Source organism: Streptomyces sp. NPDC034670 (genome assembly GCF_055574875.1).
The window spans coordinates 11,973-66,928 of sequence record NZ_JBVITR010000002.1; the positions used below are offsets into that span (position 1 = coordinate 11,973).

Genomic DNA, 54,956 nt, shown 5'->3' on the forward strand with positions numbered 1-54,956 from the left:
AACCCCCCCCCCCCCCCCCCTCCCCCTCCCCCCCCCCCCCCTCTTCCCCCCCCCCCCCCCCCCCCCCCCCCCCCCCCCCCCCCCCGGGACGCGGCGCCGGGTCCGGGTCCGGGCCGGCCGACGGGATCAGACGGCCAGGGACAGGCCGCTCTCCCCCTCCGGGTCCGCGGCCCGGGCGGCCGCGGACCGCTGCTCCCGCGCGAGCAGGTCGTCCGCCCGCGCGACGGCGTCGTGGATGCTGGACGTCCCCGTCATCACGCAGAGCGTGTAGCTGACGTCCTCCAGTTCGCGCGCCACCGCCGGGTCGTGCCCCTGCGCCTGGGCGATCCGCAGGGTCGCGTACTGCGTCAGGAGTCGTCTGACGGTCTTCGGGTCCGGTACGAGCACGAAGCCCCCTCTCTGGTTTTCGCTGCGTATGCCCGACCCGGGCGGAAACACTCACCCCTTGTACTCACCTGATGGGAATTGACCGAAAACCTTCGCCCGTCGCTCGCCGCCGGGCCGCCCGACCGCTGTGCGCGGCCGGGTACGCCCCGCCCCCTCCGCACGGGCTCCCCGTGGATGCCGGTCCCCCGGGTCCGGGTCTCCCCGGGCCACGCCCCGGCCGGCGCCGCGCACGGGCGGCCTCGCCCCGGCGCCGCCCGCGGTCCGGCCGCTGTGACACGCTCGGGTCCGGGCCGCCGCCGGAGCACACCGGTGGCGGCGCGACCGACGACGGAAGACGGAAGGACGACGGCATGCGGATCGGACTGCTCGGCACCGGCCCCTGGGCGCGGGCGACGCACGCCCCCGCGCTGAGCGGGCACCGGGACCTCGACTTCGCCGGCGTGTGGGGCCGCCGCCCCGAGGCGGCCGGGGAACTGGCCGGCCGGTACGGCGTCCGGGCCTACGACGACGTCGACGCGCTGTTCGCCGACGTGGACGCCGTCGCCGTCGCGCTGCCGCCCCACGTGCAGGCGGAACTCGCGGTGCGCGCGGCGCGGGCCGGATGCCACCTGCTGCTCGACAAGCCGCTCGCCCCGACGGTGGCACAGGGGCGTGCGGTGGTCGAGGCGGCCAAGGAGGCCCGGGTCGCCTCGGTGGTCTTCCTCACCACCCGCTTCCAGCCCGAGCCGGAGGCGTGGATCGCCGAACAGGCCTCCCGGGGCGGCTGGTTCACCGGGCGCGCCCAGTGGCTGGGGGCGGTGTTCGCCTCCGGCGGCAGCCCTTACGCGGCCTCGCCGTGGCGGCGGGAGAAGGGCGCCCTGTGGGACGTCGGCCCGCACGCCCTGTCCGTCCTGCTGCCGGTGCTCGGCGACGTCCGGCGGGTGACGGCCGCGGCGCACGGCCCGGGGGACACCGTCCACCTCGTCCTCGACCACGTGAGCGGCGCGTCGAGCACCCTGGCCCTGAGCCTGACCGCGCCCCCGGCCGCGGCCGGCGCCACGGTGGAACTGCGCGGCACCTCCGGTGTCGCCCTCCTCCCGGAGGCCTCCGAAGGAGCGGTCCCCGCCCTCATCCGGGCCGTGGACGCCCTCCTCGCCGCGGCCCGCACGGGCACCCCCCACCCCTGCGACGCCGCGTTCGCCCTCCGGATCACGGACCTCCTGGCCGCGGCGGAGACGCTGCTGCGCGGCGGCACGCGCTGAAGCGCGCCGGGCCGCGACGGCCCCGCCTGCCCGGAGCCGGGGGGAGCGCCCTCCTCGCGGCAGCGCCCCGCGGTGGCTTAAAGGGCCCTTAAGAGGCGGTTAAGCGGCTGTGGGGCTCTCCCGGATCCCCCAAGTAAGCGCAGGTCAAAGCGGCTTGAGGACAAGTCGGACCCGTTGCGGGGATCGTTGCGGTCCGTACCATCGAAAGCCGCGCGTCGGCCCGGACGTACGGACTGAGAGCGCTCTCACCACAGGAGTGCGCTGCTCGGGCCCTTCCCCCACGCCGGGCGGCGCGGACAGGAACCCCCACGAGCACTCCAGGAGACCCCCACATGACTCCGCGTCACCAGCGCACCGTCGGCCGCCGCAAGCTCCTCCTCGCCCTCGGCGGGGCCGCCGTGGCCGTGCCCGCGGCGGCCGCGCTCGCCCCGTACGCCCTCGCGGACCAGTCCGGCGAGCAGAAGGCCGGGCCCGAGGCGGCCGGCTCCCTGCCGCTGACGGTCGTCAACAACAACGGCTCGTTCGACAGCGCGAACGTGCACCTCTACGTCGTGGGCAACGCGGACGGCCGGCAGGTGCGGCTCACCCCCGAGGGCACCCTCGCCCCGATCTCCCTGTCGGACAACGGCCCCGACGGCTTCACCGACTACGCGATCAGCCTGTCCGGCAACGAGACCCGGCTGTCCCTGCCGTACATGTCCGGCCGGATCTACGTGGCCCTCGGCGCGAAGCTGAAGTTCAAGGCGGTCGCGGACGGCGACGGCAACGCGGCGCTGCAGTACCCGGCCGGCTGGGTCACCTCGGACCCCAACTACGGGGTGCTGCACGACTGCGCGGAGTTCACCCACAACCCCTCGGGCATGTTCTGCAACACGACGATGGTCGACATGTTCAGCGTGCCGCTGAGCCTCCGGCTCACCGGTTCCCAGGACCAGACCACGGGCACCGTGCGCGAGGGGGGCCGCGACGCCGCGTTCGCCGCCGTCAAGCGGGTGGAGGCGTTCTCGCGGCTCGTCGTGGACGACACCCGGATCATCGCCCCCGGTCACGGACTGGACGCCGGTCTGTTCCCCGAGGACTACTTCGCCCCGTACATCGACGAGGTGTGGAGCACCTACACCGGCCGGGACCTGAAGGTCACCACCAACGCCGGCACCTTCACCGGCCGGGTGCGCGGCGACCGGCTCACCTTCGACGGCCCCGCCCAGGTCTCCTTCGGCAAGCCGTCCACCCGGGACGTCCTGTTCTGCGACGGCGCCCTCGCCGCCCCCAACGACGGCACCACCGGGCCGGTCGCCGCCGTGCTCGGCGCCGGCTTCAACCGTTCGACGCTGCTCAGCCACCCCGACCAGCCGACGACCGACGCCGCGGACTTCTACCGGACGGAACTCACCAACCACTACTCCAAGGCCGTGCACACCGCGACCGAGGACGGCCGGGCGTACGGCTTCGCCTTCGACGACGTGGTCGACTTCGCCTCGTACATCCAGGACACGGCCCCCACGGGCCTGCGGCTGACGCTGACGCCCTTCTAGGTGTGCTGTCCCGGGACAGCACACCCGGGGCCCGGCGGAAGCGGGCCGCCGACGGCCGCGGGGACCCGGCCGTGACGCACGGTCCCCGCGGCCGGTTCCCGGGCCGAGGTTTCCCGCGGGCCCGGGAAGGTACCCCGGCATACGGGAGGACCGTCCCCGCACCCCGGCGCCCCGGCGGGCTCCGGACGCACGGCGGACCCCCGCCCTGAAGGGTGATACCGGCCCCGATGCCAGCACCGGGGCCGCACCAGTGATCCGGATCCGAGGAGCCAGAAGATGTCGACGTCCCAGCCCGACGCGTCCCGGCGGTCCGAGGAGGGCACCACCCCGGACCGCCTGCTCCACACCCGCACCGGCACCGACGTGTCGCCGGAGGACCTGGTCCTTGCCTCGGGCAAGGACCTCACCCCGCAGAACCTCGAATGGGCCAAGCGGAAGCTGGCCGAGGAGGGGCCCGCCGCCCTGGACAAGATCCTTCCCTGAGCCCCGCCGCCCGGCGGGCCCCCGCCGCACGACGCAGCCGCCGGTCCGGTGCACACGCGCACCGGGCCGGCGGCTGCGCCGCTGCCGGGAGCGGGCCGGGCCCGCGGCGGGCCGTCAGGTTCCGTCCCGGTCCTCCGGCAGCGCCGTCTCGTCCTCGACGACGTGCATCGCGGCCTCCTCCGCGCCCGCGGCCCCCGCGTCGATGCCCACGTCCTCGGCGACGGTCTCCTTCGTGGTGTCGGTGCGGACGCCCTCGTCCGGCGCGACCAGCCGTCCGGCGCGGTCGGTGCCCGCCTCCGGGTCCACCGGCTCGCCCTCGCCCCCGGGGAGGTCGCCCACGCCGTCGCCGTCGGGGACGGACGTGTCGGGCACCTCCTGGGCCAGGCGCTGGTCCAGCGTCTCCCCGTCGTGCTGTTCGGCGGCCGTGGTGCCGTGCTTGGTGACGCCGAGCGGCTTCTCCGGCGGCGAGTAGCCCTCGTCGAGGATGTCGTCGTAGTCCCGTTCCTGGACGGCGTCCTGCATGTCGAGCGGTGCGCCGTCCTCCTGCTGCTCGTTGGTCCCGGTGGGCTGGTAGACGTCGTCCCCCATCGGTTCGGTGCCCATGGTTTCCTCCCTGTCGCGCCGCGTCGGCTCGTTCGTCCCGGGCGTGGGGTTCGCGTTTCCCGTTATGCGATCTCTAACCTCCGCGGACCCGCCGGCCGCGTCACCGGCCCGCCCGGACCGCGCGCCCGGTGCCCCGGCCGGGCCGTCCCGGCGGCGGGGGTCAGCCGTTCGGCCGGGGCGCCGGGGCGATGCGGACCTCGAGGTCGCCGATCCGGTGGACGGACCAGGAGCGGGCGTAGCCGGGCGGCGTGCCGTCCGGTCCGGTGACCGCGGCCACCGGGAGGCGGTCCGCGGTGCCCAGGATCTCCCCCACCGTGGTGTTCTCGTTGTTCCCGGCGGTGGCGCCGGAGGAGCAGCCGGTGTAGTAGCCGATCGGAATGGCCTCGTGCCCGGTGATCAGGCAGGGCGGGCGGACGCCGAGCCGGTGCAGCGCGTCGGCGGTGCGGGCCCAGTCGCGGCGGCTGTCGGTGTTGCGGTCCACGGTGTGCACCAGGACGGTCAGCTGCACCGCCAGGTGGCCGGCCAGTCCGGCCGCGACCAGGGCCGTGGCGGTCCGCCGCCACCTCCCCCGCGGTGTCCGGACGAGGTGCCACAGCGCGTCGGCGACCGGGAGGGCGAGCAGGGCGTAGGCGGGCTGGAGGAAGCGGGGGGCCGCGTACCCGATCATGAACAGGTACGGGAAGGCGGAGGTGGCGGCACAGGCCAGCGGCAGCAGGGTGCGCAGGGTCCGCCCGGCCCGTACCGCGACGGCCAGGCCGAGGACCGCCAGCAGTGGCAGGACGAACCACCACAGGGTGATCACGAGGGGCGGCATCGACCCGGTGCACGGCCGGCACAGGGCGCGCCCGCCCAGGCTGCGCACCTGGTCGTCGACGGCGATCTGCCAGCCCAGCCCGCCCTGGATGCGGGAGGCCTCGGCCAGTCGCTCCGCCAGGCCGCCGAATCCGGTGTAGGCCTCGATCACCCACGGGATCCCGCCCGCCGCGAGGCCGCCCACCAGGGCGAGCAGGAGCCGTCCGTGCCGGTGCGCCAGGGCGAGGACGACCAGCGGGATCGTCACCCAGACGGCGTCGGTGGGCCGCATCCACGCCATGAGCGCGGCCCCCGCCGCCACGCCCCACAGCGCACCGCGCGCCGAGCCGTCCGCGCGGTGGCGCAGGAAGCCGCCGACGGTGATCAGGGCGCCGACGGCGACCCAGTAGTTGGGCATGGCCTGGGGACCGTAGAAGAGGGTCACCCACAGGGAGGCGAAGAGGGCGCCCGCGGTGGCCAGGACCCGGGTCGGGAACAGGCCGCGCCAGGCACGCAGGGCCAGGTAGAGGCCGAGCCCGGACAGCAGGGCGAGGTAGACGCGCAGCAGCACCGTGGACGAGGACCAGGACGCGACGGGTGCCACCAGCAGGGAGACGCCCCGGGAGCGGGGGGCGCTGAAGAAGGCGGCCGGGTGGTGGGAGGTGACCTGGCTGGTGTACACGATCTCGTCCCAGCCCAGGCCCAGCACGGGGCGGACCAGGACGAGCTGGGCGAGGACGAAGACGGCGGCCACCGCCGCGAGCGGCCGGCCGGCCCGCGCCCACCGGTCCGCGTCCGGCGCGGCTTCCCGCACGCGCCGGGTGCCGGTGAGGAGGGCACCGGTGCCGTCGGTCATCGTCCGTCCCTCGTTCCCGTGCGTCGCTCGCCCCGGATCCCTCGGTCCGCGGGGTCCGGGGACCGGCGGCGGGGAACCGGGTTCCGGAAGATCCGGAAACGGGGACAACCTAACCCGTACGGGGCGGACGGGCGCAGTGGAATACGGCCGATGGCCTGATCCGTCCGGGTGCCCGCCCCACCGCCGGTCACCGGGGGCGGGGAACGCGGTGCCGCGGCTGTCCGGGAGCCGGGCGCGGCCCGGACGGGGGCACGGGGCGCTCGACGGGGGCGTCCTTGCGTACGGTCAGCTCGGTCCCGTGGTGGCGGACGGTCAGCGGCGGGCCGGAGCGCAGCGTGTACCTGGCCCGGTCCGCGGTGATCTCCACGCGCAGGCACCGGCCGAGGAACCGCAGGGTGAAGGCCAGGCGGCGCAGTCTCTGCGGCAGCCGCGGGGCGAACCGGAGGGTGCCGTCGTCCCCGCGCATGCCGCCGAAGCCGGCGACCAGCGCCGCCCAGGTGCCGGCCAGGGAGGCGATGTGCAGTCCGTCGCGGGTGTTGCGCTGCAGGTCGGCGAGGTCCATGAGGGCGGCCTCGGCCGTGTAGGCGTGGGCCAGTTCCAGGTGCCCGGTGCGGGCGGCCAGGACGGCCTGGACACAGGCGGACAGCGAGGAGTCGCGTACGGTCAGCGGCTCGTAGTAGGCGAAGTTGCGGGCGACCTGCTCCTCGTCGGAGAACTCCTCGAACCAGCCCGCGCAGGTGTGCATCGCCAGCACCAGGTCCGCCTGCTTGACCACCTGTTTGCGGTAGAGGTCGAAGTAGGGGAAGTGCAGCATCAGCGGGTACTGGTCGGGGCGCGTGCCGGCGAAGTCCCAGCGCTGGTAGCGGGTGAAGCCGGCGTGCTGTTCGTGGACGCCGAGTTCGTCGTTGTAGGGGACGTGCACCGCCTCGGCCGCGTCCCGCCAGCCGGCGCTCTCCTCCTCGTCGACCCCGAGCTGCGCCGCCCGGTCGGGGTGGCGTTTGCAGGCGTCGGCGGCGGCCAGCAGGTTGGCGCGGGCCATGAGGTTGGTGTACGTGTTGTCGTCGGCTACGGCGCTGTACTCGTCCGGTCCGGTGACGCCGTCGATGTGGAAGGCGCCCCGGTCGTCGTGGTGACCGAGGGAGCGCCACAGGCGGGCGGTCTCCACCAGCAGCTCCACCCCGGTGTCGTGCTCGAAGCGCTCGTCGCCGGTGGCCTGGACGTAGCGGACGACGGCGTCGGCGATGCCGGCGTTGACGTGGAAGGCGGCGGTGCCGGCCGGCCAGTACGCGGATCCCTCCGAACCCTCGATGGTGCGCCAGGGGAACGCCGCGCCGCGCAGACCGAGTTGGGCGGCGCGCTCGCGGGCGACGGGCAGGGTGGACTGCCGCCAGCGCAGCGCCTCCGCGGCGGCCTCCGGCACGGTGCAGATCAGCAGGGGCAGCACGAAGACCTCGGTGTCCCAGAACGCGTGGCCGTCGTAGCCGGAGCCGGTCAGCCCCTTGGCGGGTATTGCGCGTCCCTCGGCGCGGGCGCCCGCCTGCAGGACGTGGAAGAGGGCGAAGCGGACGGCTTGCTGGATCTCCTCGTCGCCGTCGACCTCGACGTCGGCCCGGTCCCAGAAGTCGTCCAGGTAGGCCCGCTGCTCGTCGAGCAGGCCCGGCCAGCCGCTGTGCGCGGCGGCCGCCAGCGCGGCCTCCACCTGGTCGCTCATGGCGGGCCGGGAGCGGGCGCCGGACCAGCCGTGGGCGACGAGCTTCTCCACCCGCAGCCGCTGCCCCGGCTCCAGCACCGAGGTGACGGTCAGCCGGGACACGTCCTCGTTGCTCTCGCAGCCGGTGGTGGTGCGTTCGGGACCGTCGACGAGGTGGTCGGCGGCCACGGCGACCCTGAGGCCGCTGCGCCGGGTGCGGTGCACCAGGCGCAGCCGGTGGCCCTCGGCGAAGTGTTCCTCCGGCTCCAGCGGGGACTTCAGCACCCGGGCGGTCCGCGGGTCGCCGTCCGGCTCGGGCAGGCTCTCGTTGGCGACCAGTTCGGACTGCACCACCACGCGCGTGCGGCAGTCGACGGGTTCCACCTCGTAGGCGACGGCGGCGATCGCCCGCTGGGTGAGGGAGACCAGGCGGGTGGAGCGCACCCGGACCGTGGTCCCGGCCGGGGAGGTCCACTCGCACACCCGCTCCAGCACGCCCCGGCGCAGGTCCAGGGTCCGCTCGTGGCCGACGAGCCGTCCGTAGCGCAGGTCGAACGGCTCGTCGTCGACCAGCAGCCGGATCACCTTGCCGTTGGTGACGTTGATGGCCGTCTGGCCCGACTCGGGGTAGCCGTAGCCGGCCTCGGCGTAGGGCAGCGGGTGCAGTTCGTGCACGCCGTTGAGGTAGGAGCCGGGCAGGCCGTGCGGCTCGCCCTCGTCGAGGTTGCCGCGCCAGCCGACGTGGCCGTTGGAGAGCGCGAACACGGACTCGCTCTGGGCCAGGAGGTCGAGGTCGAGGTTCCGCTCGCGCACGGTCCACGGCTCGACGGCGTACGCCCGCTGCATGATCACTTCACGCTCCCGAGCTCGGCGAGGTCGGTCACGACCCGGTCGGCGCCGTGCGCGTACAGCGCGTCGGCCTGTCCCACCCGGTCCACGCCGACGACGTAGCCGAAGCCCCCGGCGCGGCCCGCGTCCATGCCGGCCTGCGCGTCCTCGAACACCGCCGCCCGGGACGGTTCGACGCCGAGGTCCCGGGCGGCGGCGAGGAAGGTGTCGGGCGCCGGCTTGCCGGGCAGGCCGCGTTCGGCGGCGACCACTCCGTCGATCCGGACGTCGAAGAGGTCCTCGGCGCCGATCGAGCGCAGGACGTCGAGGCAGTTGGCGCTGGAGGAGACGATCGCGGTGCGCAGTCCGCGGGCGCGGACCGCGTCGAGGTAGCGCAGGGTGCCGTCGTAGGCCTCCACGCCGTCGGTGCGGATCCTCTCCAGGAGCAGTTCGTTCTTGCGGTTGCCGAGACCGTGGACGGTCCCGGCGTCGGGCGGGTCGCCGGGCGTCCCCTCGGGCAGCTCGACGCCGCGGGAGGCGAGGAAGGTGCGGACGCCGTCGGCGCGCGGGCGGCCGTCGACGTACGCGTCGTAGTCGTCGTCGCCGAAGGGCCGGAAGTCCTCGCCGTCCCGCTCGCGCAGGAAGGCGTCGAACGTCTCCTTCCAGGCGGCCGCGTGGACGACGGCCGTTCTCGTGACGACGCCGTCGAGGTCGAAGAGGCAGGCGAGGATGTCGTCGGGCAGACCCAGATCCGTCATACAGGAGATCGTTCCCCCTGCGGCGCCGGACAGTGAGTGGCGCGGGCCACACGGCGGGGCGCCGGCTCCCCCGGCGGCGCGCGGGTGGCACACTCTCCCCCGTGGAGCCGACCTTCGACGACCTTCTCCGCCGCGCCCGCTCCCTGGTGCGGGGCGGCCGGCGCGCGATCCTCGGCATCGCCGGCGGTCCGGGGGCGGGCAAGTCCACGCTCGCCGAGTCGCTGGTGCGGGAGCTGAACGGCGGCGGGGAGCCGTGGGTCGCGCACGTCCCGATGGACGGGTTCCACCTCGCCGACGCCGAACTCGACCGCCTCGGCCGCCGCGACCGCAAGGGGGCCCCGGACACCTTCGACGCGGCCGGGTACGCGGCGCTGCTGCGGCGTCTGCGCGAGGAGGCGTACGAGGAGGTCGTGTACGCCCCCGGCTTCGAGCGGGTGCTGGAGCAGCCGGTCGCGGGGGCGGTCCCGGTGCCGCCGGCCGCCCGGCTGGTGGTGACGGAGGGCAACTACCTGCTGCTGGACACCGGTGCCTGGGCGCGGGTGAGGCCGCAGCTGGACGAGGTGTGGTTCTGCGCCCTGGACGAGGGGGAGCGGGTGCGGCGGCTGGTGGCCCGGCACGAGGAGTTCGGCAAGAGCCACGAGGAGGCGGTGGCGTGGGTCCGGCGCACGGACCGGCGCAACGCCGAGCTGGTGGACGCGACGCGGGACCGGGCCGATCTGGTGGTGCCGCCGTCCGCGCTGCCGCGCGGGGACGCCGGGGCGTGAGGGGCGGTCCGGCGGGGCCGCGCGCCGGGACGCGTCCCGGCCGCCGGAATCCACTGGACGCGGAGCGGTCCGGCGCAGCAGGCTCTCGTCCATGATCAGAGCAGCCACCGTGCACGACGTCCCCGAGATCCGCGCCATGATCCGCGAGCTCGCCGCCTACGAGAAGGCCGCCGAGCAGGCCCGCGCCACCGAGGAGCAGCTCCGCGCGGCGCTGTTCGGCCCGCACCCGGCCGCCTCCGTCCTGATCGCCGAGGACGACGCGACCGGCGCCGTCGAGGGGTTCGCGCTGTGGTTCCCGCGCTTCTCGACCTGGACCGGCACGCGCGGCATGCACCTGGAGGACCTCTACGTGCGCCCGCGCGCCCGGGGGGCCGGGCACGGCAGGGCACTGCTCGCCGCGCTGGCGGGGATCTGCCGGGAGAGCGGCTTCGAGCGCTTCGAGTGGGTGGTGCTGGACTGGAACGAGCCGGCGATCGCCTTCTACGAGTCGCTGGGCGCACAGCTCCTGAAGGAGTGGACGGTGTGCCGGCTGACCGGCCGCCCGCTGGAGGAACTCGCCGAGAGGGCCCCGGCCGTGGCGCGGTCGCGGTGACGCCCGGCGGGCGGGGGCCGGGCCCCGGGTGAGAGGGGCCGGCGCGGGCGGTCGCGGCGGCCGGACCCGGCCGGCGAGGCGGGTCACGCGGTCCGGATCCACCGGCGGTGGATCCGGACCGTCACTCCCCGGCCCGCTGGAAGGCCTCGGCGCTCACGTGCGGCGCCACGCTGCTCGCCACCCGGTACCGGCCGTTGGGCACGTCGCCGGACCTGCGCACGTGCACCGCGAGCGGGCCCGCCCAGGCGTAGCCGTGGCGCGCGGCGTGCCGGACCAGGCTGTCGGTCAGCGCCTGCCCCACCCGGCTGCCGCGGTGCGCCAGTTCCTCGTACACCTCGTCGGCGAGCTCCACGTCGTAGGCGTTGGGCACCATCACCCGGCCCTCGCGGCACACCACGGCGTGGCTGTCGCACTCCCGCCGCAGCGCGTCGACGAGTTCGACCGGGTCCCGGTCGGCCACCCGTGCCCGCAGCGCCTGCCAGCGGTTCTCCAGGGCCTCTTCCAGCGCGCTCAGGGCGCTCATGCTTCCACCTGCCGAAACGTATGCGTGTCGAGGACGGGGGTCAGCGTTCGTCGAAGTCGTCGGGCCGGACCTCGGCCTCCTCCAGCGCCTCGCGCATCGTGCGTCCGGTGGCGCCCTGGTCGCGCGTGTCCTTCTCCTCCCGCTGCTCGATGACCTCGTCGGTGTCCCGGGTCTTCGGCCGGTTCTCCTCGGGGACGGTCATGTCCGGTGACTCCTCGTGTGTCGTGAGGACTTCGGTCTGTCCTGCTCTCGGGCCCCGGGTTCCCCGGGGCCGCGGGGATATCCCCGGGGAGGCGGTCCGGCGCGTTCCGCGGGGGCCCGGCCGCCGCGGCGCGTGGGCTGTGTCGAACCCCCGGGGGGACGAAGGGGGCGCACCGGCGCACCGCCGCAGCAGGCGCGCGCACGGGCGTCCGCGCTCACCTCGGGGAGGACGGGCCAGGGCCCGGCGGTGTTCGACCGGCCCCGGCTCTCCTCCCGGCCAGCGGCGCATCGCCCCGCACCTGATCGAGCACCTCGCCGAGGCGGCGTTCCCGTCGATCACGGACCTCGCGGACCGGGCCGGGGTGAGTCAGTCCTCGGTGACCCGGTTCGCCCCGGCGGTCGGCTTCGGCGCTCACCCCGCGCGCCGGGAGAAGCTGCGGTCGATCGCCCTGGGGACCCCCGCCCACGAGGAGGGCCGGGGCAACGGACTCCGGGCCGCGGTCGACGCCGGGATCGGGAGCCTGGAGAACCCGCGGCGGGACCTCGCCGACGCCGACCGGGCCGTCGAGGCCGGCCGCCGCCTGTCCGCGTCCGCGCCGCTCACGGTTCCCGGCCCGCGCGTCTCCGTCTCCCCCGCCGAGTACTTCGCCCGCGCCGCCCGCCGCGTCCGTCCGGACGTACGGCTCGTGCCCCGGGGCGGCAGCGTCGCCCACGACGCGCCGCTGCGGTCGCGGGAGGCGGGCGGCACCTGGGGGCCGGCGTCCTCGATGCCCCGGCACACCCGGGAGACCCTGACGGCGGTGCGGGTGGCACGGGGCGCCGGGCTGAGGGCCGCGCTGACCCCGGGCCGCCGGCCCCGCGGGCGGGCGGCCCGCGGGGCCGGCGGGGCGCCCGGGATGCGGCGGGCGGCGCGGTGTTCCCGAAAAGGGCTTCCGGCCTGCTCGGCAGTGGGTTTCCGGCCGATGAACCGGCCGTCCCGTCCGGTTCCGTGTGCCATGCTCGACGCGTGATGAGCGAGCCCGTTACTCCGGCGGAGGCCGAAGCCGTACCCGACCTGGCCGAACTGGCCAGGGTCGTCGCCCGGCAGCGCGCCGAGATGGACCGGCTGCGCGAACGGGCTGCGACGTCGGCCGTCGTGGAGCGCGCCAAGGGCGTCGTGATGGCCCTGACCGGCTGTTCCGCGGACGCCGCGGGCGAGACGCTGCTCCGGCGGGCCAGGGCGGCCCGCCGCACCCTGCTGGAGGAGTGCTGGGTCGCCCTGGGCGATCCGGCGCCCGCCCGGTCCGGCTCCGGTGTGCCCTCGGCACGTCCCGTGACGGGCATACCCGGCGGGACGCCGGTTCTCCTCGAGGGCGGCCCGCCGGCGGAACCGTCCGCCCCGGACGACGTCGCCGCCGCCCTGGGCCGCCTCGGTCGCGCTCTCGTCCACGCGGACACCTTCCACGGCCTGGCCCGGTGCCTGCTGGAGCACCTCGCACCGGACCTGGGCGCGGACTCGGTCATGATCTACGCCCGCCGGACCGGCGGGCGACTGGAGCTGGTCGGTCACGCCGGAGTCGGCGAACGGCACGTCGCCCCGTGGCGCCAGATCCCCCCCTTCGGCGGGATCGCGGTGCTGGAGGCCCTCCGGTCCGGTGCGCCGCTCTGGCTGGAGGACCTCGCCGAGGACAGCAAGCGGTACCTGCTGATCGGCGATCCGCCCGAGCGGTGGCGGTCGCGGGCGTGGCTGCCCCTGCCCTCCGCGGACGGCGCCGAGGTCTGCATCGGGGTGCTGCGCGGCCGCTCCGGTCCGTTCACCCCGCGCGACCGCGCCCACCTGCGGGACGTCACCCGGCTGTGTGCCGGACGGCTGCGTACGCTCGCCGCCCCGCCGGAGCCCGCGGCCGCTTCCCCGGACCCCGTGCGGGCCCTGTTCGAGGCACTGCCCGTCGCGGCGATGCTGCTGACCCCGGTGCGCGGCCCCGCCGGCGAGACCGTCGACTTCCGCATCGGCGCCGCGACGGCGCAGGTGACCGCCGCGCTGGGCGACGCCGGGGGCGGCCCGGCCGGCCGGCGGCTGCGCGAGTACCGGACCGGCCTGACGGACGAGCCGCTGTGGCAGGGCTGCCTGGACACCCTGGCCACCGGGGAGCCGTACGAGGGCGAACCGTTCGCGCACCAGGAGGTGGTGCGCGGCGTCACGGCCCTGTCCACGTACTCCGTACGGGTCACCCGGCTGGAGGACTCGCTGATCGTCGCCTGGCTCCGGCACGCCTCCTCCGACCGGCAGGAGCAGCGGCTCGCCGACCTGCAGCGACTGGGCGACCTCGGCTGGGCGAACTGGAACCTGACCACGCGTGAGCCGTCCTGGTCCTCGCAGGTCTTCACGATCCTCGACCGGGACCCCGCGGACGGGCCCGTCCGGCTCGTCGACCTTCCCGGACTCGCGGAGCCCGACGACCGGCCCGCCCTGGGCCGTGCCGTCGGCGCCCTGACCCGCGAGGGGCGGCCGCTCGACGTCCCGTTCCGGGTCCGCACCGCACGCGGCGTACGGCACCTGCGCCTCGTCGCCGAGGCCGTGGCGGACCTGGACGGCACGCCCGTCGAGGTGCACGGCTTCGTCCAGGACCTGACCGCGCGGCGCCGGGCCGAACTGGCCCTGGTGGAGAGCGAACGGGAGATCCTCACCCAGCACGACGTCCTGCGGGCCGAGCGGACTCTGGTGGCCCGGCTGCAGAACGCCCTGCTGCCCCTGCCCCAACGGTCGATGGACCTGGCCGGACTGCGCGTCGAGGTCGCCTACCTTCCCGCCCAGGCGGGCGTACACGTCGGCGGTGACTGGTTCAGCGCCATCGAACTGCCCGACGGCGACGCCCTGTTCGTCATCGGCGACGTGGCCGGCCACGGCGTCGACGCCGTGGCCACCATGGCCCAGCTGCGCTTCACCGCCAAGGGCATGGTCATCACCGGCTCCTCGCTGACCGGCGCGCTCGCCCGGCTCAACACCCTGCTGCTGCACTCCGGGGACACCCACGGCACCGCGACCATGGTCCTGGCCCGCTACAGCCCCGGTGAACGGCTCCTGACCTGGGCACAGGCGGGACACCCCCCGCCCCTGCTGCTGCGCGGCGGCGCGGTGACCCATCTGCGCCGCCCCCCCGGCATGCTGCTCGGCGCGACCCCCGCGCCCCGCTTCGAGGAGGCCGAGTTCCGTCTGCGGCCGGGCGACCGGCTCCTGCTGTACACGGACGGCCTGGTGGAGCGGCCCCCGGAGAACATCGACGCGGGGCTGGAACGCCTCGCCGGTGCCGTGGCGGCCCACCCGGGGGGCGCGAGGGGTTCCCTGGGGCCGCTGCTGGACGCGATGCTGGAGGGCGAACGCCGCGACGACGTGTGCGTCCTCGACATCCACTTCCCCGGGGGACGGCGGGAGCGCGGCCGGCCGTAGGACCGGCCGGCCGCGGCTTCGCCGTGCGGGTCGGTTCCCGGGGAGGGCGACGTCCCCGACGGGGCCCGCGCCGGCCGTGCGGGACTCCAGCGCGAGCCGCGTGTCGTCGCCGTGGACGCCGCTCTCGTCGCCGCGGCGCCGTACCAGAGCCGGAAGCGGGCGACGGCCGCGGACAGGGTGGCGTCGTAGCGGCCGTCGGCGGTCCCCCGCGGTAGACGTCCGGGACGCGCAGCAGCCGCCTCCGGGGTTCGCCCACCTCGGGGCCGGAGTCTCCCTCGCGGGGGAACCCCGGGCGTTCCGGGGGCGGGCCGTCGCCCCGCCGCGGAGCGGACTCGGACGGTGTCGGCACGCTGTTCTCCCTCCGTCCCGTGAGGGAGGGCGGGGCCGCCCCCGGGAGGAGATACGGGTCCGGTGGCCGAGGGGTTCAGCCCCCCGTCACGCCGGCGCCGCGCAGGAAGCGGCGCAGGGACGCCGTCACGGCGCCCGTGAACGCCTCCCGGTCCGCCTCGTCGAGGGCGTCGAGGGACAGGTAGGGGTTGAGGTCCTCCAGCTCGACCAGCAGCAGCGTGCCGTCCGGCGCACGGCAGGCGTCGACGCGCTGGATGCCGTGGTCGAGGGTGTTCCAGCCGATGAAGTGGCGGGCGAACTCCAGGTCCTCGGCGGTGGGTTCGTACGGCCACAGCCGCCAGCGCCGGCCGGGGTCGGGGGCGTGGAGGGCGTACTGGAAGTCGTGGTCGACGAAGTAGAAGGAGACCTCGTAGGCGAAGTCGACATGCGGCTGCACCAGGACGCTTCCGTCGACGAGGCCGCGCACCTCGGCGGCGGGGACGACGCGCAGCCCCACCGAGTCGGCGCCGAGCTTGGGCTTGACCACGTACCGCCGCGCCGCGGGCAGCAGGTGCAGGTCGTCCGGGCGGTCGACGGTGGGGATCACCGGGTGGCCGGCGGCGCTCAGGTCGAGCAGGTACTGCTTGCCGGCCATGTCGCCCCTGCCGGTGAGCGGGTTGTAGACGGGCTTGCCGGTCGCCGAGGCGTGCGCCCGGAAGGCGTCGTAGGCGTCCCGGTACGCCAGCACGGGACCGCTGTTGCGGACCACGACGGCGTCGAAGCCGTCCATCAGGGCGGTGGCGTCGCGCGGATGGCACAGCGCCAGGTCGAAGTCCTCGCGCAGCCGGGAGGTCAGGAAGACGTCCTCGTCGCCGTAGCGGCGCCCGCGGGCCGGGTAGGCCAGGTCGGTGACGTACAGGAGGCGGGGGCGGGCGGGCGGCATGCGGGCTCCTCGGAGACAGGGAAGGCCCGATCATACGAACGTCCTGCCCCGGGGGGCCACGGCCACCCGCTGCGCGCCCGGCCGCGTTCGGGCGGCGGGACGACGCGGAGGCCGGCGGTGGCGCGACCCCCGGGGCGTGCGCGGGCCGTGTCCGGCGCCCGCCGGCCCACGACCGCGTCGCGCGGCCGGTGGTACGCAGTGCCTTTACGAGTGGCACTCAGTGCCATACTCTGTCGCTTGCGCGGTGGCACGGTGAACCGCGCACGCGTGTGTCCGGGGCACCGCACACACGGTTTTCCGGCCGAGTGCAGGGAGTTGACCAGCGTGTACCACCACTCAGGAAGCGTCGCTCAGCAGGCAGCCGGCTTCTCGACAGGCGTGCTCGATCCCCAGGACCCGGGCCGCGCGGAGGCCATGCTCTACCAGCGCTGCACCTGGTGCGGCACCGCCATGTACCACCGGCTGCTGTGTCCGGTCTGCCAGGGCAGCGACCTGCGCACGGAGCGCAGCGAGGGGGTCGGGACGGTGCGCCACTCCACGGTGGTCCACCGCAACACCCCGGCGGCCCGCAACGTGTCCCTGATCGAGATGACCGAGGGCTTCGTGGTGCGCGGCCGGGTCATGGGCCCGCCCATCGGCATCCACAGCGGCGACCGGGTACGGCTGTCGACGGCCAAGGACCCGGTGCGGGGCGAGCCCGTCTTCCAGCTCGTCGACGAGCCGTACCGGGCCTGGACCTGACGCGCCGCCGGGCGCCTGCCCGGGCGGCGCGACGCCCCGGGGCGCGGCGCCTCAGAGGGTGACGCGGATGCCGACCGTGCCGTCCGAGCCCCGGCGCAGACGGCTGCCGAGGAGGGTCAGCCGGCCCACGAGGCCGTACTTGCGGGCGATCAGCCCGCGGTAGCGGGCGGTGGTGGCCGGATCGCAGATCTCCGCGGTGGCGGGCACCTGCTCACCGGTCGGGTTGCCGCGCACGTCGCAGGGGCCGACGAGGACGTCGCCGCGGGCCCGGATCCGCTTCACCTTCCAGGAGTCGGCGGCGGTCCACACCCCGAGGGCGTCCCCGTCCCGCACCACCCACACCGGCGTGGCGACCGGTGTGCCGTTCCTGCGGTAGCTGGTGACCAGCAGGTACTTCCCCGCTCCGAGCCGGTCGAGCGACGCGTCATCCATACGGGCAGTCTAAAGCCCGCCAGCGAACGGTCCCGCCGCGCGGTCCCGCCGCGCGGTTCCGGCCGCGGGCGGCCCCGCCGGCCCCCTGCGGCACGCCCCGGACACCGCCCCGGCCCGCAGGGGCGGGAAGGACCGGGGCGACAGGGGGCCGGGGCCTTCACGCACCGTGCCCGGGTCCCCGGGCGCAGGCCGGCGGCCGGCGCAGGAACGGTGCGAGGAGGTCGCGGTAGCCGCTGCTAGGCGCCAGGCCCAGTTCGCTGCGCAGTTGCCGGCGGTAGGCGTCGTAGAACCGCAGCGCGTCGGCGACGTTCCCCTCGGCGAGATGGATCTCGCTCACGCAGCGGTGGGCGCTTTCGCGCAGGGGGTCCGCCTCCAGCGCGGCCATGGCGAACTCCATGGCCGCGTCCATGTGCCCGGACGCGCACAGTCGTCTGCTGCAGGTCTCCAGGGCGTGCAGGCGCGTCTGCCGGAAGTGCTCGCGCACCACGAACAGCCAGCTCTCGTTCCAGCCGGGCAGGAGGTCCTGGCGCAGGCAGCCCGGCACCGCCGGCGGACGGTCGGTGCGCCGGCCGGCGGTGAGGTCGCGCACCCTGTCGTGGGCGGCGTGCAGGTCGACCCGGACGTTCCGGTCCAGTCGCAGGTGCTCGCTGTCGCTGACGACCATCCGGCAGGGGCCGCCCGCGCGGGACAGCCGCCACAGGGCGGAGCGCAGGCTGGCGGCGGAGCGCCGGTCGGGCAGGTGCGGCCAGAGCAGTGCGGCCGCGCTGCCGCGGGCCAGGCCCTGCGCGTGGATCGCGAGCAGCACCAGCACCTTCTGCGTGGTGGGCGCCAGGTAGACGTGCCCGTGCGGGAGCCGGAGCGCGAAACGGCCGATCAGGGACACCTCCGCCCAGGGTCCGGACGGGCGGTCGCGGTCGGCTGGGGGGACGGTCATGCCGAGTTCTCCACGTGGTCTCCGGGAGACGAATGAGATTGTCCGAGTTGTCACGCGTCGTCCGGTTCATTCATGTTTCCCGCCGCAGGACTCCCGTCCCCGGCGTCCCGCCGGACGGATCCCGGCCCGGTGCGTCCGGACGGCGTCACCGGCCCTCCACCACCACGCCGTCCTGCGGTTTCCGCCGGAACGGGCCGGCCGCCGGGCGGAAACCGGGGCCGTCCGCACGGCCCTGCGGCGCGGCGGGGTGATCACCGGTAGGCGCACGGACACGTGGCGGTGACGGGGGCGGCCTAGCGTCGTGGCACGAGCGGACGAGCGCCGGCACCGGACTCGTCCCCGCCGCGGCCGGAACCGCACGTGCGATCAGGAGACCACCATGTTCCGACACACCCAGAAGCTCCAGTTCGAGGCCCGGCCGGAGAAGCCGGACCCCGCCTACGCGCACAAGCTGCAGGAACTCGTGGGCGGCGCCTACGGCGAGATGACCGTGATGATGCAGTACCTCTTCCAGGGGTGGAACACCCGCATCCAGGGCAAGTACAAAGACCTGATCATGGACACCGCCACGGAGGAGATCGGTCACGTGGAGATGCTCGCCACGATGATCGCCCGCCTGCTGGAGGGGGCCCCCGCCACCGCGACCGCCAAGATGGCGACCTCCGACCCGGCCCTCGGCGCGATCATGGGGGGCATGGACCCGCAGCAGGCCATCATCGGCGGCGGCGCGGCGCTGCCCGCGGACAGCAACGGGTACCCCTGGAACGGCCGGTACACGGTCGCCAGCGGAAACCTCCTCGCCGACTTCTACGCCAACGTCGCCGCGGAGGCGCAGAGCCGTCTGCAGACGGCCCGGCTCTACAACATGACCGACGACCCGGGCGTGAAGGACATGCTCAAGTTCAACCTCGCCCGCGACACCGTGCACCAGAACCAGTGGCTCGCGGCGATCGAGCAGCTGCGCGAGGACGGCCTCGAGAACGTGGTCGTCCCGGGCGGGTTCGAGGACGTGGAGTACCGCGAACACGCCCAGACGATATGGCACCTGTCCGACGGGACCGAGACCGAGCTCGGCCTGTGGGGCAGCGGCCCGACGCCGGACGGCGACCACGAGTTCAGCGTGCTGCAGTCCCCCGAACCGCTGGGCGACCTCGCCGTGCCCCCGCCGCCCGACCCGAAGCTGTACGCCACCTACGACGGCAGCCGGGGCGAGCCCCGGGGCCCGGCGCTCGGGACCGAGACCGGTCTGAAGGGGAAGATCAAGGACGCGATGACGCCGGACGAGTGAGCGCGCGGACCCGGCCCGCCGGCGGGCCGGGTCCGGCCGTCCTCCGAGAGGAGCACCACGATGCACCACTGCGCCGTCCCCGCACCGCCGCGCCGCCCGGTGGTCCGCCTCGTGCTGAGCGGCCTGTACGCGCTGTCCGCCGTCGTCGGACTCGTGTACGGCGGCCCGGGGCACCGGGTCCTGGCCGCGGTCCTCCTGGCCGCCGCCCTCGCGGGGCCGCTGTCGGCGAGGGCCGCACGCCGCCCGGGACCGCCGCGCGGCGGTCCCCTGCCGGGGAGGCGGCATGCTTGACCCGGCCTCCACCCGACGGGTGCCGGACACCCCGCTCGCCCCGCCGGTCCCCACGCCGTCCGTCACGACCAGGGCCTTTCGTGTGGATCGGGCCGGATCGGGGGGCGAGGTCCGGTGCCGTGCACCGCACGACGGAGGAGGGCGGCAGGGCGGAGTCCTGCCGACCGACGACCACGCGACGGGGTGCGGCACCGGACCCCGCGAGCCCGGCCCGATCCGAACGAAAGGCCCCAGGCCCCCGGCGGAGTCCGGCGCCGGGGACCGGCCCGCGACGGGAGCCCCGGCCGGCTCCCGGCTGCGACCGGTCCTGGCGACGCTCGGCCCGGCGTTCGTCGTGTCGGTCGCCTACGTGGACCCCGGCAACTTCGCCACCAACATGACGGCCGGCACCCGCTACGGGCCCATGCTGCTGTGGGTGATCGCCGCCGCGAACCTCATGGCCGTGTTCGTCCAGTACCTCGCCTGCAAGGCGGGCGTCGCCACGGGCAGGGACCTCCCCCAGCTGTGCCGGACGCACACGCCCCGTTCGCTGAACCGGACGCTGTGGCTGCAGGCGGAACTGGTCGCGATGGCGACGGACCTGGCCGAGTTCGTCGGCGGCGCCGTCGCCCTGCACATCCTGTTCGGCATCCCCCTGCTGCCCGCCGCCTTCATCGTCGCGGCCGCCTCGCTGCTGCTGCTGACCCTCGCCCCCGAAGGACGGCGCCGCTTCGAGATCGTGACCGCCGCCCTGCTCCTGGTCGTCCTCGCCGGCTTCGTCTACCAGGCGGCCGCCGCCGGTGCGTGGAGCGGCGCCCTGGCCGGGATGCGGCCCCGCTTCGCCGACACCCAGAGCATCCTGCTGGCCACCGGCATGATCGGCGCCACCGTCATGCCGCACGTCATCTACCTCCACTCCTCGCTGGCCCGCAGTCCCGCCCGGTCCTCCTGGGACCACAAACGCCACCGGCTGCGCGCCCACCGCTCCGCGCTGTTCATCGCGCTCGGCATCGCGGGACTGGTGAACGCCAGCATGCTCACCATCGCCGCCGCGACCCTGCACGGAACCGGCACGCAGGAGACGCTCGAGGCCTTCCACACCGGTCTCGGCAACGTCCTGGGCCCCGGCGCCGCGTGCGCCTTCGCGCTCGCCCTGCTCGCGTCCGGACTGGCCTCCTCGGGCGTCGGCACCTTCGCGGGCCAGGTCATCCTGCGCGGCTTCCTCGGACGCCGCATCCCGCTGACGGTGCGCCGCCTGGTGACCATGGCACCGCCCCTGGTCGTCCTCTCCCTGGGGGTCGACCCGACCCAGGCCCTCGTCCTCAGTCAGGTCGTGCTGTCCTTCGGCGTCCCCTTCGCGCTCGTTCCCCTGCTGGTCTTCACGGCCCGCAGGCGGATCATGGGGGACCTGGTCAACCGCCGCGTCACCACGGTGGCCGCCGTCGTCGTGAGCACCGTGATCAGTGTCCTCAACGTCCTGCTCCTCCTGCGCACCTTCACGGCGTGACACCGGTCGTTCGCGGGCCGGCCGCCGGACGCGGCCCGAGCCGGCCGGATCCGCCCCGGCCTCCCGCCGTCCGCGCACACGCGGCGCCGGCGCGGCACGACCAGGGTCCTTCCGAGGGATCTCCCGTGGGGAAGGAGCGGCGTCCGGTGCGTGCTCCCGGCGTGCCGCGCGGAAGCCCTTGCACGGGGTGCACTCGGGCTTTCGCGCGGTGCGGCGAGCGTGCGTGCCGGGCGCCGCGACGCCACGGAAGACCCGTCAGACGGACCCTAGGGGCTCTCCGCCCGCTCCACGGCCGCCGTCATCCTGCGCACCGCCTCCTCGATCACCTCGGGTGAGGTGGCGAGGTTCAGCCGGGCGTGGCCGGCGCCGCCCGTGCCGAAGGGGAGGCCGGAGTTGAGGGCCACCCGGCCGTGCTCGAGGAAGACCCGGGCCGGGTCGTCGCCGAGGCCCAGGGCGCGGCAGTCGAGCCAGGCGAGGTAGGTGGCGTCGCCCGGGCGGTAGCGGACCGCCGGCAGGTGCTCGGCGAGGAGGGCGGTGAGCAGCCGGCGGTTGGCGTCCAGGCCGGTGAGCAGGGCGTCCAGCCAGGCGGTGCCGTCGCGCAGGGCGGCGGTGTGGGCGAGGACGCCGAGGTGGCTGGGGCCGTGGCCGACCTCCTCGGGCATCCGGGCGAGGTCGTCGGCGGCCGCGGGCCCGGCGACGGCGAGCGCCGCCTTGAGGCCGGCCAGGTTCCACGCCTTCGAGGCCGACATCAGGGACAGGCCGCGCTCGCCGCCCGGCACGCTCAGGTAGGGCACGAAGTCCGCCCCGCCGACGACCAGCGGCGCGTGGATCTCGTCGGCGACGACGCGGACGCCGTACCGCTCGGCGAGGGCCGCGACGGCGGACAGTTCCCCGGCGCTGTGCACGGTCCCCGTGGGGTTGTGCGGGCTGCACAGCAGGTAGGCGGCCCGCCGGCCGCCCGCCGCCGCCTGCCGGAAGGCGTCCTCCAGGGTGCCGAGGTCGATGCGCGCGTCCGCGCCGAGCGGCGCCTCGACCACCTTGCGGTCCAGGTGCCTCACGAAGTCGTAGAAGGGCGGGTAGACCGGCGGGTTCACCACCACCGGGTCCCCGTACCCGGTGACCAGTTTGAGCATCTCCACCACACCCAGCATCACGTCGGGCACGACCGCGGTGCGCTCCACGGCGAGCCCGCTCCAGCCCCACCGCTCCCGGGCGAAGGAGGACAGCGCCTCGGCGTAGGCGGTGCCCGCGGGGTAACCGGTGTCGCCCGCTTCGAGCGCCTCGGTGACGGTGCGCACGACCGGCTCGGCGAGCGGCACGTCCATCTCGGCCACCCACAGGGGCAGCACGTCCTCGGGGTGGGTGCGCCACTTCATGCTGGTGCGGCGTCGCAGGCCGTCGAGGGTGAGGGCGGTCAGCGGATTCGGTTCACCGGACGTCTCGTGCGGGATCCTGGTCATGGGCACACGATAGGGGGCCGCGGGGTGAGCGGGAATCACGACGACGGGACGCGGGCGGCCGGCGCCGGCCCGCCGCTGGAGATCGCCTGCGACGAGTCGGGGTCGGACGGCGAGAACCTCACCGGCGGGAACACCGACGTGTTCGCCCACGCCGGCGTGCACCTGTCCGTGGCCGCCGGGGCCGCCGCCGTGCGGGAGATCCGGGACCGCATCCGCTCGCCGGCCGAGGAGTACAAGGCGACCCACCTGCTGCGGGAGAAGCACCGCGCGGTGCTGGAGTGGCTGCTGGCCGTCGGCGGGCCGCTCCACGGACGGGCCCGGGTGCACCTGACGGAGAAGTCGTTCTTCGTGGTGGACCGGGTCGTCGCCCTGCTGCTCGACGACCCGGCCGAGGCGGCCGCCCTGTTCCGGGCGGGGCGCCGGGACCTCGGCGCGGACGGGTGGCGGGACTTCCTCCTGGCGGCCAACCAGTTGCTGCGCATGCGCAACGGCGGGGCGCCGGGCACGTCCGTCCCGCTCTTCTTCGGCACGGTCGACGCCCTGCGCCAGGCGCACGCCACCGTGCCCGCGGCGCGGATCCTGGAGCGGCTCGCGGCCCGGCGGGAGAGGGCCGAGGCCTACCGGGCGGGGCTGCTCGACGGGTCGGCCGTGCGGATCCCGGTGCTCAATCCGCTGCTTCCGGCGGTCATCTCCACGGCCGCGTACTGGAGCGCGGGCGGGCGGCCCGTGCGGCTGGTGCACGACCGGCAGAACGACCTGACGCCGGAGCGCATCGCGTGGATCGAGCGGACGGCCCGGCGGGACGGGATCGCCCTGGAGGGGATACGGCTGGTCGCCGCACGGGCGGATCCGCGGGTGCAACTGGCGGACTTCCTCGCCGGGATCGCCCGGAAGGTCGCCTCCGACGAGCTGAACGGCCGGGGCGACCCGGTGCTCACCGCGCTGCTGCGCGCCTACGTGGACCCGGCGTCCGTGTGGGGCGACGCCCGCAGCCGGGCCGCGCTCGGCACCGGCCCGGCGGCGGACGCGGCCGGCTGACCCCGTCGCCCGGCACCGGATCGCACCGCCGCTGAACGCTGCGGCTCCCCGGCGCGTATGGGGGTGGGGCACTCGACTCAAGGGGAGGCCCCGCGGTGTTCGCGCCGCGCCGTTGAGGTTCTGGAGCCATTGCATGAGGCACGCACGACGACGGGCCGTCCGGCGAGTGACACGGCTGGCGGCCGTCGGCGGACTCCTCCTGGGGGCCACGATGGTCACACGCGCCGTCGCGAGCGAGCCCGCGCCACCCGGCGCGGCGGTGCGGGCGGTGCCGTACACGGCGGCCGAGGAGTCGGCCGGCCCCGGCGCCGACCTGGTGTCCCGGCTCGGCGCCTCCCGTACCGCGGGCAGCTGGCTCGACGCCGAGGGGCGGACGGTCGTCGCGGTCACCGACGAGGAGGCGGCGGGCGAGGTGCGGCGGGCGGGCGCCGAGCCGAAGAGGGTGCGGCACAGCATGCGCGAGCTCGAGTCGGCCACGAGGACGCTGCGTTCGGCGCCGCGCGTGCCGGGGACGGCCTGGGTGCTGGACTACCGGTCCAACGAGGTGGTGGTCCGGGGCGACCGCACGGTCTCCGCCGACGACTGGTCCGAGCTGACCCGGGTGGCGGAGGGCATCGGCGGCTTCGTCCGCATGGAGCGCACCGAGGGCGCCTTCACCACCCGCCTCAACGGGGCGCGGCCCCTGCTGTCGACGGCCGGCCGCTGCTCGGCGGGCTTCAACGTGACCGACGGCAGGCGCGACTTCATCCTCACGGCCGGGCACTGCGGGCCCGACGGCTCCGTGTGGTTCGCCGGCGACCGGGAGGGGGAGCAGATCGGCACGACGGTCGGCGGCAGCTTCCCCGGTGACGACTACTCCCTGATCGAGTACGACGACGGCCGGGCGGGCGAGGGCGCCGACGTGGTGGCGGTCGGCGGCGGCAAGGGCGTGCGGATCACCGGGGTGGCGGATCCCGCGGTCGGCCAGCGGGTGTTCCGCAGCGGCAGCACCAGCGGCCTGCGGGACGGGGAGGTGACCGCGCTCGACGCGACGGTGAACTACCCCGAGGGCACGGTCAGCGGTCTCATCGAGACCACCGTGTGCGCCGAGCCCGGCGACAGCGGCGGCCCGATGTTCTCCGAGGGCATCGCGCTGGGCGTGACCTCGGGCGGCAGCGGGGACTGCACGACGGGCGGCACGACGTACTTCCAGCCGGTGACGAAGGCGCTGGAGCAGCTGAGGGTGCGGCTCATCGTGTCCCCGCAGGCCGGCGACGGCACGGCAACGGCCTCCCCGGCGCCCGGGGGCGCGGCGGCTCCGGGCAGCGCCTCACCGGGCTCGTCGGCGCCGGCGGCGGGCGTCGCGAGCGCGTCGACGCTGCTGTCCCGGCTCGCCGATCCGCAGAACGCCGGTCCCGGCCTGCTGGTGATCGGGGGCAGCCTGGTCGCCCTGGTGGCGTCGCGCTGGATCCGCGCGGAGCAGGAGCGCAAGGCGTACCGGCGCCGCTACTCGGCGACCTGGGGCTGAACCGTCGCGACGGTGCCGCTCACCCGGCGGTGGGCCGGACCGCCGCGACGGCGGGGCACGGGGAGGGCGGTCCGGGCGGTGCTCAGGCCGCCTTCGTCCGCTGCGGGAGGGCCGAGGCCCACTCCTGGACGAGGCGCTGGTACTCCTCGCGCTGCTCGACGCTCAGTGTCCCGCCCGACCGGAGCCACAGGGCCCGGATCTCCTCGTTGACCTCGGCAGCCGATCGCTCGGAGGAAGGCTCAACAGTGGTGGACATGCTGTGAAGCATACGGCGCCCGAAGTGAAGGTGCCGTGAGTAATCGCACGCTTATCGGACATTCCGGACAGTGGCTCTGCTCACGTCCATCTGCCAAGGAACGTGGGGGAGTTCACATCCCGGACCGCCGGGCGGATCAGGTGCCGGGCTTGCGGCCGTACACGTACACGTCGTCGCCCTTCTTCAGCAGCGACCAGTACTTCCTGGCGTCGGCCTTCGTCATGTTGACGCAGCCGTGCGAGCCGGGCGGGTTCCACATGCTGACGCCGGCCGAGTGGAAGGCCTGGCCGCCGTCGAAGAACTGGCTGTAGGGCATCGGCACGTCGTAGAGGGTCGAGACGTGGTCGATGTTGCGCCAGTAGATCTTCTTCAGGCCGGTGCGGGTCTCGTGGCCGTCGCGGCCGGTGCGGACCGGCACCGGCCCGTACACGAGCTTCTTGCCGTCCTGGATCCAGCTGAGCTGCAGCGTGAGGTCCACGCAGGCGATGCGCCCCTTGTTCACCGGGCACTTGCCCGACCTGTCGGGGTTCTTCCCCACGGCCTTCTGCTTGTTCATCAGGTTCATCACCCCCCAGGTGACGGGGCCGGCGTACCCGATGTTCGGGGTGATGCCGTGCTTGGTCTGGAAGGCGCGGACGGCCTTGCAGTCGGCGGAGGACTGCTTGCCGTCGACCGGGCGGCCGAGGAACTTCTCCACCTGCTTCTGGTGCGGGCCCGCCTTGGTGGTGCAGCTCGCGGCCTGCGCCGGTGCGGCGCCGAGCGCGAGTGTGAGCGGGGCCACCAGCGAGGTGACCCCGAGAACGACGGCACCCCGTCTGCGCGTGTCGCCCATGGTCCGGTCCGCCTTTCCCGCGGGAGTTGGTGAGGGAACGAGCTGCGTACTCTGCCAGGTAGACGGACGAATCGGGAAAACGGTTGTGCTCCTTGCGGCCGAACGGCGGTATCCGGCCGGGCCGGACGCCCTGCCGGGCGTCCGCCGTCCGCACCGCCCGCTCGGACCCCGGGTCGGCCGCCGGGACACCGCCGTCGACGACGCGCGCGGTCCCGGTGATCGGAAACTCCGCCCCCGGAAACGCCCGGTGGCCGCCGTCACGGGGGTGAGCCGGTGACCGCCGTCACGGGGGAGGGTGACGCCGCGGCCGTCACCGCGGCGAGGGGCGGACGGGATCAGCGGTAACCGGTGACGTCCGCCGGCCTGCCCGCGTCCTGCACCTCGACGAGGTAGCGCCAGGCGTCCGGGCGGCTGCCGTCGAGATCGGTGAAGCCGTACTCCCGGGCGAGGCCGCCGCTGGAGAGCGACCTGCCGTTGAACCGGGCCACGTCCGGGTCGGCGGCGAGCGCGGCGACGGCCCGGCCGACGTACCGCGGGGTCTCCGAGATGGCGAAGTGGGGGACGCGGTCGAGGGCGTCGCGCCAGTTGTCCTCGCGCACCCCGAAGTGGTCGAGCATGATCTCCGAGCGCAGCCAGCCCGGGGTGAGGGCGACGGCCGTGGCGCCGCGGGGCCCGAGTTCGTGGCCGAGGGAGAAGCCCATGCGCAGGACGGAGGACTTGGCCAGGTCGTAGAAGAAGGAGTTGCGGTAGGTGTCGCGGTTGTAGTCGGCGGTGCCGTCGGTGACCTCGACGACCAGTCCGCCCGGGTGGCGCAGCAGCAGCGGCAGGGCGTGGTGGCTGGTGATCGCGTGGGTCTCGACCGCGAGGCGCAGCAGCCGCAGGCCCTTGTCGAGGTCGTGCTCCCAGACGGGGACGTCCCACTCGAAGAGCGTCTCGCCGCCCCAGACGTCGTTCACCAGGACGTCGAGGCGGCCCTGCTCGTCCGCGATGCGGTCGACCAGCGCCTTCACCTGCTCCGGCTCCAGGTGGTCGGTCGGCACCGCGATCCCCGTGCCGCCGGCCTCGGTGACCAGGTCGGCGGTGTCCTCGATGGTCTCGGGGCGGTCGTACTCGGAGCGGCGGGCGCGGGTGGTGCGGCCCGTGACGTACACGGTCGCGCCCGCCGCCCCCAGCTCCACGGCGATGCCGCGCCCGGCTCCCCGGGTCGCCCCGGCCACCAGCGCGACCCGGTCCTTCAACTGCTCCGGCATGTCCGGCCTCCCGTCACCAGCGTTCTGTCGTCCCTTCGAGGGTGACGGGTAAGCCGGACACCTCCTGTCGTCTTTCCGAACCGGTTCTCCGCGCCGGCCGTCCGGGGGCCCGGACGGCCTCCGCTCAGTGGCCGCGCGCGATCCACTCCTCCAGGTGCGGGGCCTCCGCGCCGATGGTGGTGCCCTCGCCGTGGCCGGTGAGGACCTTCGTCTCGGGCGGGAGGGTCAGCAGCCGGTCCCGGATCGAGTCGATGATCGTCGGGAAGTGGGAGTACGAGCGGCCGGTGGCGCCGGGTCCGCCCTGGAAGAGGGTGTCGCCGGTGAACACGGTGGCCAGCCCCTGGTCGTACAGGCACACCGCCCCCGGCGCGTGCCCCGGGGTGTGCAGCACCGTGAGGTCGGCGCCGGCCGCCTCGATCACCTGGCCGTCGACCAGCCAGGAGTCGGGGTCGCGGTCCGGGTGGGTCTGCTTCCACAGCGGCAGGTCGTCGTGGTGCAGCCAGATGGTGGCGCCGGTGCGCTCGGCGAGGGCGGGCGCGGCGTCGATGTGGTCGTTGTGCGCGTGGGTGCACACGATGGCCTTCAGCCGGCGGTCGCCGACGGCCTCGGCGATGGCGTCGGCGTCGTGGGCGGCGTCGATCACGACCACCTCGCGGTCGTCGCCGACGATCCACACGTTGTTGTCGACGTCCCAGGTCCCGCCGTCGAGGGTGAACTGGCCGGAGGTGACGAGTCGTTCGATGCGGACGGTCATCAGAGCACCACCACCGAGCGCAGGACGTCGCCGCGGTGCATCCGCTCGAACGCCTTCTCCACCTCGTCGAGCTGGATGGTCTCGGTGACGAACGCCGCCAGGTCCAGGCGTCCCTGGAGGTGGAGGTCGATCAGCATCGGGAAGTCCCGGGAGGGCAGGCAGTCGCCGTACCAGGAGGACTTCAGGGAGCCGCCGCGGCCGAAGACGTCCAGCAGCGGCAGTTCGAGCTTCATCTCGGGGGTGGGCACGCCGACCAGGACGACCGTGCCGGCCAGGTCGCGGGCGTAGAACGCCTGCCGGTAGGTCTCGGGGCGGCCGACGGCCTCGATGACGACGTCGGCGCCGAAGCCGCCGGTGAGCTCGCGGATCGCCTCGACGGGGTCGGTCTCGCGGGAGTTGACGGTGTGGGTGGCGCCCATGGAGCGCGCGGTCTCCAGCTTGCGGTCGTCGATGTCGACGGCGATGATCTTCGACGCTCCGGCGAGGCGGGACCCGGCGACGGCCGCGTCCCCGACGCCGCCGCAGCCGATGACCGCGACCGAGTCGCCCCGGCCGACGTTCCCGGTGTTGATCGCGGCGCCGATGCCGGCCATCACCCCGCAGCCGAGCAGCCCGGCGACCTCCGGGGCGGCGGCCGGGTCGACCTTGGTGCACTGCCCGGCGGCGACCAGCGTCTTCTCGGCGAAGGCGCCGATGCCCAGGGCCGGGGAGAGCTCGGTGCCGTCGGTGAGGGTCATCTTCTGCTTCGCGTTGTGGGTGTCGAAGCAGTACCAGGGGCGCCCGCGCAGACAGGCGCGGCACTTGCCGCACACCGCGCGCCAGTTGAGGATCACGAAGTCACCCGGTTCGACGTCGGTGACGCCGTCGCCCACCGACTCCACCACGCCCGCCGCCTCGTGGCCGAGCAGGAACGGGAAGTCGTCGTTGATGCCGCCCTGCTTGTAGTGCAGGTCGGTGTGGCACACCCCGCAGGCCTGGATGCGGACGACCGCCTCGCCCGGCCCGGGGTCGGGTACGACGATCGTCTCGATGCGCACCGGTTCGTCCTTGCCCGGTGCAATCACGCCGCGCACTTCCTGCGCCATGGTGCTGACTCCTTCGTCGGCCGCTGTTCGTCACCTCCGACCATACGTCGGGCTGATCGGCAAGGGCCCCCCGGCCTGGCGGAACGCCCTCCGCGCGAGTCCGCGGGGGCCGGAAAACGGCGGGCCCGGGCCGGGCGCGCCGACATAGTCTGAGGGCTCCGTCCGACCCGAAGGGATCCCGTGAGCATCACCGACACGGAGGCCGGCCCGCCCGCCTGGCGGCTCCTCCTGGAGTACGTCCGGCCGCACCGGTGGGCCCTGCTGGGCGGCGCGGCGCTGTCGCTGCTGACCGGCGCGACGGGGCTGATGCTGCCGCTCGTCGCCCGGGAGCTGATCGACGACCTGGCAAGGGGCCGGGCCGTCACCGGCGCGCTGCTGCTGATGTCGGCGCTCGTCGTCGCCAACGCCGTCCTGGGCGCGATCGGCGCGTACGTGCTGCGGCGCACCGCCGAGTCGGTGGTGCTCGGGACGCGGCGCGCGCTGTCGTCGTACCTGCTGCGGCTGCGGATCACCGCCGTGGACCGCAGTGAGCCGGGCGACCTGATGGCCCGCATCACCTCCGACACCACCCTGTTGCGCGAGGTCACCACGGACTCGCTGGTCGGGCTCGGCACGGGCGGGCTCACGCTGGTCGCGACCGTGGTGCTGATGGGGTTCGTGGACCCGGTGCTGCTGGGGGTCACGCTGGCCGTGGTCGCGGGCACGGCCACGGTGCTCGGCGTGATCGTGCCGCGCATCAACCGGGCCAGCCGGCGGGCGCAGGACGCGGTCGGCGCGATGGGGGCCTCGCTGGAGCGGGTGCTCGGCGCGCTGCGCACGGTGAAGGCGTCCGGCGCCGAGTCCCGGGAGGAGCGCACGCTGCACGAGGCCGCGCACGAGTCGTGGCGGCAGAGCGTGCGCGCCGCCAAGTGGTCGGCCGCGGCGGGCAACACGGCGGGGCTGGCCCTGCAGGTCGCGTTCATCACGGTCCTCGCGGTGGGCGGCGCGCGGGTGGCGACGGGCGCCATCGACATCGGGACGCTGGTGGCGTTCCTGCTGTTCGTCTTCTACCTCATGGCGCCGATCCAGGGCGTCGTCGGCGCGATCACGCAGTACCAGACGGGCAGCGCCGCCCTCGCCCGGATCCGGGAGGCGCTGCGGCTGCCCGCCGAACCGGCCGCCGGGCCCGCTCCGCTGCCCTCCCCCGGCGCCGCGCCCGCCGCGCTCGCCTTCGAGGACGTCCGCTTCCGGTACGCCGAGGACCTGCCGTACGTGCACCACGGGGTGACGTTCACCGTGCCGGCCCGGGGGATGACCGCGTTCGTCGGCCCGTCCGGCGCGGGGAAGACCACCGTGTTCTCCCTCATCGAGCGGTTCTACGACCCCGACTCCGGCGTGATCAGGCTCGACGGCCGCGATCTGGCCGACTGGGAGCTGTCGCACCTGCGGGCCTCGATCGGCTACGTGGAGCAGGACGCGCCGGTGCTGTCGGGCTCCCTGCGGGACAACCTGCTGCTGGGCAACCCCGAGGCGGACGAGGGGACGCTGGCGCGGGTGCTGAAGACGGCCCGGCTGGACGGGCTGGTGTCCCGGCTGCCGGACGGGCTCGACACCCTGGTCGGGCACCGCGGCACCAGGCTGTCCGGCGGCGAGCGCCAGCGCGTCGCCATCGCCCGCGCCCTGCTGCGCCGCCCCCGGCTGCTGCTGCTCGACGAGGCCACCTCGCAGCTCGACGCGGTGAACGAGGCGGCGCTGCGCGACACCGTCGCCGACGTGGCCCGCACCACGACGGTGCTGGTCGTCGCGCACCGGCTGTCCACGGTGACGGCGGCCGACCGGATCGTGGTGATGGACGGGGGCCGGGTCCGCGCGGTCGGCACGCACCGGGAGCTGGTGGCCGCCGACCCGCTGTACGCGGAACTGGCGGCGACGCAGTTCCTCGCGGGCGGCGGGTGAGCCCGGCCCGGTCCCCGCGGAGCGTCCGGGCCGGGCTTGCCGTGCCCGCCGGGCCGGAGGAGGCTCGTGGGTGAGGCCTTCACGGCCCGCCGGAGGACCGGGCCGCGGGCTTTTCGGAGGAGGTCATCATGACAACCGCGGCACACCCCGCCTTCGACACCGACACGCTGCGCCGGGGCATCGAGGCCGACACGCCGGAGTCCCTGCTGTCGCTGTACGCGGACGACGCGGAACTGCGCATCGTGGACCGCACCGCCCAGCCCAGCCACCCCAAGGTCCTGCACGGCAGGGAGGAGATCGCCGCCCTGCTCGACGACGTCTACCGCCGCGACATGACGCACAAGCTGGAGCAGTGCGTCGTACAGGGCGATCACGCCGCCTACAGCGAGAGCTGCGTGTACGCGGACGGGGTGCGGGTGCTCTCGGAGTCGATGCTCTCGCTGCGCGACGGCAGGATCACCGAGCAGACGATGATCCAGGCCTGGGACGAGTAGGAGCGAAGGGACGGAGCAGCGGGGGGGGGGGGGGGGGGGGTTGGTGGGGGGGCCCCCCCCCCCCCCCCCCCCCCCCCGTACCGCGTGCTGCCACCCGCCCGCGTCCGCACCGGCGGCCGACCGGCGCCGGCCGCCGGTGCCGGTGCCGGTGCCGGAGTTTGTCGCGTCCTCGTCCTTGTGGCCGAGGGGCCCCTTGCTTACCGTTGGTAACCCCCCTTCAGCCGGGTGCGTCCGGAAACCTCGTCCCCCTGCTGTGGCATGTCCCGTTCACTGCGTCCACCCCCCTCGCAGAGGAGAGAGCCGTCATGCCGGTCCGCGGAATCAGACACCTGTGCGCCCTCGCCGCCGCCCTCGCCCTCACCGTCGCCGCCCCCGCCACCGCCACCGCGGCCGGCCCCGCCCCGGCCGCCCTGCGCGAGGTGCTGTTCGTGGGCAACAACTGGGACGGAACCGCCGACGTCCTCGAGTCCACCGGCGACTTCGCGCGGATCGGCCGGATCGACGTCGTCCCGGACAAGGCCGAGCGGATGGCCGAGATCAACGCCGACCCGATCCGCTGGATCTACTTCATGGCCATCCGCAACAGCGTCGGCGAGGGCCACGACCAGTTCGTGGACGACATGTACTCCACGCCCGACGGCAGGTCCGTGGTCGTCTCCCGGCCCAGCTTCGCCGACGTGGTCTCCCTCGACCTCGCCACCGGCCGGATCAACTGGCGCTTCCCCGTCTCCGGTCACCGCTCCGACCACATGGCCGTCTCCCCCGACGGCACGCGCGTCGCCGTCTCGGCCTCCACCTCCAACACCGTGCACGTGCTGGACATCGTGACGGGCAGGCAGCTCGGTTCCTTCGCCACCGGCGACAAGCCGCACGAGAACGTCTTCAGCAAGGACGGCACGCGCATCTGGAACATGTCCATCGGCGAGGTGAACACCGCACTCGACGCGCCCTGGCTGGACTGGACGAAGGGCGACCGCCGCATCACCGTCGTCGACGCGACCACCTTCCGGCAGGTCAAGGTGATCGACATGCGCGACCGGCTCGACGCCGTCGGCCTGGGGGACCACTCGGACGCGGTCCGTCCGGCCGCCTTCTCCCCGGACGAGTCGAAGCTGTACTTCCAGGTGTCGTTCTTCCACGGATTCTTCGAGTACGACGTCGCCACCGACCGGATCACCCGCACCAAGACCCTGCCGAAGAACCCGGCCACCAGCGACGACCGCACCACCTGGATCAACGACTCGCGCCACCACGGCATCACCGTGGAACCGGACGGCGGCAGGATCTGCGTGGCGGGCACCATGGACGACTACGCGACCGTCGTCGACCGCGCGACCCTGCGGGAGGGACCGCTGGTCACCGTGTCGAAGCCGTACTGGGCGACGGTCAGCGGCGACGGGAAGTCCTGCGTGGTGTCCGAGAGCGGCGCGGACCGGGTGACGGCGATCGACTTCGCGACCGGGAGGAAGACCGGGTCCGTGCCCGTCGGCGACCATCCGCAGCGGGTCCGTCTGGGCCGGGTGGAGGCCGGCTGGACCGGCCCGTCCGGCGGCTGAACCGGACGGGCCGGGCCCCTCGCGCGGTGCGCGGGGGGTGTGCCGCGGGGTCCCCCACGCTCTCGGGCCGGCCGTCGCGGCGAGGCGACGAGCCCGAGAAGAAAACGGGACGAAAGGTGTGAGCCCGTCGAGGAGGGGTAAGCGCCCCGGTACCACTTCCGATCGCGGGAAGGAGGTCCGTGACAGCGCAAGCACTCGCAGCGCCCGGGCCGCTTCCACCGACAACGGAGCGGCCCGGCCTGTTCTCGCGCGGTCACCGCCTCGGGGGCAGCCGGTGGAGTTCCACCTCCTCTAGCCGGCCGTCGGTGATCACCGCGGTCATGTAGGTGCAGTGCGGCTGCCGCCGGCGGTCCGTCGGCGAGCCCGGGTTGAGCAGGCGCAGTCCCGTGTCGGCCGTGGTGTCCCACGGGATGTGGCTGTGTCCGAACACCAGCACGTCCAGCCCGGGGAACCGCGCGGCACACCGGGCCTCCCGGCCCCGGGCCGGTCCCGTCTCGTGGACCACGCCGAAGCGCAGCCCGTCGAGTTCCACGTACGCGACCTCCGGCAACCGGGCGCGCAGCTCCGGCCCGTCGTTGTTGCCGTACACGCCGACGAGACGCCGGCTGCGGCTCTCCAGCAGGTCGAGCGTGGCCGTGTCCACCCAGTCCCCGGCGTGGAACACGACGTCCGCGCGCGGGAGTTCGCCGAGCAGGGGCTCGGGCAGCCGCCTGGCGCGCCTGGGCAGGTGGGTGTCGGACGTCAGAAGCAGTCGCACGAGCCGCAGCCTAGTGCCGCTTCGTCGCGTCGGCCCTCTCGTCCCCCGCGGCGCTCCGGGGGGCCGCTCCCCCGGCGACGCGCCGCTTGAGCGGCTCCCACCAGGCGCGGTGGTCCCGGTACCAGGCGACGGTCTCGGCGAGGCCCTCGGCGAAGTCGCGGACCGGGCGGTAGCCGAGCTCGTCGCGGGCCTTGGTCCAGTCGACGGAGTAGCGCAGGTCGTGGCCCTTGCGGTCCTCGACGTACTCCACCCGGTCCCAGTCGGCGCCGCAGGCTTCGAGGAGCAGGCCGGTGAGTTCCCTGTTGGTGAGTTCGGTGCCGCCGCCGATGTTGTACACCTCGCCGGGCCGGCCCTTGGTGCGGACGAGTTCGACGCCGGCGCAGTGGTCGTCGACGTGGAGCCAGTCGCGGACGTTGAGGCCCTCGCCGTAGAGGGGCACCTTCCTCCCCTCGAGGAGGTGGGTGACGAAGAGCGGGACGATCTTCTCGGGGAACTGGTGCGGGCCGTAGTTGTTGGAGCACCGGGTGACGCGGACGTCCAGGCCGTGGGTGCGGTGACAGGCCAGGGCGAGCAGGTCGGAGGAGGCCTTGGAGGCGGAGTACGGCGAGCTGGGCCGGAGCGGGTGCTCCTCGGTGGCCGAGCCCGACGCGATCGATCCGTAGACCTCGTCGGTGGAGACGTGCACGAAGGTGCCGACCCCGTGGCGCAGGGCGGCGTCGAGCAGGACCTGGGTGCCGACCACGTTGGTGAGGACGAAGTCGGACGCGGCGCGCAGGGAGCGGTCGACGTGGGACTCGGCGGCGAAGTGCACCACCTGGTCCGCCTCGGCCGCCAGTTTGTCGACCAGGTCGGCGTCGCGGATGTCGCCGTGCACGAATTCCAGCCGCGGGTGGCCGAGTTCCAGGTTGTCGAGGGTGCCGGCGTAGGTGAGCGCGTCCAGCACGGTGATCCTCGGCGCGTCGGGCGCCTCGGAGGCGAGCAGCGCGCGGACGTAGCGGGAGCCGATGAAGCCGGCGGCACCGGTGACGAGGAGGTTCATGAAGGGATCCGCGCCTTGCCGCGGTCCGCGGAGGCGAGTCGGTGGACAATGGGGACACGGAGGGCCGAGGTCGCATCGAGGGGGCCGGTGGTGCCGCCGTGGAGCGGGCGACCGGTCCCGGCCGGATTCCGGTACCGGCCGGACGCGACGAGAGCCTCCACCCGCTCACCCTAGTCGTGCTCCGGCGGACGGACACCACCCGCCCCGCTCGCGCACGACCGGGTCCCGGGAGGAGGCCGGCGGGCGTCCGGACGGCGACCGCTCCCCGACTCGGATCACCGGGGTCCGTCTGAACGGTTCTTCCGTGGGAAGGAGCGGCGTCCGGTGCGTGGCTCCCGGCGTGCCGCGCGGAAGCCCTTGTACTGGGTGTACTCGGTGTACTCGGGCTTTCGCGCGGTGCGGCGAGCGTGCGTGCCGGGCGCCGCGGCGCCACGGGGATCCGTCAGGAGGACCCTAGTCCTCGCCCCTCACGATGTTCCCCTCCGTGCCCTTGTCCGGGACGCCGGCGGCACCGCGGTCCACGGCGGGCAGGCAGGTGCGCAGGGGCTGGTCCTCCCGCAGCCGCCGGGCCCTCGCCCAGCCGGTCTCCGGTCGGCGGAGGCGGGATTCGTCACTGGTCTCCGGGATCACGGCACATCATCTTCCTTCTGCGTCCGGCCCCCCGGGTCCCCCGCACCCCACCGGGCAAACACCCGGTCACCGGGTGGACCGCCTTTCACCCGGCTCCGGCCCCCTTGCCGGGCAAGGGGGCCACCGGGTCGCGGGCGGGGCGGCCGGGTCAGGTGCTGGGCCGGGCCACGCTGATGTCGCCGAGCGCGGACTCCGGGTCGCGCTCCATCGCCAGGTCGCCCAGCGCGACGATGCCGACGGGGTGCCCGCCGTCGACGACCGGGACGCGGCGCACCGCGTGCTCGCGCATCAGCCGCGCCGCGCGGTCCAGGTCGTCGTCGGGGGCCACGGTCACCAGGTCCTCGCTGCAGGCCCCGGCCACGGTGGTCTCCTCCGGGTCGTCCCCCCGGGAGACCGACCGCACCACCAGGTCGCGGTCGGTGACCAGCCCGCGCAGCCGGTCGCGGACGAGCGCGACGTGGGGGTTGTCCGAGGTGCCGGGCCGCCGCACCAGGAAGCTGGTGTTGACCGGGGCGTCCTGCGGCTCGTCGAGGAGGGCCGGGGCGCCGCGGGCCGGTTCCCCGGCGCACGGGCGGCGCGGCAGCACGCTGAAGCCGGCCCCGGCCACCACCGGGACCGGCACCGCCCGCGGGTCCGGGACGGAGACGGCGGCGCGGGACGGGGCGGCCGGGGGGTGCCGGCCCGGCCCCGCCGGGTGGCGGGGCCGGGCCCCGGGGCGCCGTACCGTTCGAGGTGCCGTCAGTGGGCCGGTGTCCAGCCGGTGCCGTCCGCGGCCCCCCGGCCGGCTTCCCCGCCGGTCCCCTCACGGCCGGCCTGGCCGCCCGTACCGGCCTCCTGACCGGCGGTCCCCTGACCGGCGGCCTCCTGACCGGCGGCCTCCTGAGCGCCGGCTCCCTCGTCTCCCGCCTGGCCGCCGTCGTCCGCGTCGAGGGTCGCGCCGACCGCCGCCAGGGCCGTGGTGACCGGCTGGAAGAACGTCACGCCGCCCGAGGTGCAGTCGCCGCTGCCGCCCGAGGTCAGGCCGACGGCGAGGCCGTCCCGGGTGAACATCGAGCCGCCGCTGTCGCCGGGCTCGGCGCAGACATCGGTCTGGATGAGACCGGTGACCGTGCCCTCCGGGTAGTTCACGGTGGCGTTCAGACCGAGCACCCGGCCGTCGGCGAGGCCGGTGGTGCTGCCCATCCGGAACACCTCCTGGCCGACGGTGGCCTCCGCGGCCCGGCTGATCCGCACGGTCTGCTCGCCGAGGTCGACCTCGCTCGGCGCCCGGGTCGCCGGGTCGTCGTAGGTGAGGAGCGCGAAGTCGCCCTGGCCGGGGAAGAGGGCCTGGTCGACGGTGGCGATCGGCTGTCCGCCCTGGCTGTCCGACCACCGGTCGCCCGCGAGGGCGCAGTGACCGGCGGTCAGGAAAGCCGGGGAGCCGTCACCCGCGGTGACGTTGAAGCCGAGGGAGCAGCGCGAGCCGCCGGCGAAGATGGCGTCACCGCCGGAGGCGAACGTCTTGAAGGTGCCCGCGGACTTCTCGATGGTCGCCATGCCGGCGCCGAGGCGCCGCACGGTGGACTCCAGTCTGTCCCACTTGTCGCCGGTCACCGTGCGGTCGGCGGTGACCAGGATCTTGTTGGTGCGCGGGTCGACCGCCCACGAGGTGCCGGGGATGGACGCCTGCTCCTGCAGCGTCTGCGCCCCGGTCTCCAGCTCGCTCATGCTGTTGTCGACCTCGCGGACGACCGCGCCCGCCTTCTCGGCCCGCGCGACCGCGTTGCCGTCGCCCGCCACGACGTTGACGACGAGCCGCTGCTCGTCGCCGTCGTAGTAGGAGCCGGCGAACGCGTCGCCGAGGAGCCGGGCGAGCTGCGGGGCGAGGTCCGAGGCGTCGGTCGCCTTCAGGGTCTTCGGCGCGGCCGCGGCGCCGTCCGACGCGCCCTCCTGCGACGCGTTGGCGTGGGGGAGCAGGATCGCGGCGGCTCCGAGTGCCACCGCGCCGCCCGCCGCGATCGCGGCCCTGCGCTTCGGGATTCGCTTGTGACTCAAACTTCTCGACCTCCTGAGGGACCGGAGTCGTGCCGCCGTTCGGCGGCTGTGGGGGCGCCCGGACGGCTGTTGGTACGCACGGGCCGCGCCGGGCGTTCAATCCCGCCGCGGGAAGCCCCGGTGACGGCGGGACATCACCGGCCCCGCCGCCGTCCCCCGAACTCGGTTCTCGGGTAAGGGCGTTGAGCCAGAGCCGCACGAGCGCGCCCCGCGCATCCCGAACCGGCACGTTGCGTGAAACCGCTTGGGCGGAGCGTGGCGGACCGGGAGCGGAATCCCCGCTTCAGCGAATCTGCACACCGAATGCCCAGGCCGGTCACCGCGGTCCGGGTCCCTTCACACGCCGAGGGGGCGGCCGCGCCCCCGGGTCCGGTGTGCCGGATTCCGCCCCGAGGGGTGCAAGGGGCCGGACGAGCCGATGCGGTGACGCATGTGAAGAAGTCGCCACCGAGCCGTGCCGCCCTCTGCACGCCTGCCCCTCAGGAGGGCGCAAGTCGCCTGGTGAGGCGGTTGGTTGATTGGAAGCCCGCGCCCGCCGCGTGCTTTGATCCATCGCACCGCAAGGCCGTTCCGGGCTCCCGGCGACGGGCGCCCGGCGCCCGCGGTCGCGGCCTTCGTCTGTCCCCAGAGGGGGCCGCTCCCCCCTTGTGAAGCACCCCATAAGAAGGGAAGTTCCATCATGAACTCCACCCCCCAGGTCGAGACCGCCGAGATCTCCGACGCCGACCTCGACGGCGTTTCCGGCGGCCTGTCCGTGAACGCCGTGAACACCCTCACGAGCGCGGTGGACGGCATCGCCCCGGTCTCCGGCCTGGTCGACACGGCCGTCGGCACCGTCGAGGGCGTCACCGGCCTGAACACCGCCCCGGTCACGAACCTGGTCGCCGGTCTCTGACCGCGCCCCGGTGTCACCGGGTCCCGGAGCCGCTCCCCGGCTCCGGGACCCGGCGGTGCCGTCGCTCCCCCGGCCGGCCCACCGGTCGGCGCGCCGGCCCGCCCCGCAGTACGTCGCAGAGTCCGCCGCAGGTGGGGGAAGACCCGTGCAGTTCCGCCAACAGGCCCTCGTCAGGCTCCAGTCGCCGGAGGAGCTCGACCTCCCGGTGCGCTTCGCCCGGCCCCAGGGCTGGCTGGTGCTGTCCGTGACGGTGGTCGCCATGGCGGCGGCCTCGGTGTGGGCGGTGACCGGATCGGTGCCGTCCACGATCGGCGCGCCCGCCGTCCTCACCCACGGGCAGGGCAGTTACGTCCTGCAGAGCCCGGTCTCCGGCCAGGTCACCGAGGTCCTCGCGGAACAGGGCGAACGGCTCCCCGCCGGCTCCCCCGTGCTGAAGGTCCGCACCGGGCAGGGCGACACGGTCGTCCGCACCCTCGACGCGGGCCGGATCACCTCCCTCGCCGCCGACGTCGGGCAGATCGTCCGCACCGGCGCGGACGTCGCCGCCGTGGAGAAGGTCGCCGGCGCGAAGGACCCGCTGTACGCGACGGTGTACGTCCCCGCCGAGAGCGCCGCCGGCATCCCCGCGCGCGCCCCCGTGGACCTCACCGTCCAGTCGGTGCCGAGCCAGGAGTACGGCGTGCTGCGCGGCGAGGTGAAGTCGGTCGACCGCTCGGCCCAGTCCCCCCGGCAGATCGCCGCGTTCCTCGGCGACGGCCAGCTGGGCGAGCAGTTCACGAAGAAGGGCAGGCCGGTGGCCGTCACGGTCGCACTGGAGAAGTCCTCCGCCACCAGGAGCGGTTACGCGTGGTCCACGGCGGACGGCCCGCCGTTCCGGCTGACCTCGATGACCCTGGCCACAGGCTCCGTCCGGCTGGCCGACCGGCGTCCCGTCGACTGGCTGCTGCCGTGACCACCGTCCGGGAGACCCGGGGCCGGCGCCGCGCCGCCCCGCCCCGGCGCACGGCGCCCGGGGGCCGCGCGAGGAGCGTCCGCACGCCCACCGTGCTCCAGATGGAGGCCGTCGAGTGCGGTGCCGCCTCCCTGGCGATGGTGCTCGGCCACCACGGCCGCCACGTCCCGCTGGAGGAGCTGCGCATCGCCTGCGGTGTCTCCCGCGACGGCTCGCGCGCCAGCAACCTGCTGAAGGCGGCGCGCGGTTACGGCCTGACCGCCAAGGGCATGCAGATGGACCTGGCCGCGCTCGCCGAGGTGAAGGCGCCGGCCGTCCTCTTCTGGGAGTTCAACCACTACGTCGTCTACGACGGCATGGGCCGCCGCTTCGGCCGCCGCGGGGTGTTCGTCAACGACCCCGCCAAGGGCCGCCGGTTCGTCCCCCTGGAGGAGTTCGACGGCAGCTTCACCGGTGTCGTCCTGGTGATGGAGCCCGGCGAGGGCTTCACCCGGGGCGGCCGCAGGCCCGGTGTCCTCGGCGCGATGCCGGCCCGCCTGCGCGGCACGGCCGGCGCCCTGCCCGCCGTGGTGCTGTCGAGCCTGCTGCTGGTGGCGGTCGGCGCGGCGGTGCCCGGGCTGAGCCGCGCCTTCATCGACGACTTCCTGATCGGCGGCCGGACCTCGGCCCTGGGCGTGCTGTTCACCGCGATGGGCGCGTGCGTCCTGCTCACCCTGGTCCTGACCTGGCTGCAGCAGGCCAACCTGCTGCACGGCCGGATCATCTCCTCCACGCTGTCCAGCGCCCGCTTCCTGCGCCATCTGCTGCGGCTGCCGGTGACGTTCTTCGCCCAGCGCAGCCCGGCCGACCTGGTGCAGCGGCTGCAGTCCAACGACGCCGTGGCCGAGACGCTGGCCCGCGACCTGTCGGCGGCGGGCGTGGACGCGGTGGTGGTCGTGCTGTACGCGGTGCTGCTGTACACGTACGACCCGCAGCTGACCTTCGTCGGCATCGGTGTGGCCCTGCTGAACATCGTGGCGATGCGGATCGTCGTCCGGCTGCGCGCCACCCGCACGGCGAAGCTGCGCGCGGACACCGCGCGGCTCACCCACACCGCGTACACCGGTCTGCAGCTGATCGAGACGATGAAGGCGACCGGCGGTGAGGACGGCTACTTCCGCAAGTGGGCCGGGCAGCACGCCACCACGCTGGAGGAGCAGCAGCGGCTCGGGGTGCCGAGCGCCTGGCTGGGCGTCGTCGCGCCGACGCTCGCCACCCTCAACAGCGCGCTGATCCTGTGGATCGGCGGGATGCGGGCGGTCGAGGGGCACGTCTCGGTCGGTCTGCTGGTCGCCTTCCAGGCGCTGGTCGCCCGGTTCACCGCCCCCCTCACCCGGCTGAACGGCGTCGCGGGCCGCATCCAGGACTTCGCGGCGGACGTGGCGCGGCTGAAGGACGTGGAGGACTTCCGGACCGATCCGCTCTACGGCCGTCCCGGCGCCGGCGGGTCGACCCGCCGGCTGCACGGCCACGTGGAGCTGCAGAACCTCGCCTTCGGCTACAACCCGCTGGACGAGCCGCTGCTGACCGGGTTCGACCTGACCGTGGGTCCCGGGCAGCAGGTGGCGCTGGTGGGCGGCTCCGGCAGCGGCAAGTCCACGGTGTCGCGGCTGATCTCGGGGCTGTACACGCCGTGGGAGGGCGTGATCCGCATCGACGGGCGGCGCGTCGAGGACATCCCGCGCGGGGCGCTGGCCGCGTCCGTCTCCTTCGTCGACCAGGACGTGTTCCTGTTCGAGGGCACCGTGCGCGACAACGTGGCGCTGTGGGACCCCTCGATACCGGACGAGGCCGTGGTGGAGGCGCTGAAGGACGCGGCGCTGTACGACGTGGTCGCGCGCCGGCCGGGCGGCATCCACAGCCCGGTCGAGCAGGACGGCCGGAACTTCTCCGGCGGTCAGCGCCAGCGCCTGGAGATCGCGCGGGCGCTGGTGCGGCGGCCGAGCATCCTGGTGCTGGACGAGGTCACCAGCGCGCTGGACGCCGAGACCGAGCAGGTGGTGATGGACAACCTGCGCCGGCGCGGCTGCGCCTGCGTGGTGATCGCGCACCGGCTGAGCACGGTGCGCGACAGCGACGAGATCGTCGTCCTGGACCACGGCACGGTCGTGGAACGCGGACGGCACGAGGAGCTGGTGGCGCGCGGCGGCACGTACGCGGCGCTGGTCGGGGAGCGATGAGATGACAGCCGTGCACGAGGACCGGGGCGGCGACCTCGTCCTGGGCGCGCTCGGGTCGCTGGGCACACCGGTCGACTGCTCCGGGTCCGGCCGGCTGGACCTGGAGGGACCGCAGGTGCTGTGGCTGGTCGCGTCCGGCGCCGTGGACCTGTTCGCGGTGGACGCCGGGCAGCGGGGGCACTGGCACCACCTGGGCCGGCTGGAGGCGGGCTCGCTGGTGCTGGGGCCGGTGGCCGGTCCGGCGCACACGCTGGTGGCGCGGCCGCTGCGGGACTGCGTGGTGCGCCGCATCGGGTTGCGTGAGCTGTACGGGCCGGCGGGCACCCAGACCTGGTCGTACGACGAGTACGGTACCCCGCGGTGCGTGCCGCCCGCGACGAGCCCGCTGGAGTACGCGCTCGCGCTCGGCGCGGGCCGCGGCCTGGCGGTGCTGTTCCAGGCCCCGGTGGCCGCGGAGCGGGCCACCGCGCCCGGCGACGACGACGTGTTCTGGATGCAGGTCCCGCCGGGCAGCGTGCGGTACGGCTCGCTGTACGGCGCGGAGGCGGCGGCCGACCTGCTGGTGGATCCGGCGCTGTGGCAGAGCATGGTCGACCAGCAGTACCGGCTGATGACGGCGCTGGACCGGTGGATCGAGCAGGTGGAGGACGCGCACGAGGCGCGGACCGCCGAGGGCATCAAGGCCGGTGAGGCGGTGCGGGACCGGGCCGACCGGACGCTGCTCGCCGCCATCGGCAAGCGGCCGGGGCGGCACACGACGGCGGCCGACGCGGACGCCACGTACGCGGCCTGCAGGCTGGTGGCGCGCGCGGCCGGGATCACGCTCGCCGAGCCCGCGCAGCCGGGCACCGGCGGCGACCGCCTCGATCCGGTCGAGCGGATCGCCCTGGCCTCCCGGGTCCGTACCCGGGAGGTGCGGCTGGACGGCCGCTGGTGGCGGGAGGACGTCGGGCCGCTGGTCGGTCACCGGGCCCTGTCCGGCGCCCCGGTGGCGCTGCTGTGGCGGCGCGGCGGCTACGTGGCGGTGCACCCCGCGACCGGCCGGGAGACACCGGTCGAGAAGGCCAACGCCGAGCAGTTCGAGCCGCGCGCGGTGATGTTCTACCGCCCGCTGCCCGAGCGGCGCCCCAGCCCGCTGCGGCTGCTGCGGTTCTGCCTGGCGGGCACCGGCGGTGACCTGGGCGGACTGCTGCTCAGCGGTCTGGTGACCGTGGCGATCGGGGCCCTGGTCCCCGTCGCGACCGGCAAGGTGCTCGGCGAGTTCGTGCCGAAGGCGCGGACCGACCTGATCGTGCAGATGTGTCTCGCGGTGATCCTGAGCGGTGTCGTGGCCGCCGCCTTCCTGCTGCTGCAGAACCTCACCCTGCTGCGGCTGGAGGGCCGGGTGGAGGCGACGCTCCAGCCGGCGGTGTGGGACCGGCTGCTGAGGCTGCCGACGACGTTCTTCGCCGAGCGGTCGACCGGTGAGCTGGCGAGCGCCGCCATGGGCGTCAGCGCGATCCGCCGGCTGCTGGCCGGGGTCGGCCCCACGGTGGCCCAGTCGGTCACCGTGGGCGCGGTGAACCTGGGGGTGCTGCTGTGGTTCAGCGTGCCGATGGCGCTGGCCGCGATCGGGATGCTCACCGTCGTCGCGGGGGTGTTCCTCGGGCTCGGGCTGTGGCAGGTGCGCTGGCAGCGGCGCCTGGTGGTGCTCACCAACAAGCTGAACAACCAGGCCTTCCAGACCCTGCGCGGCCTGCCGAAGCTGCGGGTGGCGGCGGCGGAGAACTACGCGTACGCCGCCTGGGCCGCGCAGTTCGCGCGCAGCCGGGAGCTCCAGCAGAAGGCCGGGCGCGTCAAGAACCTGACGGCGGTGCTGGGCTCGGTCTACCTGCCGCTGTGCACGCTGGCGATGTTCATGCTGCTCGCGGGGCCGGCGCGCGGTTCGATGACGGCGGCCGAGTTCCTCACCTTCAACACGTCGGTGACGATGGTGCTGACCTCGGTCACCCAGCTGACCGGCGCGTTGGTCTCGGCGGTGGCCGCGCTGCCGCTGTTCGAGCAGATCAGGCCGGTGCTGGACGCCACGCCCGAGGTGCGCGCGGCGAGCACCCGGCCGGGGCCGCTGTCCGGGGCGATCGAGGCGCGGCGGCTGTCCTTCCGCTACTCCGACGACGGCCCCCTGGTCCTCGACGACGTGTCCTTCGAGGTGCGGCCGGGCGAGTTCGTGGCGGTCGTCGGCCCGAGCGGCTGCGGCAAGTCCACCCTGCTGCGGCTGCTCATCGGCTTCGACAGGCCGCTGTCCGGCAGCGTGCTGTACGACGGCCAGGACCTGGCCGCCCTGGACCGGTCGGCGGTGCGCCGCCAGTGCGGGGTGGTGCTCCAGCACGCCCAGCCGTTCACCGGCTCCGTCCTGGACGTCATCCGCGGCACCGAGCCGTACACGCCCGAGGAGGCGATGGCGGCGGCCGAGATGGCGGGGCTCGCCGAGGACATCAGGCGCATGCCGATGGGGCTGCACACCATCGTCTCGGGCGGCGGCGCGGTCTCCGGGGGCCAGCGGCAGCGGCTGATGATCGCCCAGGCGCTGATCCGCCGGCCGCGGATCCTCTTCTTCGACGAGGCGACCAGCGCCCTGGACAACGAGACGCAGCGCACGGTGATGGAGAGCACCAGGGCGCTGCGGGCGACCCGGATCGTCATCGCGCACCGGCTGTCGACGGTGCTGGACGCGGACCGGGTGGTGGTGATGGAGGACGGCAAGGTGGTGCAGCAGGGCCCGCCCGCCCTTCTGCTCGCCGACCCGCGGGGCCGGCTGCACGAGCTGGTGCGGCGGCAGATGGCGTGACGGGGCGCCGGGGACGGGACGGCCGGGACGCGCCGCGGCGCCCGGCCCCCGTCCGGGAAGGGTCGACGGAACGTCACCGTCCGGCCACACGTGGGACGCTTCTTCGCCGTCCGCCGTCCCCCCTCCGTTGGCCCGCGCGGTAAGTGGGTACCCACGGGCCATGCGAACCAGCGTGGTGGATGTCGGCTCGAAGACCGTCAGACTCGTCGTGGCGGACGCGCAGGGCGGGGTGCCCCTGCCGGTGCACACGGCCAAGTGGCCGATCCGGTTGTCCGAGCAGGTCGCACCGGGGGCCCCGGTGCCGGACGGGGCCGTGGAGCGGCTGGTCGACGCCGTGGCGGCGGCGGACCGCACCGCCGCGCGGTGGGGCGCGCCCGGCCCGCTGGCGTTCGCGACGGCCGTGGTGCGAAGCGCGCCGAACCGGCGGGAGGTGCTGCGCGCGGTCCGGGACCGGACGGGCGTCGCACTGTGCACCCTGCCGGGCGAGGTCGAGGCCGAGCTCACCTTCCTCGGGGCGCGCCGCTGGATGGGCTGGCGCTCCGGGCCGCTCGCCCTGCTGGACATCGGCGGGGGGTCGCTGGAGGTCGCCTTCGGGCGCGGCCGGCTGCCCGACTTCGTGGCCTCGCTGCCGCTGGGCGCGGGCCGGCTGACCCACGAGTACTTCGAGGACCGGGACCCGCCCTCCCCGGAGCAGGTGCGGGCGCTGCGCCGCAGGGTCCGCCACCAGCTGCGGGACGTGGCGGCGCGGATCCGCTGGGAGGGACCCCGGACAGCAGTCGCCACCTCCCGCACCTTCCAGCAGCTGGGGCGGTTGTGCGGTGCCGCGCCCGGGCGGCACGGGCCGTTCGTGGAGCGGGAGTTGTCCTGCGCCGACCTGCGGGGGGCGATCGACCGGCTGGCCGGGCTGCCCGCCGCCGAACGCGCCCGGCTGCCCGGCATCTCCGCCCCGCGCGCCCAGCAGAGCCTGGCCGGCGCGGTCGTGGCGCACACGGCGATGAAGCTGACCGGGCTGCGGACGGTGACCATCTGCCCCTGGGCGCTGCGCGAGGGGGTGCTGCTGCGCCACATCGAGGACGGCCCGTCCTGGTGGGCGGAGGTCACCCGCCTCCACGAGAAGGAGGCGGCCCCCGCCGCTCCCGCACCGCTGCACATCGCCGCCGCCCGCGGACGGAACTGACCGCGGGCGCACGGCGGGACCACACCGACGAAAGGAGACGTCCGTGTCCGAGCACGACGACCGGGAGGAGCCCCGGACGGCCCTCGAGGAGGTGCTGCACGAGGTCGAGGAGGCCGAGCGCCGCACCCGGGAGGAGGAACCCCCCGAGCACCACCGGCGGGGCGGGGACGGGGACGCCGTCACGCCCAGTCCCCGGGCACAGGAGGAGGCCCGGGAGGACTGAGGAGGGCGTCCCGTCACTGCGGCGGCGGCCCGAGCGGCCGCGCCGCCAGGGCGCGGGCCACCCCCAGCAGGTTGGCGGCCATGGCGCGGGCGGTCTTCCGCGACCAGTCGTGGCCGCTCCCGCCCTCGAGGAAGCTGGGCCCGGGGCCGGGGCCCTGGTTCCAGTAGGTCCACGCCTGGCCGGGGATCGTGTAGCCGATGTCCTGCAGGCCGCCGGTGATCTCGCTGATCACGTGGTGGGCGCCGTCCTCGTTGCCGGTGACGACGACGCCCGCGACCCGGTTGTAGGCGACCGGCCGGCCCTCGTCGTCGGTCTCGGAGAGCATGGCGTCCATCCGCTCCAGGACCCGCTTGGCCACCGACGACGGCTGGCCGAGCCAGGTCGGCGAGGCGATGACGAGGATCTCGGAGGCGAGGATCCTCGCGTGGACGTCCGGCCAGGCGTCGCCCTCGTGCACGGCCTCGCTGACCACGCCCGGGGCGATGTCCAGGTCCACCGCGCGGACGACGTCGACCTCCACGCCCTCCTTCTGCAGCTGCTCGGTGACGGTGCGGAAGAGCGCCTCGGTGTTGGAGGTCTCCGGCGACTTCTTCAGGGTGCAGTTGATCACTAGTGCCTTCATACCGGCACAAATTACCCCCGGTCGGGCGCCCGGGCGGGCAGGCAGGCGGGGTGCCCCGGCGCGCTCCGGGTACCCGGGGGCCATGGAACACCGCCTCGAAGAACCCCTGCTGCCCGCGCCGCGCGGCCCGCTCAGCGCCGCCGTCGAGGAGTACCTGCGGGCCACCGGCCCGCTGCCCGCGTCCGGGCAGGTGGCCGCCGCCCCCGTGTACGGCGACGATCTCCAGCTCGCCCTGTACCTGTGCTACGAGCTGCACTACCGCGGTTTCGCGGGCGTGGCGCCCGACCTCGAATGGGACCCGGAGCTGCTGCGGACCCGCGCCGCCCTGGAGGAGCGCTTCCTCGCCGCCCTGCGCGCGGACGTCCCCCGGCGCGACACCGTCGACGACGCGCTCGCCCCGATCCTGCTGGAGCCGGTGGACGGCACCGGCGTCAGCCACTTCCTGCGGGACGAGGGGGAGCTGTGGCACGTGCGCGAGTACGCCGCGCAGCGGTCGCTGTACCACCTCAAGGAGGCCGACCCGCACGCCTGGGTGCTGCCCCGGCTGCAGGGGCGCGCCAAGGCCGCGATGGCGGCGGTGGAGTTCGACGAGTACGGCGGCGGCCGTCCCGACCGGGTGCACGCCCGCCTGTTCGCCGACCTGATGACGGACCTGGGCCTGGACACGACGTACGGCCGCTACCTGGACGCCGCGTGCGCCGAACTCCTGGTCACGGTGAACCTCATGTCGCTCTTCGGGCTGCACCGCTCCCTCCGGGGCGCTCTGGTGGGCCACTTCGCGGCGGTCGAGATCACCTCCTCCCCGGGCTCCCGGCGGCTCGCCGAGGCGATGCGCCGCACGGGCGCGGGGCCCGCCGCCGAGCACTTCTACGACGAGCACGTGGAGGCGGACGCGGTGCACGAGCAGGTGGTCCGCCACGACGTCATCGGCGGCCTGCTGGAGGACGAGCCCCATCTCGCCCCGGACATCGCCTTCGGCGTCGACGCCACGGTGTTCGTGGAGGACCGGCTCGGCGACCGGCTGCTCTCCGACTGGCGCGCGGGCCGGTCGTCACTGCGTACGCCCCTGTCCCGGGAGTTCACCCATGTCTCTTGAGGACGGGGGTACCCGGGTGGCTGTGAATCCACTGGCACTCCCGGGCGTGTACGCCCCCCAGGAGGACACCGAGCTGCTGGCCGGTGCCCTGTCCGACGAGCCCGTCCCCCCGGGCGCCGACGTCCTCGACCTGGGGACCGGGTCCGGCGCCCTGGCCCTGGAGGCCGCCCGGCGCGGCACCCGCGTGACCGCGGTCGACGTCTCGTGGCGGGCGGTGTGCGCGACGCGGCTGAACGCGCTGGCGGCCGGCGTCCCGGTCCGAGTACGGCGCGGGAACCTGTTCGAACCGGTGCGGGGCCGGTCGTTCGACCTGATCCTCGCCAATCCCCCGTACGTCCCGGCGCCCGGCGCCGGGAGGCCGCCGCGCGGTGCGGCCCGGGCCTGGGACGCGGGCGGTGACGGGCGGCTCGTGCTGGACCGGATCTGCCGGGAGGCGCCGGCGATGCTGCGCCCCGGCGGCGTGCTGCTGCTGGTGCAGTCCGCGCTCAGCGGCCCCCGGACGACGCTCGGGCATCTGCGGGAGGCCGGGATGAAGGCCGCCGTGACGCGGCGCCGGCACATCGCGTTCGGCCCGGTGCTGCGGTCCAGGGAGCACTGGCTGCGGGAACGGGGGCTGCTGTCCCCGGCCGAGGACAAGGAAGAGCTGGTGGTGGTCCGTGCCGAACTCCCCGTCTGACGCCCCGCGCCGCGTCACCGTGCAACGCAAGGGCCCCCTGCTGGTGGAGGGGCCAGTGGAGGTGGAGCTGGAGGACGGCACGCTCGTGTCCTCCGACCGCTTCCGCGTGGCGCTGTGCACCTGTCGTCGCAGCCGGCGCTACCCGTGGTGCGACACCAGTCACCGGGACCGGCCCCGGGAGTCCCGGGAGCCCTGAGGTCCCCCGGCGCCGGACGACCGGGCCGCCGTGAGGCTCCGGAGGCCGGCGGGCGGCCCCACTCCGCCCGCCGGCCTCCTCGCGCGGGATCGCACGTTCCGCGAGGTGGTCCGCACTCCCCAGTCCGCGGGCCACCGCGCGGTCACGGGAACCGTGCGATCCCGGTCTCAGAACGTGAAGACGCCCGAACCGTGGGCGTTCATCACGCACTCGTTGGGAAAGATCCGTTCATAGGAGACGCGCTGTCCCCGCCACACCCCGTCCACGGTGACGACCACCGGGTCGTACTCCTGGGTGCAGAAGACGCCCTCCCGCATCGTCAGCGCGTCGAGGTCGCCGCCGACGCCGTTCAGTTCCGCGCAGGCCGACGCCGCGGACGGGTGGGTGCCCGACGGCCCGGGGGCGCAGGTCAAGGTGACCGCGCGTTCCGGCGTGACGGTGGCCGCGCTCTCGCCGTGCCCCAGGGTGAGCACCAGGGCCGAGGGGGCGTAGAGCGCGGAGGGGCCGCTTCCCGGGGCGGCCGAAGCGGCCCCGGCCAGGGGGGCGCAGACGGCGGCGGCCGTGAGGCCGAGGGTGGTGGCCCAGCGCGCGGTGTTCCGCATTGTGTGCATCCTTCCGCTCGTTTTGTGAGTCGCCGCCCCGTGCTCGGTCGGTGCCGGGCCGGCGAGCGGGAGTCTGCCGAGTCCGCGACGGAAACTCATCTCGACCGTGTGGATTTCGGTAACATTGCGTGTTGAATCAGTGGCGGGAAGTCACAGAAGATGTGGACGTCGGCCCCGCAACCGCACGGTTCCCGACCGCGCGAAGTGGCCAGATGGCCGAATACCGGCCGCTCGTTAATCGGCTGGAAACATTCCGATTCTGCTGTCGGCAGACCATTCCGCGACGCCTTGTGTTCATGAGAAGCGCGAGTAATGGTCATTACATGATTACCGAAGAACAGCGAGAACGACTGCGGGGCTGGTTCGCGGGCCGGCTCCCCGACGACCTCTTCGAGGAGCTGACCGAGGTCACGGTCGACCGCGAGGAGATCACGGTGATCGGCCGCATCCCCGGGCCCCGGCCGGCCGAGGACGCCTCGCCCGCCGAGCGGGAGGCGGCGGTCGAGGGCCGGATCCAGGAATTCCGGGAACGCACCCGGGAGACCCGGATGTCGGTCGCCCGGGACGCCGAGCACCGCTTCGGCCGGAAGGTCTCCTGGGGCGTGGAGTGCGACGGCCGCCGCGCCCTGTTCACCCATGTGGCCGCGCCCGTCATGACCCGGCTGCGCCAGCCGGAGCGGCAGGTGCTCGACACCCTCATCGCCGGCGGGGTGGCCCGCAGCCGCAGCGAGGCGCTGGCCTGGTGCGTCCGGCTGGTCCAGCGGCACACCGACGACTGGCTCACCGAACTGCGCGAGTCCCTCGAGCACGTCCAGCGGGTGCGGGACCGGGGGCCGGGCGGCGAGCCCGGGGAGGAGGGGCCCGCCGCCGGCGACGGGTGAACGGCGTTGTCGGTGGCGGCCGTCACGGTGCCGCCATGACGCGGTTCATGTGGGTGGCCGGTGCCCGGCTCGCGGCGTGGGCGTGGGACGAGGTGGCGGCCGGGCCGCGCGCGGCCGGGCACGAGGCCCGCCCCCTGACGCTGTCCGGTCTCGCGGAGGAACAGGACCGGCCGGCCGGACAGCAGACTCACGTCCGGGACGTCGTCGAGGAGGTGGAGCGGCTCGCTCCGGGGGACGTGGTCCTCGTCGGCCACAGCTACTCCGGTGTGCCGGTCGGCCAGGCGGCCGGGCTGGTCGGTGACCGGCTGCGGCGGGTGGTGTTCGTCGACGCGAGCGTGCCGGTGGCCGGCGAGCCGTTCCTCGCGGGCCGGCCCAGCGACCACGTCCGCCGGGCGATCGAGGACAACGGCGGGTTCCGGCCGCCCCCCGAGGCCGCCGACTGCGCGGGCCAGGGCCTGACGGACGAGCAGATCGCCCGCCTCGTCGGCGGCGCGAGCCCGCACCCGGGCGCGACGCTCACCGAGCCGGCGGTCCTGGAGCGGCCGCCCGGCGTGCTGCCGGCGACCTACGTCAAGTGCCTGCTGGACGGCGAGGAGCCCCCGCCCGCGGCGGCGGAGCCGCTGAGGAGCGGCGGCTGGGAGCCGGTCACGATGGACACCGGGCACCGGCCGATGTCCTCCCGCCCGCGCGAACCGGCCCGCGTCCTGCACGAGACGGCCGCCGACGGCTGAACCCCGGCCGCCCGGCGCTGGACGCGCCCGGCGCATACCGACCAGTATGCGTCGGGACCACGCGGCTCGACGAGACAGGGCGGAACGGATGGCGAGGCACTGGGCGGACTTCCAGTACGAGATCTACCTGAACGGGATGGCGGGCGCCGTGCCCCGGCTGCCCACCGACCTCACCCGGCTGGAGGAGCTGACCGAGCGGCGGCTCGGGCCGGGCCCGTTCGGTTACGTGGCGGGCAGCGCGGGAGACGGCAGCACGGCCCGCGCCAACCGGGCCGCGCTCGAACGCCGCCGGATCGTCCCGCGCATGCTGCGGGACGTCCACGCGCGCGACCTGTCGGTGGAGGTGCTGGGCCGCGCGCTGCCGGCGCCGCTGGCGCTGGCGCCGGTCGGGGTGCTGTCGATCATGCATCCGGACGCCGAGTCCGCCGCCGCCCGGGCCGCCGCCGCGCAGGGCGTCCCGTTCGTCCTGTCCTCCGCGTCCAGCACCCCGATGGAGCAGGTCGCCGAGGCGATGGGCGACGCGGAACGCTGGTTCCAGCTGTACTGGCCGAAGGACCCGGAGGTGGCCCGGAGCTTCCTGGAGCGGGCGAGGGCCGCCGGGTTCACGGTGCTCGTCGTCACCCTGGACACTCCCCTGCTGTCCTGGCGGCCGCGCGACCTGGACCAGGCGTACCTGCCGTTCCTGCACGGGGTGGGCACCGCCAACTACTTCTCGGACCCGGCCTTCCGGGCGGGACTGGCCAAGCCGGTGCACGAGGACCCGAACGCGGCGGTGATGCACTTCGTCGGCATGTTCGCCGACCCGGCCAAGACCTGGCCGGACCTGGCTTTCCTCCGGGAGAACTGGGACGGCCCGATCGTCCTCAAGGGCGTGCTGCACCCGGACGACGCCCGCCGCGCCGCCGACGCCGGGATGGACGGCGTGGTGGTGTCCAACCACGGCGGCCGCCAGGTGGCCGGATCGGTCGCGGCGGCGGACGCGCTGCCCCGCGTGGCCCGGGCCGTCGGCGACCGGCTCACCGTGCTGTTCGACAGCGGGGTGCGCACCGGCGACGACGTCTTCAAGGCCCTCGCGCTCGGCGCGCGGGCGGTGCTGCTGGGCCGGCCGTACGTGTACGGGCTGGGACTCGACGGGCAGGCGGGCGTGGAGCACGTGATCCGCTGCCTGCTCGCCGAGCTGGACCTCACCCTCGCCCTGTCGGGACACGCCGCACCGGACACGGTCGGTCCCGCCGACCTCGTGGAGGAGCCCGCCTGATCCGCCCGGTGCGGGCCGCCGGGGCGGGAGGGGGCTCCTCCCGCCCCGGCGGGGGACGGCTCACATCACCGGGCGGGTCAGCTCCGCGTGCCGCGCGGCCGGGGCCCCGGTGCCGCTGATTGACAGGGAACCCCCGGCCGACCGCACCGGCTCGGCCGCCCAGCGCTGGTCCGCGGTCCGGCTGCGCACCTTGACGACGATGTCGGCGTTCGCGTCGAGGGCGGCCGGGGTGAGGGCCAGCTGTCCGTCCCAGCGGGGCAGCAGCTCCCCCTGTCCGGTGAGGTCGTAGCGCACGTCGTCGCCCCGCCGGTCGCCCTGGTCGGGGCAGGCGCCGAGGACGACCACGCCGGCGTCCTTGTGCGAGTCCAGGCACAGGCCGGGGTCGGCCACGCTGCGCAGCCGCCCGTCGTCCTCGTAGGTCCACTGCTGGGTCCACTGCGCGGAGCACTCCGCCAGCCGGGCGCCGACGCCGTCCCGGGGCTCGGCCCGGGTGTCGAGGCACAGGCCGGAGGCGACGTTGCGCAGCCGGGTGCGCTCCGGCGCCCTGGGGAGTCCGGCGGCCCCGGGCGGGGACGCCGACGGCACGGCGGCCCTGCCGCCCGCCATCCCGGTGGCGCCGGTCGGGTCGGCGGCGCCGCCGTCCGGTGTGGAGGACCCGGCGATGAGCACGCTCACCAGCACCCCGGCGGAGACGGCGCCGAGGCCGGTGAGGAGCGTGCGGGTGGAACGCACCGGATCCGGGAGGGCGATGCCCGTGAGACGGTCCGGGACGGGGATCCGGGACAGCAGGCGGTGCCGGTGACGGCTGCCGCCGGAGGGCCCGCCGCCGCGCCGACCGCGGCGGCCCGCGCGGCCACCGCGGGGGCCCGCCGCCGCGCGGCCGGGACGTGAGTCGAGGTAGCGCCGGGCGCCCCAGCCGAGGACCGCCTCGGCCAGCAGCGTGCCCAGCCCGCCCTCGAAGTGGCTGAGTTGCTCCGCCGCGTTCCGGCAGTGACGGCACTCCGCCAGATGCTGCCGGACGTCCGGCAGCAGGGCCCCGCCCCGGCGGATGGGGACGTCGAGGAGGCGGTTGTAGAAGCGGCAGTCCTTCGTCGGTGACAGTTCCTGATGGGCGTGGACACATCCGCGACGGAATGTGTCACGTGCCCGTTCGAGTGCGCCCGACGCGAGATCGGGATCCATGCCGAGCAGACCGGCCGGGACGGAAATGGGCTCCGCCTCGACCTCGACGTGCCACAGCAAACAGCGCGCGTCCGCGGGCAGGGAGCGGAATGCCCGCTGGGCGAGGGCGCGATTTTCCGGCGTCATGGTCGCCGCCGTGCGCATACCGCGTCCACCCGCCGGTTTCCGCAGCACGGGCAGAACATCGGCTATTCGGTCGTCGGCGGCCCACTCCCGGACCGTGTCCCGCACGGCCGCCAGGAGCGCCGGACGCAGCGCGACGGCCGGTTCGCCCAGGGCGACCCGGTCCAGGACCCGGTGCAGGGCGGCTCCGGTGACCATCGCCGCGGTCTGTCCGGACGAGGCGAGGCAGACGGCCGCGTAGTCGTGCGCGGACTGCCAGTGCCGCGCCGTCAGCAGCGCGACGGCGCGGGCGGCCTCGCCCTCCGGACGGCCTCGCAACCGGGCGGCGAGACGTTCGTCGGACTCCCCCGGGTCCCCGCCGGGTGGGGGGTACGGAGGTCGAGGGGGGTGGGGGGTGGGCACTGAGATGGTTCCTTTCCCACGCGCAGTGACGCAGATGTTCCGACGCCGAAAAGGGAGGCCGAATGGTTTATACCTCTTTGGCGCGGCGGGGGCGAATTCACCGACGGTGAATCGGGCCCGGTTCATCGGCTTGGCGCGCGCCCCGGCTTTACCCCCCGCACGGGTGGCTCACTCTCGCACAACCCGCGCGGGAGCAACAAGGCGGTTGAGCAAGATCTGCGCGTTGACAGAAAGTCAGAAAGGGAAGGGGGGTCCGTGCCCCCGCGCACCGGCTTTCGGCCCGGGTTTTCCCTCGCTCACATCCGGTGCGGCAAAAGGGGCGCGCGAGCGCGCCGGGGGCCTTTCGCGCCCCGTGCGAACCGCGCACACCCACCGGGTGGGCCGCGCACGCTCCCGGCGCGCACCGGGGCGTGGTCGACTGGTCCCGGCTCTCCCCTGAGGTCACCGCGCAGGCCGGCGGCTCCCCCGCGCACGGCCGCCGGCCCTGTTCCCCCGCCCTCGGAATCCCCTCAGATCTGCCAGGACCGCAGCCGGTCCGCCGCGCCGTAGACGTCCGTCGTGCCGGACATCAGATCGCGTGCGAGGTCGACGAGGGCGCCGTAGGGCGGGTCGATGCCGACGCCGCTGACGAACATGTACGCCACCGCCGTGGCGCAGGCGAAGCGGGCGTTGGCCGACGGCAGCGGCCGGAGCACGGCGAGGGTGTGCAGCAGGGCCGCGGCCCGCCAGGCCGGATCGGAGTCGACGCCGAGGCGGGGCGGGTCGACGCGGTGCCGGGCGACGGCGGCGACCAGCGCGGAGAAGTCGTTGATGCTGGGCTGGTCCGGAAGGACCTCCTCGTGCCGCTGGAGCAGCCAGGGCACGTCGATGTGCAGGACGGGGGCCATCGGTCAGGCGGCCCGTCCCTCGCCCTTGGCGGGGGGCTCGTCGTCCGGGAACGCGGCGGCGAACTCGTCGGCGTGGGACGCGAAGAACCGGCGGAACGCCTCCGCGCCCTCCTGCAGCGCCCGGTGGCGGGCTATGTCGGCCGCGGCCGCCTCCCGCACGAGCGCCTTCATGGACGTGCCGCGCTCCTTGGCGATCTGCCGCAGGTCCTCCAGTTCGCGGTCGCTGAACTCCACATTGAGAGCAGGCATGCCCCCACG

53 protein-coding genes and 1 pseudogene are annotated in these 54,956 nt (G+C 74.8%); 28 read left to right on the plus strand and 26 right to left on the minus strand.

Annotated features, from left to right (window positions below; all coding sequences use genetic code 11):
* Positions 1-126 precede the first annotated feature (126 nt).
* On the minus strand, positions 127-387 hold the full coding sequence (locus ACZ56B_RS01510) for a DUF5133 domain-containing protein (protein ID WP_468785054.1): 261 nt from the start codon (positions 385-387) through the stop codon (positions 127-129).
* Between the two features lie 350 nt (positions 388-737).
* Here ACZ56B_RS01510 and ACZ56B_RS01515 point away from each other — a divergent pair, with 350 nt between their 5' ends.
* The 3 genes from ACZ56B_RS01515 (at position 738) to ACZ56B_RS01525 (ending at position 3,646) form a co-directional block, all read left to right on the plus strand.
* Positions 738-1,628 (plus strand): Gfo/Idh/MocA family protein, encoded by an 891-nt coding sequence (locus ACZ56B_RS01515; protein WP_468785055.1) that lies wholly within the window; start codon positions 738-740, stop codon positions 1,626-1,628.
* Positions 1,629-1,960: 332 nt separating this feature from the next.
* The gene (locus tag ACZ56B_RS01520; protein ID WP_468785056.1) at positions 1,961-3,163 is read left to right on the plus strand and encodes a glycoside hydrolase family 64 protein; all 1,203 of its coding nucleotides are present in this window, start codon (positions 1,961-1,963) and stop codon (positions 3,161-3,163) included.
* Positions 3,164-3,439: 276 nt separating this feature from the next.
* Positions 3,440-3,646: a hypothetical protein gene (locus ACZ56B_RS01525; RefSeq protein WP_468785057.1), complete on the plus strand. Its 207-nt coding sequence runs from the start codon at positions 3,440-3,442 to the stop codon at positions 3,644-3,646.
* A 114-nt stretch (positions 3,647-3,760) separates the two neighbouring features.
* Here the strand turns inward: ACZ56B_RS01525 and ACZ56B_RS01530 are convergent, their stop codons facing one another.
* From ACZ56B_RS01530 to ACZ56B_RS01545, 4 genes are all read right to left on the minus strand, one after another.
* Positions 3,761-4,249 (minus strand): DUF5709 domain-containing protein, encoded by a 489-nt coding sequence (locus tag ACZ56B_RS01530; protein ID WP_468785059.1) that lies wholly within the window; start codon positions 4,247-4,249, stop codon positions 3,761-3,763.
* 160 nt (positions 4,250-4,409) lie between these two features.
* The gene (locus ACZ56B_RS01535) at positions 4,410-5,897 is read right to left on the minus strand and encodes a hypothetical protein (protein ID WP_468785061.1); all 1,488 of its coding nucleotides are present in this window, start codon (positions 5,895-5,897) and stop codon (positions 4,410-4,412) included.
* A 187-nt stretch (positions 5,898-6,084) separates the two neighbouring features.
* Entirely contained in the window at positions 6,085-8,439 is a 2,355-nt protein-coding gene (locus ACZ56B_RS01540) for a glycoside hydrolase family 65 protein (RefSeq protein ID WP_468785063.1), read from the minus strand.
* Complete coding sequence (locus ACZ56B_RS01545) at positions 8,436-9,173, minus strand: HAD family hydrolase (RefSeq protein ID WP_468785065.1); 738 nt, start codon at positions 9,171-9,173, stop codon at positions 8,436-8,438. Before ACZ56B_RS01545 ends, ACZ56B_RS01540 begins: the two co-directional genes overlap by 4 nt.
* A gap of 101 nt (positions 9,174-9,274) precedes the next feature.
* Between ACZ56B_RS01545 and ACZ56B_RS01550 the strand changes: the two genes are divergently transcribed.
* The gene (locus tag ACZ56B_RS01550) at positions 9,275-9,937 is read left to right on the plus strand and encodes a nucleoside/nucleotide kinase family protein (protein ID WP_468785067.1); all 663 of its coding nucleotides are present in this window, start codon (positions 9,275-9,277) and stop codon (positions 9,935-9,937) included.
* 91 nt (positions 9,938-10,028) lie between these two features.
* Positions 10,029-10,529 carry a GNAT family N-acetyltransferase gene (locus tag ACZ56B_RS01555; protein ID WP_468785069.1) on the plus strand — a complete coding sequence of 167 codons (501 nt, stop codon included), beginning with the start codon at positions 10,029-10,031 and terminating at the stop codon, positions 10,527-10,529.
* 121 nt (positions 10,530-10,650) lie between these two features.
* On the opposite strand, the gene ACZ56B_RS01560 is transcribed toward ACZ56B_RS01555, so the two are convergent.
* The gene (locus tag ACZ56B_RS01560; protein ID WP_468785071.1) at positions 10,651-11,052 is read right to left on the minus strand and encodes a DUF3662 domain-containing protein; all 402 of its coding nucleotides are present in this window, start codon (positions 11,050-11,052) and stop codon (positions 10,651-10,653) included.
* A gap of 40 nt (positions 11,053-11,092) precedes the next feature.
* Positions 11,093-11,254 carry a hypothetical protein gene (locus tag ACZ56B_RS01565; protein WP_468785073.1) on the minus strand — a complete coding sequence of 54 codons (162 nt, stop codon included), beginning with the start codon at positions 11,252-11,254 and terminating at the stop codon, positions 11,093-11,095.
* Between the two features lie 139 nt (positions 11,255-11,393).
* Here ACZ56B_RS01565 and ACZ56B_RS01570 point away from each other — a divergent pair.
* Both ACZ56B_RS01570 and ACZ56B_RS01575 read left to right on the plus strand, forming a co-directional pair.
* Positions 11,394-12,092: pseudogene (locus ACZ56B_RS01570) on the plus strand (MurR/RpiR family transcriptional regulator); the annotation flags it as partial.
* A 170-nt stretch (positions 12,093-12,262) separates the two neighbouring features.
* Positions 12,263-14,680 carry a SpoIIE family protein phosphatase gene (locus ACZ56B_RS01575; protein ID WP_468785075.1) on the plus strand — a complete coding sequence of 806 codons (2,418 nt, stop codon included), beginning with the start codon at positions 12,263-12,265 and terminating at the stop codon, positions 14,678-14,680.
* Positions 14,681-15,104: 424 nt separating this feature from the next.
* Here the strand turns inward: ACZ56B_RS01575 and ACZ56B_RS01580 are convergent, their stop codons facing one another.
* Positions 15,105-15,950, minus strand: a complete 846-nt coding sequence (locus ACZ56B_RS01580; RefSeq protein ID WP_468785077.1) for an ATP-grasp domain-containing protein — start codon at positions 15,948-15,950, stop codon at positions 15,105-15,107.
* Between the two features lie 324 nt (positions 15,951-16,274).
* On the opposite strand from ACZ56B_RS01580, the gene ACZ56B_RS01585 reads away from it, so the two are divergent.
* Entirely contained in the window at positions 16,275-16,691 is a 417-nt protein-coding gene (locus ACZ56B_RS01585) for a Zn-ribbon domain-containing OB-fold protein (protein WP_468785471.1), read from the plus strand.
* 51 nt (positions 16,692-16,742) lie between these two features.
* On the opposite strand, the gene ACZ56B_RS01590 is transcribed toward ACZ56B_RS01585, so the two are convergent.
* Positions 16,743-17,123 (minus strand): PPOX class F420-dependent oxidoreductase, encoded by a 381-nt coding sequence (locus ACZ56B_RS01590; RefSeq protein WP_468785079.1) that lies wholly within the window; start codon positions 17,121-17,123, stop codon positions 16,743-16,745.
* Between the two features lie 157 nt (positions 17,124-17,280).
* Positions 17,281-18,057 (minus strand): AfsR/SARP family transcriptional regulator, encoded by a 777-nt coding sequence (locus tag ACZ56B_RS01595; RefSeq protein ID WP_468785081.1) that lies wholly within the window; start codon positions 18,055-18,057, stop codon positions 17,281-17,283.
* Between the two features lie 379 nt (positions 18,058-18,436).
* Between ACZ56B_RS01595 and ACZ56B_RS01600 the strand changes: the two genes are divergently transcribed.
* The 3 genes from ACZ56B_RS01600 to ACZ56B_RS01610 all read left to right on the plus strand — a co-directional run bounded on the left by ACZ56B_RS01600 (position 18,437) and on the right by ACZ56B_RS01610 (position 21,122).
* Entirely contained in the window at positions 18,437-19,345 is a 909-nt protein-coding gene (locus ACZ56B_RS01600) for a manganese catalase (protein ID WP_468785083.1), read from the plus strand.
* A 60-nt stretch (positions 19,346-19,405) separates the two neighbouring features.
* On the plus strand, positions 19,406-19,636 hold the full coding sequence (locus tag ACZ56B_RS01605) for a hypothetical protein (RefSeq protein ID WP_468785085.1): 231 nt from the start codon (positions 19,406-19,408) through the stop codon (positions 19,634-19,636).
* Positions 19,637-19,931: 295 nt separating this feature from the next.
* Positions 19,932-21,122 carry an Nramp family divalent metal transporter gene (locus ACZ56B_RS01610; protein ID WP_468785473.1) on the plus strand — a complete coding sequence of 397 codons (1,191 nt, stop codon included), beginning with the start codon at positions 19,932-19,934 and terminating at the stop codon, positions 21,120-21,122.
* A gap of 266 nt (positions 21,123-21,388) precedes the next feature.
* Here the strand turns inward: ACZ56B_RS01610 and ACZ56B_RS01615 are convergent, their stop codons facing one another.
* Complete coding sequence (locus ACZ56B_RS01615) at positions 21,389-22,582, minus strand: MalY/PatB family protein (protein WP_468785087.1); 1,194 nt, start codon at positions 22,580-22,582, stop codon at positions 21,389-21,391.
* A 24-nt stretch (positions 22,583-22,606) separates the two neighbouring features.
* Between ACZ56B_RS01615 and ACZ56B_RS01620 the strand changes: the two genes are divergently transcribed.
* Positions 22,607-23,620: a hypothetical protein gene (locus tag ACZ56B_RS01620; RefSeq protein ID WP_468785089.1), complete on the plus strand. Its 1,014-nt coding sequence runs from the start codon at positions 22,607-22,609 to the stop codon at positions 23,618-23,620.
* Positions 23,621-23,753: 133 nt separating this feature from the next.
* The gene (locus ACZ56B_RS01625) at positions 23,754-25,127 is read left to right on the plus strand and encodes a S1 family peptidase (RefSeq protein WP_468785091.1); all 1,374 of its coding nucleotides are present in this window, start codon (positions 23,754-23,756) and stop codon (positions 25,125-25,127) included.
* 82 nt (positions 25,128-25,209) lie between these two features.
* On the opposite strand, the gene ACZ56B_RS01630 is transcribed toward ACZ56B_RS01625, so the two are convergent.
* From ACZ56B_RS01630 to ACZ56B_RS01650, 5 genes are all read right to left on the minus strand, one after another.
* Positions 25,210-25,395: a hypothetical protein gene (locus tag ACZ56B_RS01630; protein WP_468785093.1), complete on the minus strand. Its 186-nt coding sequence runs from the start codon at positions 25,393-25,395 to the stop codon at positions 25,210-25,212.
* Positions 25,396-25,519: 124 nt separating this feature from the next.
* Positions 25,520-26,215, minus strand: a complete 696-nt coding sequence (locus ACZ56B_RS01635; protein ID WP_468785095.1) for a L,D-transpeptidase family protein — start codon at positions 26,213-26,215, stop codon at positions 25,520-25,522.
* 335 nt (positions 26,216-26,550) lie between these two features.
* Positions 26,551-27,465: an SDR family oxidoreductase gene (locus tag ACZ56B_RS01640; RefSeq protein ID WP_468785097.1), complete on the minus strand. Its 915-nt coding sequence runs from the start codon at positions 27,463-27,465 to the stop codon at positions 26,551-26,553.
* 124 nt (positions 27,466-27,589) lie between these two features.
* Positions 27,590-28,219, minus strand: coding sequence for an MBL fold metallo-hydrolase (locus tag ACZ56B_RS01645; RefSeq protein WP_468785099.1), 630 nt, complete (start codon positions 28,217-28,219; stop codon positions 27,590-27,592).
* Positions 28,219-29,304, minus strand: a complete 1,086-nt coding sequence (locus ACZ56B_RS01650; RefSeq protein WP_468785101.1) for an S-(hydroxymethyl)mycothiol dehydrogenase — start codon at positions 29,302-29,304, stop codon at positions 28,219-28,221. The genes ACZ56B_RS01645 and ACZ56B_RS01650 overlap by 1 nt, the downstream gene beginning before the upstream one ends.
* Before the next feature lie 180 nt (positions 29,305-29,484).
* On the opposite strand from ACZ56B_RS01650, the gene ACZ56B_RS01655 reads away from it, so the two are divergent.
* The 3 genes from ACZ56B_RS01655 (at position 29,485) to ACZ56B_RS01665 (ending at position 33,289) form a co-directional block, all read left to right on the plus strand.
* Positions 29,485-31,239, plus strand: coding sequence for an ABC transporter ATP-binding protein (locus tag ACZ56B_RS01655; protein WP_468785103.1), 1,755 nt, complete (start codon positions 29,485-29,487; stop codon positions 31,237-31,239).
* Positions 31,240-31,367: 128 nt separating this feature from the next.
* Complete coding sequence (locus tag ACZ56B_RS01660; protein ID WP_468785105.1) at positions 31,368-31,733, plus strand: nuclear transport factor 2 family protein; 366 nt, start codon at positions 31,368-31,370, stop codon at positions 31,731-31,733.
* Positions 31,734-32,038: 305 nt separating this feature from the next.
* Positions 32,039-33,289, plus strand: a complete 1,251-nt coding sequence (locus tag ACZ56B_RS01665; protein ID WP_468785107.1) for a YncE family protein — start codon at positions 32,039-32,041, stop codon at positions 33,287-33,289.
* Positions 33,290-33,542: 253 nt separating this feature from the next.
* On the opposite strand, the gene ACZ56B_RS01670 is transcribed toward ACZ56B_RS01665, so the two are convergent.
* The 5 genes from ACZ56B_RS01670 to ACZ56B_RS01690 form a co-directional block, all read right to left on the minus strand.
* The gene (locus tag ACZ56B_RS01670) at positions 33,543-34,046 is read right to left on the minus strand and encodes a metallophosphoesterase family protein (protein WP_468785109.1); all 504 of its coding nucleotides are present in this window, start codon (positions 34,044-34,046) and stop codon (positions 33,543-33,545) included.
* A gap of 10 nt (positions 34,047-34,056) precedes the next feature.
* Entirely contained in the window at positions 34,057-35,085 is a 1,029-nt protein-coding gene (gene rfbB, locus ACZ56B_RS01675; protein WP_468785111.1) for a dTDP-glucose 4,6-dehydratase, read from the minus strand.
* A gap of 453 nt (positions 35,086-35,538) precedes the next feature.
* Positions 35,539-35,715, minus strand: a complete 177-nt coding sequence (locus ACZ56B_RS01680) for a hypothetical protein (RefSeq protein WP_468785113.1) — start codon at positions 35,713-35,715, stop codon at positions 35,539-35,541.
* Between the two features lie 148 nt (positions 35,716-35,863).
* The gene (locus tag ACZ56B_RS01685; RefSeq protein WP_468785475.1) at positions 35,864-36,208 is read right to left on the minus strand and encodes a CBS domain-containing protein; all 345 of its coding nucleotides are present in this window, start codon (positions 36,206-36,208) and stop codon (positions 35,864-35,866) included.
* A 245-nt stretch (positions 36,209-36,453) separates the two neighbouring features.
* Positions 36,454-37,749, minus strand: a complete 1,296-nt coding sequence (locus ACZ56B_RS01690) for a S1 family peptidase (protein WP_468785115.1) — start codon at positions 37,747-37,749, stop codon at positions 36,454-36,456.
* Between the two features lie 679 nt (positions 37,750-38,428).
* Here ACZ56B_RS01690 and ACZ56B_RS01695 point away from each other — a divergent pair.
* The 6 genes from ACZ56B_RS01695 to ACZ56B_RS01720 all read left to right on the plus strand — a co-directional run bounded on the left by ACZ56B_RS01695 (position 38,429) and on the right by ACZ56B_RS01720 (position 46,042).
* Positions 38,429-38,644, plus strand: coding sequence for a type A2 lantipeptide (locus ACZ56B_RS01695; RefSeq protein ID WP_468785117.1), 216 nt, complete (start codon positions 38,429-38,431; stop codon positions 38,642-38,644).
* Positions 38,645-38,789: 145 nt separating this feature from the next.
* Entirely contained in the window at positions 38,790-39,596 is an 807-nt protein-coding gene (locus ACZ56B_RS01700) for a hypothetical protein (protein ID WP_468785119.1), read from the plus strand.
* Complete coding sequence (locus ACZ56B_RS01705) at positions 39,593-41,815, plus strand: NHLP family bacteriocin export ABC transporter peptidase/permease/ATPase subunit (protein ID WP_468785121.1); 2,223 nt, start codon at positions 39,593-39,595, stop codon at positions 41,813-41,815. Before ACZ56B_RS01700 ends, ACZ56B_RS01705 begins: the two co-directional genes overlap by 4 nt.
* A 1-nt stretch (position 41,816) precedes the next feature.
* A complete protein-coding gene (locus tag ACZ56B_RS01710; protein ID WP_468785123.1) occupies positions 41,817-44,642 on the plus strand; it encodes an NHLP bacteriocin export ABC transporter permease/ATPase subunit in 2,826 nt (941 codons plus the stop codon).
* A 160-nt stretch (positions 44,643-44,802) separates the two neighbouring features.
* Positions 44,803-45,819 (plus strand): Ppx/GppA family phosphatase, encoded by a 1,017-nt coding sequence (locus ACZ56B_RS01715; protein ID WP_468785125.1) that lies wholly within the window; start codon positions 44,803-44,805, stop codon positions 45,817-45,819.
* A gap of 43 nt (positions 45,820-45,862) precedes the next feature.
* Positions 45,863-46,042 (plus strand): hypothetical protein, encoded by a 180-nt coding sequence (locus ACZ56B_RS01720; RefSeq protein ID WP_468785127.1) that lies wholly within the window; start codon positions 45,863-45,865, stop codon positions 46,040-46,042.
* Positions 46,043-46,055: 13 nt separating this feature from the next.
* On the opposite strand, the gene ACZ56B_RS01725 is transcribed toward ACZ56B_RS01720, so the two are convergent.
* Positions 46,056-46,664, minus strand: coding sequence for a flavodoxin family protein (locus ACZ56B_RS01725; RefSeq protein WP_468785129.1), 609 nt, complete (start codon positions 46,662-46,664; stop codon positions 46,056-46,058).
* A gap of 82 nt (positions 46,665-46,746) precedes the next feature.
* On the opposite strand from ACZ56B_RS01725, the gene ACZ56B_RS01730 reads away from it, so the two are divergent.
* From ACZ56B_RS01730 to ACZ56B_RS01740, 3 genes are read left to right on the plus strand one after another with little or no spacing between them, the layout of a single operon-like run.
* Positions 46,747-47,760 carry an iron-containing redox enzyme family protein gene (locus ACZ56B_RS01730; protein ID WP_468785131.1) on the plus strand — a complete coding sequence of 338 codons (1,014 nt, stop codon included), beginning with the start codon at positions 46,747-46,749 and terminating at the stop codon, positions 47,758-47,760.
* The gene (locus tag ACZ56B_RS01735) at positions 47,750-48,436 is read left to right on the plus strand and encodes a HemK2/MTQ2 family protein methyltransferase (protein WP_468785133.1); all 687 of its coding nucleotides are present in this window, start codon (positions 47,750-47,752) and stop codon (positions 48,434-48,436) included. The genes ACZ56B_RS01730 and ACZ56B_RS01735 overlap by 11 nt, the downstream gene beginning before the upstream one ends.
* A complete protein-coding gene (locus tag ACZ56B_RS01740; RefSeq protein WP_004979451.1) occupies positions 48,417-48,632 on the plus strand; it encodes a CDGSH iron-sulfur domain-containing protein in 216 nt (71 codons plus the stop codon). Before ACZ56B_RS01735 ends, ACZ56B_RS01740 begins: the two co-directional genes overlap by 20 nt.
* Before the next feature lie 167 nt (positions 48,633-48,799).
* Here ACZ56B_RS01740 and ACZ56B_RS01745 read toward each other — a convergent pair whose 3' ends face one another.
* The gene (locus ACZ56B_RS01745; RefSeq protein ID WP_468785135.1) at positions 48,800-49,234 is read right to left on the minus strand and encodes a subtilase-type protease inhibitor; all 435 of its coding nucleotides are present in this window, start codon (positions 49,232-49,234) and stop codon (positions 48,800-48,802) included.
* Positions 49,235-49,557: 323 nt separating this feature from the next.
* On the opposite strand from ACZ56B_RS01745, the gene ACZ56B_RS01750 reads away from it, so the two are divergent.
* From ACZ56B_RS01750 to ACZ56B_RS01760, 3 genes are all read left to right on the plus strand, one after another.
* The gene (locus ACZ56B_RS01750) at positions 49,558-50,115 is read left to right on the plus strand and encodes a hypothetical protein (RefSeq protein ID WP_468785137.1); all 558 of its coding nucleotides are present in this window, start codon (positions 49,558-49,560) and stop codon (positions 50,113-50,115) included.
* A gap of 35 nt (positions 50,116-50,150) precedes the next feature.
* On the plus strand, positions 50,151-50,846 hold the full coding sequence (locus ACZ56B_RS01755) for an alpha/beta fold hydrolase (RefSeq protein WP_468785139.1): 696 nt from the start codon (positions 50,151-50,153) through the stop codon (positions 50,844-50,846).
* Between the two features lie 88 nt (positions 50,847-50,934).
* Positions 50,935-52,104 carry a lactate 2-monooxygenase gene (locus ACZ56B_RS01760; protein ID WP_468785140.1) on the plus strand — a complete coding sequence of 390 codons (1,170 nt, stop codon included), beginning with the start codon at positions 50,935-50,937 and terminating at the stop codon, positions 52,102-52,104.
* Positions 52,105-52,164: 60 nt separating this feature from the next.
* Here the strand turns inward: ACZ56B_RS01760 and ACZ56B_RS01765 are convergent, their stop codons facing one another.
* From ACZ56B_RS01765 to ACZ56B_RS01775, 3 genes are all read right to left on the minus strand, one after another.
* On the minus strand, positions 52,165-53,811 hold the full coding sequence (locus tag ACZ56B_RS01765) for an RICIN domain-containing protein (RefSeq protein ID WP_468785142.1): 1,647 nt from the start codon (positions 53,809-53,811) through the stop codon (positions 52,165-52,167).
* A gap of 509 nt (positions 53,812-54,320) precedes the next feature.
* Complete coding sequence (locus ACZ56B_RS01770) at positions 54,321-54,698, minus strand: toxin Doc (RefSeq protein WP_081236069.1); 378 nt, start codon at positions 54,696-54,698, stop codon at positions 54,321-54,323.
* Positions 54,699-54,701: 3 nt separating this feature from the next.
* Positions 54,702-54,947: a hypothetical protein gene (locus ACZ56B_RS01775; RefSeq protein ID WP_004979459.1), complete on the minus strand. Its 246-nt coding sequence runs from the start codon at positions 54,945-54,947 to the stop codon at positions 54,702-54,704.
* Positions 54,948-54,956: the final 9 nt, after the last annotated feature.

Bases quoted from the DNA above. Each gene is read 5' to 3' on its own strand.
- ACZ56B_RS01515 (WP_468785055.1), top strand. From the start codon at position 738: ATGCGGATCGGACTGCTCGGCACCGGCCCCTGGGCGCGGGCGACGCAC.
- ACZ56B_RS01520 (WP_468785056.1), top strand. From the start codon at position 1,961: ATGACTCCGCGTCACCAGCGCACCGTCGGCCGCCGCAAGCTCCTCCTC.
- ACZ56B_RS01525 (WP_468785057.1), top strand. From the start codon at position 3,440: ATGTCGACGTCCCAGCCCGACGCGTCCCGGCGGTCCGAGGAGGGCACC.
- ACZ56B_RS01530 (WP_468785059.1), bottom strand. From the start codon at position 4,249: ATGGGCACCGAACCGATGGGGGACGACGTCTACCAGCCCACCGGGACC.
- ACZ56B_RS01535 (WP_468785061.1), bottom strand. From the start codon at position 5,897: ATGACCGACGGCACCGGTGCCCTCCTCACCGGCACCCGGCGCGTGCGG.
- ACZ56B_RS01545 (WP_468785065.1), bottom strand. From the start codon at position 9,173: ATGACGGATCTGGGTCTGCCCGACGACATCCTCGCCTGCCTCTTCGAC.
- ACZ56B_RS01555 (WP_468785069.1), top strand. From the start codon at position 10,029: ATGATCAGAGCAGCCACCGTGCACGACGTCCCCGAGATCCGCGCCATG.
- ACZ56B_RS01560 (WP_468785071.1), bottom strand. From the start codon at position 11,052: ATGAGCGCCCTGAGCGCGCTGGAAGAGGCCCTGGAGAACCGCTGGCAG.
- ACZ56B_RS01565 (WP_468785073.1), bottom strand. From the start codon at position 11,254: ATGACCGTCCCCGAGGAGAACCGGCCGAAGACCCGGGACACCGACGAG.
- ACZ56B_RS01575 (WP_468785075.1), top strand. From the start codon at position 12,263: ATGAGCGAGCCCGTTACTCCGGCGGAGGCCGAAGCCGTACCCGACCTG.
- ACZ56B_RS01580 (WP_468785077.1), bottom strand. From the start codon at position 15,950: ATGCCGCCCGCCCGCCCCCGCCTCCTGTACGTCACCGACCTGGCCTAC.
- ACZ56B_RS01590 (WP_468785079.1), bottom strand. From the start codon at position 17,123: ATGGATGACGCGTCGCTCGACCGGCTCGGAGCGGGGAAGTACCTGCTG.
- ACZ56B_RS01595 (WP_468785081.1), bottom strand. From the start codon at position 18,057: ATGACCGTCCCCCCAGCCGACCGCGACCGCCCGTCCGGACCCTGGGCG.
- ACZ56B_RS01600 (WP_468785083.1), top strand. From the start codon at position 18,437: ATGTTCCGACACACCCAGAAGCTCCAGTTCGAGGCCCGGCCGGAGAAG.
- ACZ56B_RS01605 (WP_468785085.1), top strand. From the start codon at position 19,406: ATGCACCACTGCGCCGTCCCCGCACCGCCGCGCCGCCCGGTGGTCCGC.
- ACZ56B_RS01615 (WP_468785087.1), bottom strand. From the start codon at position 22,582: ATGACCAGGATCCCGCACGAGACGTCCGGTGAACCGAATCCGCTGACC.
- ACZ56B_RS01625 (WP_468785091.1), top strand. From the start codon at position 23,754: ATGAGGCACGCACGACGACGGGCCGTCCGGCGAGTGACACGGCTGGCG.
- ACZ56B_RS01630 (WP_468785093.1), bottom strand. From the start codon at position 25,395: ATGCTTCACAGCATGTCCACCACTGTTGAGCCTTCCTCCGAGCGATCG.
- ACZ56B_RS01635 (WP_468785095.1), bottom strand. From the start codon at position 26,215: ATGGGCGACACGCGCAGACGGGGTGCCGTCGTTCTCGGGGTCACCTCG.
- ACZ56B_RS01640 (WP_468785097.1), bottom strand. From the start codon at position 27,465: ATGCCGGAGCAGTTGAAGGACCGGGTCGCGCTGGTGGCCGGGGCGACC.
- ACZ56B_RS01645 (WP_468785099.1), bottom strand. From the start codon at position 28,219: ATGACCGTCCGCATCGAACGACTCGTCACCTCCGGCCAGTTCACCCTC.
- ACZ56B_RS01650 (WP_468785101.1), bottom strand. From the start codon at position 29,304: ATGGCGCAGGAAGTGCGCGGCGTGATTGCACCGGGCAAGGACGAACCG.
- ACZ56B_RS01660 (WP_468785105.1), top strand. From the start codon at position 31,368: ATGACAACCGCGGCACACCCCGCCTTCGACACCGACACGCTGCGCCGG.
- ACZ56B_RS01665 (WP_468785107.1), top strand. From the start codon at position 32,039: ATGCCGGTCCGCGGAATCAGACACCTGTGCGCCCTCGCCGCCGCCCTC.
- rfbB (WP_468785111.1), bottom strand. From the start codon at position 35,085: ATGAACCTCCTCGTCACCGGTGCCGCCGGCTTCATCGGCTCCCGCTAC.
- ACZ56B_RS01695 (WP_468785117.1), top strand. From the start codon at position 38,429: ATGAACTCCACCCCCCAGGTCGAGACCGCCGAGATCTCCGACGCCGAC.
- ACZ56B_RS01710 (WP_468785123.1), top strand. From the start codon at position 41,817: ATGACAGCCGTGCACGAGGACCGGGGCGGCGACCTCGTCCTGGGCGCG.
- ACZ56B_RS01715 (WP_468785125.1), top strand. From the start codon at position 44,803: ATGCGAACCAGCGTGGTGGATGTCGGCTCGAAGACCGTCAGACTCGTC.
- ACZ56B_RS01725 (WP_468785129.1), bottom strand. From the start codon at position 46,664: ATGAAGGCACTAGTGATCAACTGCACCCTGAAGAAGTCGCCGGAGACC.
- ACZ56B_RS01730 (WP_468785131.1), top strand. From the start codon at position 46,747: ATGGAACACCGCCTCGAAGAACCCCTGCTGCCCGCGCCGCGCGGCCCG.
- ACZ56B_RS01735 (WP_468785133.1), top strand. From the start codon at position 47,750: ATGTCTCTTGAGGACGGGGGTACCCGGGTGGCTGTGAATCCACTGGCA.
- ACZ56B_RS01745 (WP_468785135.1), bottom strand. From the start codon at position 49,234: ATGCGGAACACCGCGCGCTGGGCCACCACCCTCGGCCTCACGGCCGCC.
- ACZ56B_RS01750 (WP_468785137.1), top strand. From the start codon at position 49,558: ATGATTACCGAAGAACAGCGAGAACGACTGCGGGGCTGGTTCGCGGGC.
- ACZ56B_RS01755 (WP_468785139.1), top strand. From the start codon at position 50,151: ATGACGCGGTTCATGTGGGTGGCCGGTGCCCGGCTCGCGGCGTGGGCG.
- ACZ56B_RS01760 (WP_468785140.1), top strand. From the start codon at position 50,935: ATGGCGAGGCACTGGGCGGACTTCCAGTACGAGATCTACCTGAACGGG.
- ACZ56B_RS01770 (WP_081236069.1), bottom strand. From the start codon at position 54,698: ATGGCCCCCGTCCTGCACATCGACGTGCCCTGGCTGCTCCAGCGGCAC.
- ACZ56B_RS01775 (WP_004979459.1), bottom strand. From the start codon at position 54,947: ATGCCTGCTCTCAATGTGGAGTTCAGCGACCGCGAACTGGAGGACCTG.